This window comes from Mycobacterium aquaticum, assembly GCF_002086485.1.
Lineage (GTDB): Bacteria > Actinomycetota > Actinomycetes > Mycobacteriales > Mycobacteriaceae > Mycobacterium > Mycobacterium aquaticum.
On sequence record NZ_MVHF01000026.1, the window covers coordinates 1 to 54,949 of the forward strand.

Annotated in this window: 60 protein-coding genes and 1 tRNA gene (1 of these 61 cut by a window edge); 28 read left to right on the plus strand and 33 right to left on the minus strand. The window is 66.0% G+C overall.

Annotated features, from left to right (window positions below; genetic code table 11):
* Nucleotides 1–124: 124 nt before the first annotated feature.
* Nucleotides 125–1,012: an NAD(P)-dependent oxidoreductase gene (locus BST13_RS22590; RefSeq protein ID WP_083166258.1), complete on the minus strand. Its 888-nt coding sequence runs from the start codon at nucleotides 1,010–1,012 to the stop codon at nucleotides 125–127.
* Between the two features lie 41 nt (nucleotides 1,013–1,053).
* Between BST13_RS22590 and BST13_RS22595 the strand changes: the two genes are divergently transcribed.
* Nucleotides 1,054–1,488 carry a YdeI/OmpD-associated family protein gene (locus tag BST13_RS22595; RefSeq protein ID WP_083166259.1) on the plus strand — a complete coding sequence of 145 codons (435 nt, stop codon included), beginning with the start codon at nucleotides 1,054–1,056 and terminating at the stop codon, nucleotides 1,486–1,488.
* Here the strand turns inward: BST13_RS22595 and BST13_RS22600 are convergent.
* From BST13_RS22600 to BST13_RS22615, 4 genes are read right to left on the minus strand one after another with little or no spacing between them, the layout of a single operon-like run.
* The gene (locus BST13_RS22600) at nucleotides 1,466–1,960 is read right to left on the minus strand and encodes a (2Fe-2S)-binding protein (RefSeq protein ID WP_083166260.1); all 495 of its coding nucleotides are present in this window, start codon (nucleotides 1,958–1,960) and stop codon (nucleotides 1,466–1,468) included. The two genes, BST13_RS22595 and BST13_RS22600, sit on opposite strands and share 23 nt — an antisense overlap.
* The gene (locus BST13_RS22605; RefSeq protein WP_083166261.1) at nucleotides 1,953–2,828 is read right to left on the minus strand and encodes an FAD binding domain-containing protein; all 876 of its coding nucleotides are present in this window, start codon (nucleotides 2,826–2,828) and stop codon (nucleotides 1,953–1,955) included. The genes BST13_RS22600 and BST13_RS22605 overlap by 8 nt, the downstream gene beginning before the upstream one ends.
* Entirely contained in the window at nucleotides 2,825–3,463 is a 639-nt protein-coding gene (locus BST13_RS22610) for an SRPBCC family protein (protein WP_083166262.1), read from the minus strand. The genes BST13_RS22605 and BST13_RS22610 overlap by 4 nt, the downstream gene beginning before the upstream one ends.
* A 2-nt stretch (nucleotides 3,464–3,465) precedes the next feature.
* Entirely contained in the window at nucleotides 3,466–5,811 is a 2,346-nt protein-coding gene (locus BST13_RS22615) for a xanthine dehydrogenase family protein molybdopterin-binding subunit (RefSeq protein WP_083166263.1), read from the minus strand.
* Nucleotides 5,812–5,943: 132 nt separating this feature from the next.
* On the opposite strand from BST13_RS22615, the gene BST13_RS22620 reads away from it, so the two are divergent.
* Nucleotides 5,944–6,558, plus strand: a complete 615-nt coding sequence (locus BST13_RS22620; RefSeq protein WP_083166264.1) for a M15 family metallopeptidase — start codon at nucleotides 5,944–5,946, stop codon at nucleotides 6,556–6,558.
* Between the two features lie 216 nt (nucleotides 6,559–6,774).
* A complete protein-coding gene (locus BST13_RS22625) occupies nucleotides 6,775–7,917 on the plus strand; it encodes a glycoside hydrolase 5 family protein (RefSeq protein WP_211296159.1) in 1,143 nt (380 codons plus the stop codon).
* Here the strand turns inward: BST13_RS22625 and BST13_RS22630 are convergent.
* From BST13_RS22630 to BST13_RS22640, 3 genes are read right to left on the minus strand one after another with little or no spacing between them, the layout of a single operon-like run.
* Nucleotides 7,914–9,653: a DUF885 domain-containing protein gene (locus tag BST13_RS22630; protein ID WP_083166265.1), complete on the minus strand. Its 1,740-nt coding sequence runs from the start codon at nucleotides 9,651–9,653 to the stop codon at nucleotides 7,914–7,916. The two genes, BST13_RS22625 and BST13_RS22630, sit on opposite strands and share 4 nt — an antisense overlap.
* Nucleotides 9,654–9,662: 9 nt before the next feature.
* Entirely contained in the window at nucleotides 9,663–10,427 is a 765-nt protein-coding gene (locus tag BST13_RS22635) for an enoyl-CoA hydratase/isomerase family protein (RefSeq protein ID WP_083166266.1), read from the minus strand.
* The gene (locus BST13_RS22640; RefSeq protein WP_083166267.1) at nucleotides 10,424–11,332 is read right to left on the minus strand and encodes an RNA polymerase sigma-70 factor; all 909 of its coding nucleotides are present in this window, start codon (nucleotides 11,330–11,332) and stop codon (nucleotides 10,424–10,426) included. Before BST13_RS22640 ends, BST13_RS22635 begins: the two co-directional genes overlap by 4 nt.
* Before the next feature lie 121 nt (nucleotides 11,333–11,453).
* Between BST13_RS22640 and BST13_RS22645 the strand changes: the two genes are divergently transcribed.
* Entirely contained in the window at nucleotides 11,454–11,816 is a 363-nt protein-coding gene (locus BST13_RS22645) for a DoxX family protein (protein ID WP_083166268.1), read from the plus strand.
* Here the strand turns inward: BST13_RS22645 and BST13_RS22650 are convergent.
* From BST13_RS22650 to BST13_RS22665, 4 genes are all read right to left on the minus strand, one after another.
* Nucleotides 11,813–12,421, minus strand: a complete 609-nt coding sequence (locus BST13_RS22650; protein ID WP_083166269.1) for a dihydrofolate reductase family protein — start codon at nucleotides 12,419–12,421, stop codon at nucleotides 11,813–11,815. The two genes, BST13_RS22645 and BST13_RS22650, sit on opposite strands and share 4 nt — an antisense overlap.
* A 34-nt stretch (nucleotides 12,422–12,455) precedes the next feature.
* On the minus strand, nucleotides 12,456–12,860 hold the full coding sequence (locus BST13_RS22655; protein ID WP_083166270.1) for an HNH endonuclease family protein: 405 nt from the start codon (nucleotides 12,858–12,860) through the stop codon (nucleotides 12,456–12,458).
* A 48-nt stretch (nucleotides 12,861–12,908) separates the two neighbouring features.
* Nucleotides 12,909–12,980, minus strand: a tRNA-Thr gene (locus BST13_RS22660).
* 27 nt (nucleotides 12,981–13,007) lie between these two features.
* Nucleotides 13,008–14,030, minus strand: a complete 1,023-nt coding sequence (locus BST13_RS22665; protein ID WP_083166271.1) for a hypothetical protein — start codon at nucleotides 14,028–14,030, stop codon at nucleotides 13,008–13,010.
* Between the two features lie 103 nt (nucleotides 14,031–14,133).
* Between BST13_RS22665 and BST13_RS22670 the strand changes: the two genes are divergently transcribed.
* Nucleotides 14,134–14,877, plus strand: coding sequence for a response regulator transcription factor (locus tag BST13_RS22670; RefSeq protein WP_425437036.1), 744 nt, complete (start codon nucleotides 14,134–14,136; stop codon nucleotides 14,875–14,877).
* A 33-nt stretch (nucleotides 14,878–14,910) separates the two neighbouring features.
* On the plus strand, nucleotides 14,911–16,353 hold the full coding sequence (locus BST13_RS22675; RefSeq protein WP_083166353.1) for a sensor histidine kinase: 1,443 nt from the start codon (nucleotides 14,911–14,913) through the stop codon (nucleotides 16,351–16,353).
* On the opposite strand, the gene BST13_RS22680 is transcribed toward BST13_RS22675, so the two are convergent.
* The 10 genes from BST13_RS22680 to BST13_RS22725 all read right to left on the minus strand — a co-directional run bounded on the left by BST13_RS22680 (nucleotide 16,313) and on the right by BST13_RS22725 (nucleotide 24,090).
* Entirely contained in the window at nucleotides 16,313–16,729 is a 417-nt protein-coding gene (locus tag BST13_RS22680) for an HIT family protein (protein WP_029374158.1), read from the minus strand. The two genes, BST13_RS22675 and BST13_RS22680, sit on opposite strands and share 41 nt — an antisense overlap.
* Before the next feature lie 33 nt (nucleotides 16,730–16,762).
* The gene (locus BST13_RS22685; RefSeq protein WP_083166273.1) at nucleotides 16,763–17,602 is read right to left on the minus strand and encodes an SDR family NAD(P)-dependent oxidoreductase; all 840 of its coding nucleotides are present in this window, start codon (nucleotides 17,600–17,602) and stop codon (nucleotides 16,763–16,765) included.
* Between the two features lie 11 nt (nucleotides 17,603–17,613).
* Nucleotides 17,614–18,042 (minus strand): nuclear transport factor 2 family protein, encoded by a 429-nt coding sequence (locus BST13_RS22690; RefSeq protein WP_083166274.1) that lies wholly within the window; start codon nucleotides 18,040–18,042, stop codon nucleotides 17,614–17,616.
* A gap of 68 nt (nucleotides 18,043–18,110) precedes the next feature.
* Entirely contained in the window at nucleotides 18,111–19,238 is a 1,128-nt protein-coding gene (locus BST13_RS22695; protein WP_083166275.1) for an NDMA-dependent alcohol dehydrogenase, read from the minus strand.
* Between the two features lie 83 nt (nucleotides 19,239–19,321).
* Nucleotides 19,322–19,870, minus strand: a complete 549-nt coding sequence (locus BST13_RS22700; protein ID WP_083166276.1) for a nuclear transport factor 2-like protein — start codon at nucleotides 19,868–19,870, stop codon at nucleotides 19,322–19,324.
* Between the two features lie 2 nt (nucleotides 19,871–19,872).
* On the minus strand, nucleotides 19,873–20,079 hold the full coding sequence (locus tag BST13_RS22705) for a ferredoxin (RefSeq protein WP_083166277.1): 207 nt from the start codon (nucleotides 20,077–20,079) through the stop codon (nucleotides 19,873–19,875).
* 6 nt (nucleotides 20,080–20,085) lie between these two features.
* Nucleotides 20,086–21,447, minus strand: a complete 1,362-nt coding sequence (locus BST13_RS22710) for a cytochrome P450 (protein ID WP_083166278.1) — start codon at nucleotides 21,445–21,447, stop codon at nucleotides 20,086–20,088.
* On the minus strand, nucleotides 21,444–22,271 hold the full coding sequence (locus BST13_RS22715) for an SDR family oxidoreductase (protein ID WP_083166279.1): 828 nt from the start codon (nucleotides 22,269–22,271) through the stop codon (nucleotides 21,444–21,446). Before BST13_RS22715 ends, BST13_RS22710 begins: the two co-directional genes overlap by 4 nt.
* A complete protein-coding gene (locus tag BST13_RS22720; protein ID WP_083166280.1) occupies nucleotides 22,272–23,474 on the minus strand; it encodes a cytochrome P450 in 1,203 nt (400 codons plus the stop codon).
* 28 nt (nucleotides 23,475–23,502) lie between these two features.
* Complete coding sequence (locus BST13_RS22725) at nucleotides 23,503–24,090, minus strand: TetR family transcriptional regulator (RefSeq protein WP_083166281.1); 588 nt, start codon at nucleotides 24,088–24,090, stop codon at nucleotides 23,503–23,505.
* A 189-nt stretch (nucleotides 24,091–24,279) separates the two neighbouring features.
* Between BST13_RS22725 and BST13_RS22730 the strand changes: the two genes are divergently transcribed.
* The 5 genes from BST13_RS22730 (at nucleotide 24,280) to BST13_RS22750 (ending at nucleotide 29,122) form a co-directional block, all read left to right on the plus strand.
* On the plus strand, nucleotides 24,280–25,749 hold the full coding sequence (locus tag BST13_RS22730; protein ID WP_083166282.1) for an aldehyde dehydrogenase: 1,470 nt from the start codon (nucleotides 24,280–24,282) through the stop codon (nucleotides 25,747–25,749).
* Nucleotides 25,750–25,832: 83 nt separating this feature from the next.
* Entirely contained in the window at nucleotides 25,833–26,585 is a 753-nt protein-coding gene (locus BST13_RS22735) for an SDR family oxidoreductase (RefSeq protein ID WP_083166283.1), read from the plus strand.
* On the plus strand, nucleotides 26,582–27,463 hold the full coding sequence (locus tag BST13_RS22740) for an NAD(P)-dependent oxidoreductase (RefSeq protein ID WP_083166284.1): 882 nt from the start codon (nucleotides 26,582–26,584) through the stop codon (nucleotides 27,461–27,463). The genes BST13_RS22735 and BST13_RS22740 overlap by 4 nt, the downstream gene beginning before the upstream one ends.
* Nucleotides 27,463–27,906, plus strand: a complete 444-nt coding sequence (locus BST13_RS22745) for a carboxymuconolactone decarboxylase family protein (RefSeq protein ID WP_083166285.1) — start codon at nucleotides 27,463–27,465, stop codon at nucleotides 27,904–27,906. The genes BST13_RS22740 and BST13_RS22745 overlap by 1 nt, the downstream gene beginning before the upstream one ends.
* A complete protein-coding gene (locus BST13_RS22750) occupies nucleotides 27,896–29,122 on the plus strand; it encodes a hypothetical protein (protein WP_083166286.1) in 1,227 nt (408 codons plus the stop codon). The genes BST13_RS22745 and BST13_RS22750 overlap by 11 nt, the downstream gene beginning before the upstream one ends.
* 15 nt (nucleotides 29,123–29,137) lie before the next feature.
* Here the strand turns inward: BST13_RS22750 and BST13_RS22755 are convergent, their stop codons facing one another.
* Nucleotides 29,138–29,776, minus strand: coding sequence for a sensor domain-containing protein (locus BST13_RS22755; RefSeq protein ID WP_083166287.1), 639 nt, complete (start codon nucleotides 29,774–29,776; stop codon nucleotides 29,138–29,140).
* Nucleotides 29,777–29,988: 212 nt separating this feature from the next.
* Between BST13_RS22755 and BST13_RS22760 the strand changes: the two genes are divergently transcribed.
* Together BST13_RS22760 and BST13_RS22765 are read left to right on the plus strand one after the other, a co-directional pair.
* Nucleotides 29,989–30,567, plus strand: coding sequence for a DUF5642 family protein (locus BST13_RS22760; RefSeq protein ID WP_083166288.1), 579 nt, complete (start codon nucleotides 29,989–29,991; stop codon nucleotides 30,565–30,567).
* Nucleotides 30,568–30,790: 223 nt separating this feature from the next.
* Nucleotides 30,791–31,924 carry a DUF5642 family protein gene (locus BST13_RS22765; RefSeq protein WP_158087181.1) on the plus strand — a complete coding sequence of 378 codons (1,134 nt, stop codon included), beginning with the start codon at nucleotides 30,791–30,793 and terminating at the stop codon, nucleotides 31,922–31,924.
* Between the two features lie 49 nt (nucleotides 31,925–31,973).
* Here the strand turns inward: BST13_RS22765 and BST13_RS39805 are convergent, their stop codons facing one another.
* From BST13_RS39805 to BST13_RS22780, 3 genes are read right to left on the minus strand one after another with little or no spacing between them, the layout of a single operon-like run.
* Nucleotides 31,974–32,981 (minus strand): EspA/EspE family type VII secretion system effector, encoded by a 1,008-nt coding sequence (locus BST13_RS39805; RefSeq protein ID WP_245839772.1) that lies wholly within the window; start codon nucleotides 32,979–32,981, stop codon nucleotides 31,974–31,976.
* Nucleotides 32,982–32,985: 4 nt separating this feature from the next.
* Nucleotides 32,986–33,600: a TetR/AcrR family transcriptional regulator gene (locus BST13_RS22775; protein WP_083166290.1), complete on the minus strand. Its 615-nt coding sequence runs from the start codon at nucleotides 33,598–33,600 to the stop codon at nucleotides 32,986–32,988.
* Nucleotides 33,601–33,617: 17 nt separating this feature from the next.
* Nucleotides 33,618–34,859: a cytochrome P450 gene (locus BST13_RS22780; protein ID WP_211296160.1), complete on the minus strand. Its 1,242-nt coding sequence runs from the start codon at nucleotides 34,857–34,859 to the stop codon at nucleotides 33,618–33,620.
* A 92-nt stretch (nucleotides 34,860–34,951) separates the two neighbouring features.
* On the opposite strand from BST13_RS22780, the gene purD reads away from it, so the two are divergent.
* Nucleotides 34,952–36,220: a phosphoribosylamine--glycine ligase gene (purD, locus tag BST13_RS22785; protein WP_083166291.1), complete on the plus strand. Its 1,269-nt coding sequence runs from the start codon at nucleotides 34,952–34,954 to the stop codon at nucleotides 36,218–36,220.
* A gap of 113 nt (nucleotides 36,221–36,333) precedes the next feature.
* Here the strand turns inward: purD and BST13_RS22790 are convergent, their stop codons facing one another.
* Nucleotides 36,334–37,167, minus strand: a complete 834-nt coding sequence (locus BST13_RS22790; RefSeq protein ID WP_083166292.1) for an alpha/beta hydrolase — start codon at nucleotides 37,165–37,167, stop codon at nucleotides 36,334–36,336.
* A gap of 109 nt (nucleotides 37,168–37,276) precedes the next feature.
* Between BST13_RS22790 and BST13_RS22795 the strand changes: the two genes are divergently transcribed.
* Complete coding sequence (locus BST13_RS22795) at nucleotides 37,277–37,906, plus strand: TetR/AcrR family transcriptional regulator (protein ID WP_083166355.1); 630 nt, start codon at nucleotides 37,277–37,279, stop codon at nucleotides 37,904–37,906.
* Here the strand turns inward: BST13_RS22795 and relZ are convergent.
* The gene (gene relZ, locus BST13_RS22800) at nucleotides 37,903–39,630 is read right to left on the minus strand and encodes a bifunctional ribonuclease/(p)ppGpp synthase (protein ID WP_083166293.1); all 1,728 of its coding nucleotides are present in this window, start codon (nucleotides 39,628–39,630) and stop codon (nucleotides 37,903–37,905) included. The genes BST13_RS22795 and relZ overlap by 4 nt on opposite strands.
* Before the next feature lie 50 nt (nucleotides 39,631–39,680).
* Between relZ and purB the strand changes: the two genes are divergently transcribed.
* From purB to BST13_RS22820, 4 genes are read left to right on the plus strand one after another with little or no spacing between them, the layout of a single operon-like run.
* Nucleotides 39,681–41,099 (plus strand): adenylosuccinate lyase, encoded by a 1,419-nt coding sequence (gene purB / locus BST13_RS22805; protein ID WP_083166356.1) that lies wholly within the window; start codon nucleotides 39,681–39,683, stop codon nucleotides 41,097–41,099.
* The gene (locus BST13_RS22810) at nucleotides 41,096–42,316 is read left to right on the plus strand and encodes a cytochrome P450 (RefSeq protein WP_083166294.1); all 1,221 of its coding nucleotides are present in this window, start codon (nucleotides 41,096–41,098) and stop codon (nucleotides 42,314–42,316) included. Before purB ends, BST13_RS22810 begins: the two co-directional genes overlap by 4 nt.
* Nucleotides 42,313–43,227 (plus strand): tellurite resistance/C4-dicarboxylate transporter family protein, encoded by a 915-nt coding sequence (locus BST13_RS22815; protein ID WP_095533670.1) that lies wholly within the window; start codon nucleotides 42,313–42,315, stop codon nucleotides 43,225–43,227. Before BST13_RS22810 ends, BST13_RS22815 begins: the two co-directional genes overlap by 4 nt.
* Nucleotides 43,208–43,789, plus strand: coding sequence for a DUF1707 SHOCT-like domain-containing protein (locus BST13_RS22820; RefSeq protein WP_083166296.1), 582 nt, complete (start codon nucleotides 43,208–43,210; stop codon nucleotides 43,787–43,789). Before BST13_RS22815 ends, BST13_RS22820 begins: the two co-directional genes overlap by 20 nt.
* A 41-nt stretch (nucleotides 43,790–43,830) precedes the next feature.
* On the opposite strand, the gene BST13_RS22825 is transcribed toward BST13_RS22820, so the two are convergent.
* Nucleotides 43,831–44,454: a hypothetical protein gene (locus BST13_RS22825; RefSeq protein ID WP_083166297.1), complete on the minus strand. Its 624-nt coding sequence runs from the start codon at nucleotides 44,452–44,454 to the stop codon at nucleotides 43,831–43,833.
* Between the two features lie 30 nt (nucleotides 44,455–44,484).
* Between BST13_RS22825 and BST13_RS22830 the strand changes: the two genes are divergently transcribed.
* Nucleotides 44,485–45,372 (plus strand): phosphoribosylaminoimidazolesuccinocarboxamide synthase, encoded by an 888-nt coding sequence (locus BST13_RS22830; RefSeq protein WP_083166298.1) that lies wholly within the window; start codon nucleotides 44,485–44,487, stop codon nucleotides 45,370–45,372.
* The gene (locus tag BST13_RS22835) at nucleotides 45,369–47,531 is read left to right on the plus strand and encodes a S9 family peptidase (RefSeq protein ID WP_083166299.1); all 2,163 of its coding nucleotides are present in this window, start codon (nucleotides 45,369–45,371) and stop codon (nucleotides 47,529–47,531) included. The genes BST13_RS22830 and BST13_RS22835 overlap by 4 nt, the downstream gene beginning before the upstream one ends.
* Here BST13_RS22835 and BST13_RS22840 read toward each other — a convergent pair.
* Nucleotides 47,457–47,906: a DoxX family protein gene (locus BST13_RS22840; RefSeq protein WP_083166300.1), complete on the minus strand. Its 450-nt coding sequence runs from the start codon at nucleotides 47,904–47,906 to the stop codon at nucleotides 47,457–47,459. The two genes, BST13_RS22835 and BST13_RS22840, sit on opposite strands and share 75 nt — an antisense overlap.
* Nucleotides 47,907–47,990: 84 nt before the next feature.
* Here BST13_RS22840 and BST13_RS22845 point away from each other — a divergent pair, with 84 nt between their 5' ends.
* From BST13_RS22845 to BST13_RS22860, 4 genes are all read left to right on the plus strand, one after another.
* Nucleotides 47,991–48,536: a TetR/AcrR family transcriptional regulator gene (locus tag BST13_RS22845; RefSeq protein ID WP_083166301.1), complete on the plus strand. Its 546-nt coding sequence runs from the start codon at nucleotides 47,991–47,993 to the stop codon at nucleotides 48,534–48,536.
* A 24-nt stretch (nucleotides 48,537–48,560) separates the two neighbouring features.
* Nucleotides 48,561–49,043: a glutathione peroxidase gene (locus BST13_RS22850; protein ID WP_425437040.1), complete on the plus strand. Its 483-nt coding sequence runs from the start codon at nucleotides 48,561–48,563 to the stop codon at nucleotides 49,041–49,043.
* A gap of 67 nt (nucleotides 49,044–49,110) precedes the next feature.
* On the plus strand, nucleotides 49,111–49,815 hold the full coding sequence (locus BST13_RS22855; protein ID WP_083166303.1) for a DUF2334 domain-containing protein: 705 nt from the start codon (nucleotides 49,111–49,113) through the stop codon (nucleotides 49,813–49,815).
* Nucleotides 49,816–49,836: 21 nt separating this feature from the next.
* Nucleotides 49,837–51,480 carry an FAD-binding dehydrogenase gene (locus BST13_RS22860; protein ID WP_083166304.1) on the plus strand — a complete coding sequence of 548 codons (1,644 nt, stop codon included), beginning with the start codon at nucleotides 49,837–49,839 and terminating at the stop codon, nucleotides 51,478–51,480.
* On the opposite strand, the gene BST13_RS22865 is transcribed toward BST13_RS22860, so the two are convergent.
* Complete coding sequence (locus BST13_RS22865; RefSeq protein WP_083166305.1) at nucleotides 51,477–52,115, minus strand: MBL fold metallo-hydrolase; 639 nt, start codon at nucleotides 52,113–52,115, stop codon at nucleotides 51,477–51,479. The genes BST13_RS22860 and BST13_RS22865 overlap by 4 nt on opposite strands.
* 19 nt (nucleotides 52,116–52,134) lie before the next feature.
* On the opposite strand from BST13_RS22865, the gene BST13_RS22870 reads away from it, so the two are divergent.
* The 3 genes from BST13_RS22870 to purQ are packed head-to-tail and all read left to right on the plus strand — an operon-like array spanning nucleotide 52,135 to nucleotide 53,730.
* On the plus strand, nucleotides 52,135–52,809 hold the full coding sequence (locus BST13_RS22870; RefSeq protein ID WP_342744312.1) for an ATPase: 675 nt from the start codon (nucleotides 52,135–52,137) through the stop codon (nucleotides 52,807–52,809).
* 10 nt (nucleotides 52,810–52,819) lie between these two features.
* Nucleotides 52,820–53,059, plus strand: coding sequence for a phosphoribosylformylglycinamidine synthase subunit PurS (purS, locus tag BST13_RS22875; protein WP_029369872.1), 240 nt, complete (start codon nucleotides 52,820–52,822; stop codon nucleotides 53,057–53,059).
* Nucleotides 53,056–53,730 (plus strand): phosphoribosylformylglycinamidine synthase subunit PurQ, encoded by a 675-nt coding sequence (purQ, locus tag BST13_RS22880; protein ID WP_083166307.1) that lies wholly within the window; start codon nucleotides 53,056–53,058, stop codon nucleotides 53,728–53,730. Before purS ends, purQ begins: the two co-directional genes overlap by 4 nt.
* A 239-nt stretch (nucleotides 53,731–53,969) precedes the next feature.
* On the opposite strand, the gene BST13_RS22885 is transcribed toward purQ, so the two are convergent.
* Nucleotides 53,970–54,767, minus strand: coding sequence for a family 1 encapsulin nanocompartment shell protein (locus tag BST13_RS22885; protein WP_083166308.1), 798 nt, complete (start codon nucleotides 54,765–54,767; stop codon nucleotides 53,970–53,972).
* Nucleotides 54,764–54,949, minus strand: partial view of a Dyp-type peroxidase gene (locus BST13_RS22890; protein ID WP_083166309.1) — the 3' portion only. Its footprint extends 852 nt past the window's final position; 186 of the gene's 1,038 nt are visible here — the last part of the coding sequence; the start codon falls outside the window, past its right edge; its stop codon occupies nucleotides 54,764–54,766. Before BST13_RS22890 ends, BST13_RS22885 begins: the two co-directional genes overlap by 4 nt.

A 54,949-nucleotide genomic window follows, 5' to 3' on the forward strand; every position in this document is an offset into this window, starting at 1 on the left:
CCGACCTCGGGCCCGGCCACCCGCCACCACTGACGAGATCCGTTGCACTGACCCCCACACGATTCCGCAACAGCCCGCAACATCGGGATTTCCGTGCATAACTGGCCACTGGCCGCCATGTTGCCTAGGCCGGGTGGTCCGCGCCGGACTCCCAGGCGCTGAGCGCACCCACCGCCGCCCAGTCCAGCTCGCCACCGCCCGTGGCCAGCAGGGTCAGGAAGCGGTCGCGCAACAGGCTGGCCACCGGCAGCGGCACCTGCAACGCCTCGCCCGCGCTAAGCGCCAGTTTGACGTCCTTGAGTCCCAGGCTCGCCGCGAAACCGGCCGGGGTGAATTCGCCGCGGGCCAGCAGCCCGCCGTAGGTTCGGTACACCGGGGCGTCGAACAGCGTGGAGGTCAAGAGCTCCAGGTATTGCTGCTTGTCTACGCCGGCCTTGCCGACGAGCGCCATGGCCTCGCCGACCGATTCGATCACCGAGGCGATCAGGAAGTTTCCGCTGATCTTCACCAGGTTGGCGGCCCGTGGTTCCTCACCGAGCACGAAGGTGCGCTGCCCGACCGCGTCGAAAATCGGGGTCATCGCCTCGACGGCCGCCGGCGCGCCGGCTGCGACCACGAACAGCTTGGCGGCGGCAGCGGCCTCGGGCCTGCCGAACACCGGGGCGCTGACGAACTGCTGACCTGCCTCGGCATGGCGGTCGGCCAGCCGGTCGGCCAGCTCCACGCTGATGGTCGAGCACGAGATGTGGGTGGCGCCGGCCGGTAGCTCGGCCAGGATGCCGTTGGCCCCGAACGTGATTGCTTCCACAGCGGCGTCGTTGGCCAGCATGGTGACCACTGCGTCGCCGCGGCAGGCTTCGGCAACCGTCGCCGCGGGGTGCGCGCCCTGACCGGCCAGCGCGGCCACCTTGTCCGGCGATCTGTTGTACGCCGTGACGTCGTGACCTGCCGCGAGCAGATTGGCGGCCATCGCCGCGCCCATGTTGCCCAGTCCGATGAATCCGATCCTCATGGCTCCACTCTTACCGGGTTAGTTTGGAGTCGGGAGGGCTCATGAAATTCTCGACGGAAATGTTCCAGATGGGCAACAACACCGGCATCGAGGTTCCTGCCGAGGTGGTGGAGGCGCTCGGTGCCGGCAAGCGTCCGGCCGTGGTTGTCGACGTCAACGGTTATCGATATCGCTCGACCGTTGCCCCGATGGGCGGCAAGTACCTCATCCCGTTCAGTGCCGAACGGCGCAGCGAATCCGGCATCCGCGGAGGCGACGCGATAGACGTCGAGTTGACCGTCGACACCGAGCCACGCCTGGTCGAGGCGCCCGAGGATCTCCGCGCGGCGCTCGACGCGTCGCCCACGGCGGCCAAGCGCTGGGAGGCGCTGTCCTACAGCAAGCAGAAGGGCCACGTCACCGCGGTGGAAGGGGCCAAGGCGGCCGACACTCGGGCCCGTCGCATCGCGAAAGTCATTGCTGAGCTGGAGAGTTGAGCTCTGCGGTTTCGCTCGCCCGGCGTACTGCCGCGATGATGCCCTGATAACCGGTGCACCGGCAGAAGTTGCCGGAGAGCCCCTCGCGGATCTCGGAGTCGGTCGGTGCGGGATTGTCCCGCAGCAGCGCGGTGATCGAGGTGACGAAACCCGGTGTGCAGAAGCCGCATTGCAGTCCGTGGCACTCCTTGAGCGCGGCCTGTACGGGCGAGAGTTCGCCGCCGGGACCCTCGATACCCTCGACGGTCGTCACCTCCTGGCCGTCCACCTGCACCGCGAAGACCAGACAGGACCGCACGGCCTGACCGTCGAGCAGCACGGTGCAGGCACCGCACGCCCCGTGCTCACAGCCGAGGTGCGTGCCCGTCAGCCCGCAGTTCTCCCTCAGGAAATCCGCGAGGGTGACGCGCGGCTCGACCACGCTGCGGTAATCGCGGCCGTTGACCGAAACTGCAACTGGCAGTTCATGCATTGCGCGCCTCCACGCTTGCGTGTTCCCAGGCTCGGGCCACCATGGTGGCGCCGACGCGCGCCCGATAGGACGCCGAGCCCTGAAGGTCCGAGGGAATGTCGGTCAGTGTGGACATCGCGAGTTCGCCGATATGCTCGGCGGTCACGTCGCCGATCGGTGTGCCGGTCGTGGCGGCCTCGGCCGCGGTGGCCCGCTTCGGTGTCGAACCCAGACCGAGCAGGCCGATGCCGCACCTGCTCACCCGGTTGTCGTCGTCGAGCTCGATCCCGACCACGGCGCCTGCGATGGCGAAGTCACCGTGGCGGCGGGCGAACTCTTCGACCGCGAAGCCACTGCGGCCAGACCACACCGGAAACCGTACGGCGGTGAGGATCTCGTCGGCGGCCAGTGTGGTCTCCCACAACCCGGTGAAGAACTCTCTCGCCGGGATCGCGCGCGTGCCGCGCGGTGAGGTGGCCTCGATCGTGGCGTCGAGCGCCAGTGCCACAGCTGCGTATTCGGCGGCCGGGTCGGCGTGGGCGATCGCACCGCCGAGCGTGCCGCGCGTCCGGATCTGAAAGTGCCCGATGTGCGGGGTGGCCAGGGTGAGCAGTGGAACCGATTCGGCCACTTCGTCGTCGAGGCCGACGAGCGCGTGCGGTGTGGCGGCACCGATCACCACCTCGTCGCCGTGCCGGTCGATGTCGCTGAGCCCGGTAATGCGCGATATGTCGATGAGGTTGTCGAAATGCGTCAGCCGCATGGCCAGCATCGGCACCAGACTCTGCCCGCCTGCCAGGATTTTCGCGGTGTCGCCATACTCACCGAGCAGCGCTACCGCCTCGTCGACGCCGGTCGGTCGGTGATAGGCGAACGGAGCGGCTTTCATGACACCGACCGGAGCCGGCCCAGCAGGTAGCCGAGCACACCCGCGACGGCCACGGCGCCGACGGTGGGGGCGAACCGCTTGGCCATAGGCACCGCCATCACCTTGGCCAGCGCGATCGCGTTGATCGGGACAGCCGATTGATCCTCGGCTGTGGTTGGGGCCGCGGCGTTTTCGCCTGCGGGTGCGGCACCGGCGAGCAGCTCGGCTTCGAGGCTGCCGGCGAACTGGTCGATCAGGGCTCCGGCGACATCGCTGAGCACACCGCGGCCGAACTGCGCGGCCTTGCCCGAGATGGTCAGATCGGTGGTGACCGAGACGAGGGTGCCTGCGGTGCCGTCGTCTTTCAGTTGGGCGGTGACGACGGCGGCGGCACTGCCGTTGCCGCGGGTCTCCTTGCCGTTGGCCTTGAGCACCACGCGCTGGGCTTGCGCATCTTTCTCCTGAAAAGTCGCATTGCCTTGATAGGACACGGTGATCGGACCCACCTTGACCTTGACTGCGCCGGTGAAGTCGTCACCGTGGACGCTCAGCAGGGTTGCGCCGGGCAGACAGGGAGCCACGCGTTCGACGTCGGTGATTACCTCCCACGTCTTCGACGCAGGCACCGCGACCCGGAATTCGTTGTTGAGCTCCACCGCTAAAGGTCCTTCCCTTCGGATCGTTCGAGTGCCGCGACGATGGCGGCGGGGCTTGCGGGCAGGGTCGTCACCGAGACTCCGAGCGGGGCCAGGGCGTCGTTGATCGCGTTGATCACGGCGGGCGTCGACCCGATGGCACCGCCCTCGCCGGCTCCCTTGTAGCCACCCACACCGGGCCCGGGGATCTCGACGTGGCCGTACTCGATGAGCGGCACGTCGGTGGCGGTGGGCAGCAGATAGTCGACAAAGGTTGAGGAGAGCGGATTTCCGGCGTCGTCGTAGGAGAGCTGTTCCAGCAGGGCGCCGCCGATGCCCTGCACGGTGCCACCGGCGATCTGCCCCTCGACGACGTTCGGGTTGATCATCGGACCGACGTCCTCGCTGACGATGTAGCGGGTGATGTGGACCCGGCCGGTGTCCAGATCCACCTCGCATGTGCAGGCGTGGGTCGCGTTGGCCCAGTGGATCGGAGCCGTCGGTGGCGCGGTGAAGCGGGCGGTGGCCTCCAGGGTCGCCGACATGCCCGGCGGCAGCTGCTGCGGCTCGTAGTACGCGCGGTACGCGAGATCGGCAAAGGTGACGGCCTTTTCGGCGTTCTCGCGAACGGTCGCGCGTGACCCGGCGAGTTCGATCTCGGATTCTTCGACACCGAGCCGGGCGGCGGCCATCGCGACGAGTTGCTTGCGCAGGATGGTGCCGGCCTCGTTGACCGCTCCGGCGGTCATCGGCGCACTGCGGCTGCCCTGCGTTCCCGCGCCGTACGGCGTCACCGCCGTGTCGCCCTGGATCGTGGCGACGTCGGCGATGTCAGCACCCAGTGCATCTGCCGTGAGCTGAATGACGGTGGTTTCCAGGCTGTTTCCGGTCGATCCGCCGTTGACGTAGACGTTGATCTTCCCGGTCGGCTCCATGCGCATTGTGCAGCCCTCGGTGGCCAGGTGGCCGGTGGCCGCACCCGTCGGCTCGATGTAGGCGGAGAAACCCAGGCCGAGGTAGCGGCCCTGCCTGAGCGCCTCGGCCTGTTCCCTGCGGAAGCCCTCGTGGTCGAGGATTTTCACCGCCTGTTCGAACGTTTCGATGGGGGCGACGTGGTCGTAGGGCATGCCGTTGGGGTTGAAGTACGGCATCTCGTCTCGGCGCAACAGGTTGCGACGGCGCAGCTCCACCGGGTCGAGGCCCATCTTTCGGGCGGCGATGTCGAGAAGGATTTCTCGCGTGAGGGTTTCGTACTGCCACGGTCCGCGGTAGGCGTGCAGGCCCGCAGTGTTCGAGAACACCGTCTTGTAGTTGAAGCTGGCCTTGGGTACGCGGTACGGGCCGGGGAAGAACATGCCGATGGCCGCGGTGGTGAGCACCGGATAGGGAGTGGGATAGGAGCCGACGTCCTGGATGAAGTCGATGTCGGCGGCCAGGATGTTGCCGTCCTCGTCGAACGCCATCCGCACATCGCCGTCGACATGGCGGGATTGCCCGGCAGACATCAGGTTCTCGCGGCGGTCCTCGATCCACTTCAGTGCGCTCGGAACCTTGCGCGCGGCCAGCATGATGCACATGTCTTCGCGCATCGGCACCACCTTCTGCCCGAAACCGCCGCCGGTATCGCGCATGATGACGCGTACGTGCTGGGCCGGGATGGCCAGCAGTCGCGCGCCGAAGGCCCGCAGCTCGTGCGGAGTCTGGGTGGACGCCCAGATGGTCAGTTCGCCGGTCGACGCCGCCCATTCGACGACCATGCCGCGGGTCTCGATCGGCACCGGAACGTACATCTGTTGGTAGATATGCTCTTTGACCACGTGGGCGGCCGAGGCAAAGGTCTCTTCGTCGGGCGGGGCGCCGGCCAGGCCGCCCGCGTTGTTGTCCGGGTAGGCGGCGTGCACCGCGATGTCGGAGGTCAGCGCGTCACGGAAATCCGGGATGGCGGGTAGTGGTTCGTAGCCGACGTCGACCAGGTCGGCGGCATCCTCGGCGACGTACCGGCTCTCGGCGATCACGAGTGCGACGGGGTCGCCGACGAATTTGACCTCGCCCTCGGCCAGTGGCGGCCGTGGCGTGTCCGGCATGTCCTTGCCTGCCACGGCGTGCCAGGCCTCCCTGACGTCGGGGTTCAGGTCGGCCGCGGTGAACACCGCATGGACGCCGGGCAGGGCGAGTGCCGCAGCGGTGTCGACGCCTGTGATGGTGGCCCGCGCGAAGGGACTGCGGACGAAGCAGGCGTGCAGCATGCCCGGCCGCGTGATGTCGTCGACGAAGGTGCCGCGACCGGTGAGCAACCGGGTGTCCTCGACGCGTTCGATCCGTCGGCCCGCGTAGCGAGTGCTGACGGTCCCGGATGTGGCTGACGCCATGTATCGCTCCGATTCGTGGGCTACTTCTGCGCGTAAGTAGAGTGCGGTTATCCTATACCGGAAGGAAATATACCTCTAGAAGAGAGTGGCATTTTCATTCGTGCTGACGATCGGCGTTTAGGCTTGCCGACTATGCGTCCCATCGCGTTCGGGCTGCTGGTGGCCGCGGCTACCGTGCTGGCTCCGACACCCGCCGCGTCGGCGGTGCCCGCGGCCGCCGCCGGTCTCGTCGACATCCGCACCGTGGTGCCCGACGCGATCGTCGACCTTCGATACGCCACCACGGACAACTTCGTCGGCCAGCAGCTCTACCCGGCCGACGCTCACTGCCTCGTGCACGAGTCCATGGCCGCCGGGCTAGCCGCGGCCGCCGCGGCACTGCGCCCCGACCGGCTGGTGTTCTGGGACTGCTACCGCCCGCACGAAGTGCAGGTCCGGATGTTCCAGGCGGTGCCTGATCCGAACTGGGTGGCACGACCGGGCAGCTCGGCGCGCAGTCATGAGGCCGGCCGGTCGGTGGACGTCACCATCGCCGGCGTCGACATGGGCACCGGGTTCGATGACTTCACCCCGCGAGCCAAGGCATATGCGACCGACGGTGTCAGTCCCGCCGAACAGGCCAACCGGGCCAGGCTGCGGCAGGCCATGCAGGCCGGAGGGCTCTCGGTGTACTCGGGGGAGTGGTGGCACTTCGACGGGCCGGGCGCCGCCGATCCGCGACCGTTCCTCGACGTCCCCCTCGACTGATCCGCGGGATCACCCGCCGCGCCCCACCTTTCGCGCGAGTGAGCTCTGACGTAGGCGGTAATTTCACTTGACACATCACGACGTTTCGCGTCGAGGGCGTCCCGGGTATGCGTTTGTGTGTGCACACGACCCTGATGGATAACGATTTGAAACCTCAACGATTTCAAAGTGATACGAGAGACGAAGCGCATCCTCCGCACACACTACGGTCACTTGGTGCACCGTCGAACGGCCCTCAAACTGCCGCTGGCACTAGCAGTCGCCACGGCACTACCCGCCATGTCCGCGATGCCTAGCGCCGCCGCCGACACTGGCCGGTGGCCCGCAGACCGTGCCAACGCGTGGTACCAGGCGCAGGGCTGGTTGGTAGGTGCCAACTACATCACGTCGACCGCGATCAACCAGATCGAGATGTTTCAGGCAGGCACGTACGACCCGCGGCGGATCGACGCCGAACTCGGCGCGGCCCGGCTGCTCGGGTTCAACACTGTACGGGTCTTTCTGCATGATCTGCTGTGGGCCCAGGACCGCGGTGGATTCCAAAGCAGACTGGCGCAATTCGTCAATATCTCGGCGAACCACGGCATCAAACCGCTATTCGTGTTCTTCGACTCGTGCTGGGATCCGTATCCGCGGCTCGGCGCGCAGCGGGCGCCGCGACCCGGCGTGCACAACTCGGGCTGGGTGCAGAGTCCCGGCGCCGAACGCATCGCCGACCCGCGGTATCGGCAGGTCCTCTACGACTATGTGACCGGGGTGATCGGCCAGTTCCGCAACGACCCAAGGGTGCTCGGCTGGGACCTGTGGAACGAGCCCGACAACCCATCCGGCCAGTACCGCTCTGTCGAACGCAAGGACAAGCAGCAGCAGGTCGGGGCGCTGCTCCCACTGGTCTTCCAGTGGGCGCGATCTGTCAACCCGGCCCAGCCGCTGACCAGTGGTGTCTGGCAAGGCAGTTGGGGATCCGGTGACCGCAGTGCGATGAGCGGTTTTCAGCTCGACAACTCCGACATCATCACGTTCCACTCCTATGGCACGCCTGATCAGTTCGAGGCGCGGATCGAGGAACTGGCGCCGCTGGGCCGACCGATCCTGTGCACGGAGTATCTGGCCCGCACGCTCGGCAGCACCATCGAAGGAGTGCTGCCGGTCGCCAAGCGGCACAACGTCGGCGCCTACACGTGGGGACTGGTCGCCGGGAAGTCCCAGACGTACTTCCCGTGGGATTCCTGGAGCCATCCCTACAAGACGCTGCCGAAGGTGTGGTTCAGCGATCTGCTGCAGCCCGACGGGCGACCCTATCGCGACATCGAATACCAGACGCTGCGCAAGCTCACGAGCACGCCGGGTGCGACTTAGAACAGGTCGCCGGTCTCGCCGAGCATCGCCTTGCGGATGAGTGGCAAAGGCAGCGGCCCGATCTTCACGAAGGCGTCGTGGAAGCCCTTGAGTGAGTAGGCGTCGCCCATCTTCGCCTTGTAGTCGTCGCGCAGTTTCAGGATCGCCAGCTTGCCCATGGTGTAGTAGCCGTACGTCGCATCTGAGGTGCCGCGCTTGGCTTCCGACTCCGCCACCGGCGCCGGCTCGTGGGCCTGCTCGACGAACATCTGCTGAGCCTGCTCGACCGTCATCCCTTCGGTGTGCATCTTGATGCCGACGATGAACCGGACATCGCGCAGCAGCGCATCCTGCAGCTGCGCCAGCCGATTCCGCGGATCGCCACCGTGCAAGCCCTCGTCGAGCATCATCTGCTCGCAGTAGTGTGCCCAGCCCTCGAAATTGCTGGCCGCGCTGAACACCTTGCGGACGTCAGAGGGATAGTCCTTGGCGTAGAGGAACTGTAGGTAGTGCCCGGGCCACACCTCGTGCACCGACACATTGCTGATCGCCGGGCGGTACCACTGGGCCATGAACTCGTCCTGCTCGGGCTTGGGCCAGGCCGGGTCCGGCAGCGTCATGTTGAAATACGCTTCGGTGGCGACTTTTTCGAACGGACCCGGGATGTCCATCGACGCCGACGTGGTGGCCCGCAGGAAGGGCGGGGTCTGCACCACCCGTGCCGCAGGCGCCTGCGGGATGTCGGCGATCTGCTTGTCCCGGACGAACTGCTCGATGCTGTCGAGGTTGCTTTGCGTCACAGCGAGCAGTTGGGCCGGTGGCGGGTAGTCCTTCTGCACGTCGGCCAGCACATCCAACGGCGCCTTGCCGGGGTCGATCGCGTGGGCCGCGTCGGTGAATGCCTGCTGGTTGCGCTTGAGATCGGACTCCGCGATGGCCAACAGATCTGATAGCGGCGTGGTGATCATCTCATCGGCAGCCAGCACCTTGCGGTAGGTGTCCGCGCCGTAGGCGAACGATCCGGCGGAGCGGGGCAGTAGATCGTTCTGCAGCCAGGACTTGTAGTCGTCGAGCGCGGCGATCACCGCAGCGTTTGCCTTCGCGAAATCGGCCAGCAGTGCCTGGTCTTTCACCCCGGCGAAGGCCGCAGGCACATCGTGGGCGAAGAAGTCCCGATTGCCGTCGAGTTGGTCGATGGCGATCTGGGTGTAGATCCGCGGCGGATCATCGAGGTTGTCACGCGCCTCGGACAAGGCGTTCGGCATCAGCCTCAGCCGGTTGGTCAGCGACCGCAGGCGCTGCTCCGGCGGCGCGAAATTGCGCGAGATCATGACGAAGGCGTCGTTGGTGATGCCGCTGCTGTAGGTGTCCGGGTCCTTCGCCCAGCGGCGAATGACCTGGTCCTGCAGCAGGATTCCATCCAGCGCGTGCTTGGTCTGCTCCAGATCGAGCTGATCGTCGAAGGTCAGCGCGTCGGCATCGATTCCGTCGAGGCGCGACCGGAAGGACTTCACGGCCTCGGCCTCGGCGGTCACCGCCGCAGCCGAGTAGTCGGGAATCACATCGTCGTACTTGTGGATGCCCAGGGCTGTGGCGTGGGAAGGATTCTGCCGATAGGTGTATTCGAGAATCTCGGCGGTGAGCTGCTGGAAACCGGCGTCACCGGAACCGGCTGCAGGCTCGGTGCGGTTGTCGCATGCCGGTAGAAAACCGATGGCGAGGACGAGAACCGTGAGCGTTGACCCCAGACGCCGCATACCAGAAGGCTAGAGCGTGAAATCGGCTGAGGCCAGGCAGTGGGCTTGGGCTTCGACGGCGACCCGCAAGGCGGCCGCCGCTCCGAGGTGCCGGCCTGCCTCGATCGCGGCCCGCGCACCCCGCACGGCGAGCGGCGGCTGGGCGGCCAGCCGGTCAGCGAATTTGTCGGCAGCAGAATCGAGTTCGTCGCCAGGCACGACACGGTTGGCCAACCCGATGCGCAACGACTCTGCCGCGTCGATGATTTCACCGAGCAGAATCATCTCGCGGGCGCGACTCTCACCGACGATGCGCGGAAGTCTGAAGGTGGCACCCATATCCGGAAGCAGGCCGAACCGCGATTCGGTGAGACCGACGCGCGCATCAGCGGCGAAGATCCGGAAGTCGCAGGCCAGCGCCAGTTGTAGACCGGCACCGTAGGCATGGCCCCGCACGGCCGCGACGCTGGGACACAGCAGGTTCGGGATGAACTCGAACACCCCGGCCACAGCCAGCCCGAGTTCGACCGTTTCGTCGTCGGGTGTGCGGTCGACGAACTGCGCCAACGTGCCCGTCATCGCCTCCGCCAGGTCGAGACCCGCCGAAAACGACGGACCCGCGCCCGTCACGATCAGGCACCGCAGCGTGTCGTCATCGGTCAACAGCGCGCCGAGACGCCCGAGATCGTCGCGCATCTGCGGGTTCAGCGCGTTGAGTTTGGCCGGACGGTTCAATGTCAGCGTGCCGATGTCGGCGCGTCGCGAATAGCGGATGGTCGGGTAGTCCGGGGTCATCGAGACGCCCGCCGGGCCAACGGCGACAGCGGGAAGCCGAGATGGTCCAGCTTGTCCGGATTGATCACCGAGCGGACGGTGCAGACGCTGTCGCCTTCGACGTCAATGGTCAGCACGTTGATCAAACCGCCGTCGGGGTCGAAGGCCAGCAGCCCGGCCTGCCCGTTGACCAGGGAACGCTGGAACCGGGCGCCGACGCCGCGGTACGCCCGCACGATCCCCGCCAGCACCCGCTGAACCCGGTCGCGTCCGAACACCGGCCGCGGCAGCCCCCGGCCCGTTCCGCCGCCATCGCCGTAGAACGCGACGTCGGCAGCCAACAGCTGCACGAGATTCTCGAGGTCCCCGTCTTCGGCGGCGCGGAAGAACCGGTCGGCCAACTCGGTGCGGTGGGCGGTGTCGACGTCGAACCGGTGTCGCCCGGCCTCGATGTGCCGACGGGCCCGGTTGAGCAGCTGCCGGCAATTCGCGGGTTCCTTGCCGACGATGCGGGCGATGTCGTCGTAGTCGTAGGCGAACACCTCACGCAGCAGGAACACCGCGCGTTCGACCGGCGAGAGCGTTTCCAGCAGCACCAGGAATGCCATGGACAGCGAATCGGATGTGGCTGCCAGATCTGCGACGTCGGGATCGGCCGACGTCAGCAGCGGCTCCGGAAGCCAAGGGCCGATATAGGTTTCGCGCTGCACCCGGGCAGAACGCAGATGGTCGATGGCCAGCCGCGTCGTGATCGTCGTCAGCAGTGAGCGTGGCGAATCCGCCTCGCCGCCACGGTCCAGATAGTCGAAGTAGCGCAGGTACGTGGCCTGCACGATGTCCTCGGCGTCGGTGACGCTGCCCAGCATCCGGTAGGCGATCGAGAACAGCAGCGGCCGCAGCTCGGCGGGTTCTTCCCGGTCGGTCATGGCACCTCCCTGTCTTCCCCATAGACGATCCGGAGGGGGCATCTGTGACACCGCATGTCACAGCCGAGGGCAGTCGTCCGTCATCAGGTCTGCATACACCTCGAACAGAAGGGATACGGCCATGAACATCGCACTGTGGACCGCGCAACTCGTCCTGGCCGCGATATTCGCGTTGTCCGGCACGGTCAAACTCACCATGAGCCGCGAGCGGCTGCTGGACACCGGCCAGACCGGGATAGCCATGTTCCCCATGCCGGTGGTCCGGTTCACCGCGGCCATGGAGCTGCTCGCGGTGATCGGGCTGGTGGTGCCGGGGCTCACGCGGATCGGCTTGGTGCTCACGCCGCTTGCGGCCGCTGGGCTGTGCGCGGTGATGATAGGCGCCGCGTGGGCTCACAGCCGATTACACGAGCCACGCAGTGTCCTGGCCAACGCCGTGCTCTTCGGCCTGGCCGCCTTCGTCTTTGTCGGGCGGTTGCTCTAGCGAGTGATTCGGTAGCGCACATGCGTCGCCAATGGCGAATGCTCGGTCTCGACGAGCTCCAGCTCATTGACCGTGGTGTCGTCGAAGATGCGTTCCCCGCGTCCCAGCAGCACCGGGATGATGTCGAGGCTCAGCTCGTCGAGTTCGCCGGCGGCGAGGGCCTGGCGCACCGCGGAGGCGCCCCCGGCAATGTCGACATCACCATCGCCTGCAGCGCGGGCTTGCGCCAATGCGTCCGCGATGCCGCCGGTGACGAAATGGAATGTGGTGCCGCCGTCCATCTCGATGGGCTCGTGCTCGTAATGCGTCAGCACGAAAACCGGTGCGTGGTAAGGGGGTTCGTCACCCCACCAGCCACGCCACTGCTCACCGTCGGTGGCCCAGTCGCCACGGATCGGTCCGAACATGTTGCGTCCCATCACATATGCCCCGCGAGGACGCAACAGGTTCGCGGTCCAGCGAGCATCGACGTCGTGCTGGGGTTGATCGAGGTGCCATCGATGCAGCCGCATGCCGCCCCGGCCGATCGGGTCGTCACGCGACTGGTCAGGGCCTGCGACGAAGCCGTCCAGTGAGATCGACATGTGTGCGGTGGTGAAGGTCATGTACGAGTAGACCGCAGGCGGGGCGGAAAATCATCTAGTACGACTGCCCGTTTGCATACCGCTCGCGGCGGTAGTGGCGCCCGTTGCCGCGGTTGCGGCTCTTGTACGTCGGCAGCTGCGAGTCGCAGTTGGGGCAGATCAAGCGCAGGTTCTCCCGACGGTTGTTGGTCGCATTGCCATCGACGTGGTCCAGCACCAACACCAGAGGCAGGCCCTGCCATGTCGTGGCTCCACCGCAGATCGCGCAGCAGCCTTCCTGAGCCTCGGCGAGATACTGCCTGATGTAGTGATCTGGGTACGTGCCGACAAACGCTTCGCCGGTCTCGAGCCATCGTTTCTTACGGGCGTCGCTGCGGGCCGAAGCCTGACATACATTGCTGCAATAGATCTTCTGGCTGCGCTTCGTTAGCGGAGTACCGCAAGCGAGACATGACCTCATGAGCGGACATTACGACGGGCTACCGACAAGCGGCGCCTGCCGGAACAGAGCCTCCTATCGGGATTGAACCGATGACATTCCGCTTACAAGGCGAACGCTCTACCACTGAGCTAAGGAGGCGGGTGGAACGCGCTACATCCTAACGGGTCACATGTCTTGGTCGATGACCCGCTGCGACGCGACCACGCGGGCCGCGGTGCGGCGGCGTTGCCGGGAGAGTGGGATCCGGTCGGCGATGTTGCTGAGCGGGTTGACCACAGCGGTCAGGGACAGGACCGCGTCGTGCAGTGTGTCGACCATCGGGGCCAGCGCCTCCAGGCCGGGCACCAGGCGGTTGAGGGTGTCGGAGAGGTCGACCAGCTTGGCCAGCGGACCGTCCGGATCGGCCAGGGTCTCGAGCAAGCCGTCGTCGGCGAGCAGTTTGTCGACCACGCCATCCTCGCGCAACAGCCGCTCGATCAGGCCCTCGTCGGCGAGCAGTTGATCGGCCAGCCCGCCGGGGGAGACGACCCGGGACAGTGCGCCGTTCTCGGTGGTCAGCCGGTCCATCAGGCCGCCCTCGGAGGTGACTTGATCGACCAGGCCACCTTCTTGCAGGGCGCGGTTGACGGGCCCGGTCTCTGCCAGCAGTTTGTCGGCGACACCGTCCTCGCGCAGGATCCGTTCGATGATCCCGTCCTTGGCGAGCAGTCGGTCGGCCAGACCGCCGGGGGCCAGCACGCGTGACACGATGCCGTCTTCAGCGGTGAGCCGGTCGGCGAGCCCGCCCTCGGCGGTGATCTGATCGACGAGGCCCCCCTCGGCGAGCGCGCGTGACACCGGGCCCGTGTCGGAGTTGAGGCGATCCAACAGGCCGCCGGGTTTGGTCAGCTGATCGACCAGGCCGCCCGGTTGCAGTAACTGGTTGAGCGGGCCCTCCGGAGCGAGCGCCCGACCGATCGGGGCGTCGTCATCCATGAGATGGGCCAGCCGGTTCGCTCGATCCACCGCGTCATCGAGTCCGAGCAACCCGGCCACCGAGGGCTTGCCCTGGATGGGGTTGGCGTCGTTGAGCGAGCGTTGTACGACGTTGAGGGTGCCCCCGGCGATACCGAGGCCGAGGTCAGCGACGGCCAGACCGACCTTGACCGGGGCGGTGGCAACCTGGACCAGGGTTTTGCCGAGGTTCATGAGGTCAGTCTAGGTGCGTGTGGCAGGCGTCACCCCAGGGGTTCTCTCGGCTCCTTGGAGCAAAACTTTCAGGAAGCTCACAGCGAGCGCGCAGGATTACGTCATGCGACAGCGGCAACATGGCAGGATGGCCATGCCAGCAGTGCCCGAGAGCGTCCCTGAAGCACGGATCCTCGTCGTCGACGACGAGGCCAATATCGTGGAGTTGCTGTCCGTCAGCCTCAAGTTCCAGGGCTTCGAGGTACATACCGCGTCCAACGGAGCGGCTGCCCTCGACAAGGCCAGGGAAGTTCGTCCGGACGCGGTCATCCTGGACGTGATGATGCCCGGCATGGACGGCTTCGGTCTGTTGCGCCGCCTGCGCGCCGACGGCATCGACGCCCCGGCGCTGTTCTTGACCGCGCGCGACAGCCTGCAGGACAAGATCGCCGGCCTCACCCTCGGTGGCGACGACTACGTCACCAAGCCGTTCAGTCTGGAAGAGGTGGTTGCCCGCCTGCGGGTGATCCTGCGTCGGTCCGGCCGCGGCGTCGAAGAACCCCGCAATGCCCGGCTCTCGTTCGCCGACATCGAACTCGACGAGGACACCCACGAGGTGTGGAAGGCCGGCGAGCCTGTCTCGCTGTCGCCGACCGAGTTCACCCTGCTGCGTTACTTCATCATCAACGCCGGCACGGTGCTGTCGAAGCCGAAGATTCTCGACCACGTGTGGCGCTACGACTTCGGTGGCGACGTCAATGTCGTCGAGTCCTACGTCTCTTACCTGCGCCGCAAGATCGACACCGGCGACAAGCGCCTGCTGCACACGCTGCGCGGCGTCGGCTATGTGCTGCGCGAGCCGCGCTGAGAGATTTCGTCCCGGCGGCATACTTCTTGAGTGGTGTTAGACCGGGTTAACCGCGCGCGCGGACAGGGCGTGCCGCTGCGGGTCGGGTTGGTTGCCGCGGCTCTGGTGTTGGTGGCGTGCGGCCTGCTCGCGTCGGGCATTGCCGTCACCTCGATCATGCGGCACACCGAGGTCGACCGGATCGACCAGACGTTGCTCGACGCGTCGCGCAGCTGGGCGCTGGAACCGCGCCGCATGCCGTCCACGCCGATGGAAGGCCCGAATCCGGCCCGGCCGCCGTCGAACTTCTACGTGCGCGGCGTCGACGAAGACGGACGTACCTGGATCGCGATCAACGACCGGGAAGCCGAACCCGAACTGCCCGACAACAACGATGTCGGACCCATCCCGGTGACCGTCGGGTCGATCGGAGACTCCAACATCCAGTGGCGGGCGATGACGGTGCGGTCCTCGGATGGCTCGCTGACCACGGTCGCGATCGATCTTTCCGACGTGCAGTCGTCGGTGCGGGCGCTGATCTGGTCGCAGATCGGAATCGGTGCGGCCGTGCTGCTGGTACTCGGCATCGCGGGCTACGCGGTGGTCCACCGCAGCCTGCGTCCCCTCGTCGAGGTCGAACAGACAGCTGCTGCGATCGCCGCCGGGCAGCTCGATCGTCGTGTCCCCGAACGGGATCCGCGCACCGAAGTCGGCCGGCTGTCGTTGGCGCTGAACGGCATGCTCGCCCAGATCCAACGTGCGGTGGCGTCTTCGGAGGCCTCGGCCGAGCAGGCACGCAGCTCTGAGGAACGCATGCGGCGGTTCATCACCGACGCCAGCCATGAACTGCGCACCCCGCTGACCACCATCCGCGGTTTCGCCGAGCTGTACCGGCAAGGCGCGGCCCGTGACACCGAGATGCTGATGGGGCGCATCGAGAGTGAGTCGCGGCGCATGGGCCTGCTCGTCGAGGACCTGTTGCTGCTGGCGCGCCTCGACGCGCAACGCCCGCTGGAGCGCCGCCGGGTAGACCTGCTGACCCTGGCCACCGACGCCGTGCACGACGCGCAGTCCATCGCGCCCGAGCGCAAGGTGTCCATGGAGGTGTTCGACGGACCGGGAACACCGGAAGTGCTCGGTGACGACGCCCGCTTGCGGCAGGTGCTGGGGAACCTGGTGGCGAACGCGCTGCAGCACACGCCGGAAACCGCAGGCATCACAGTGCGGGTGGGTACCGACGGGGACAACGCGGTGCTCGAGGTGTGCGACGAAGGCCCCGGCATGAGCCAGGAAGATGCGCGACGGGTCTTCGAGCGGTTCTACCGGGCCGACACGTCACGCACCCGGGCCAGCGGCGGTACCGGGCTTGGTCTGTCGATCGTCGATTCGTTGGTGTACGCCCACGGCGGGACGGTGCGCGTCGTCACCGCCCCGGGCCAGGGCTGCCGGTTTACCGTCAGCCTGCCGCGGATTGCAGATCTGCCAGCGCGGCTGTGATCTTCGCCTGCGCCTCGTCGAGGGATTCCGGCGACGGATTGTTGTCGACGTGGGCGAACCCGAAGTCGGACAGGTTGTAGGCGGGGAAGACGTGCACGTGCAGGTGCGGGACCTCAAGTCCGGCGATGATCACGCCGGCGCGCTCGGCGCCGAAGGCCTTGCACACGGCCTTGCCGATCAGCTGGGACACCTCCATCACGCGCGCGAAAACGGCGGGCTCGACATCCTGCCAGTTGTCGATCTCGGCGCGGGGCACCACGAGCGTGTGGCCCTGGGTCATCGGAGCGATGGTCAGGAACGCGACGATCTCGTCGTCCTGATAGACGAATCGGCCCGGTAGTTCGCCGTTGATGATCTTGGTGAAGACGGTCGCCATGCCCCGAGCATAGTGAGCGGCCCACTGACGGTCTCAGCCGATCAGCTCGGCCAATTCGTCGACGGTCCACGGCGGTGACGCGTGGTGGTCCCGGTAGACGATGAATCCGGGTGTGGGGCGGGTGAATTCACCGACGAATCCGCCCGCGGCGATGAAGATCCGGCCGGTCACTTCCCGTGCGGCATCGCTGACCAGATAGCCGTAGGTGGGCGCCACGTAGTCCGGCGAAGCCGCGTCGAGGGCACCCTGCATGCTCACGTCGTCGAGCAGGCCGCGGCGGTTCAGCTCGGCGATGTGTTGCTCGTAGTCGGGCCCGGTGGACAGCCGCGTGCGCGCCCCGGGACACACGACGTTGGCGCGCACCCTGTGCTCCTTGAGTTCGGCCGCGATCGCCAGCGTGAGCCCGTTGACCGCTCCCTTGCCCGCCGGGTAGCCCGAGCCGCCGTAGTCACCGAGGAATGCGAACGAACTGGTGTTGACGATGGCTCCGCCGCCCTGGGCGACCATTCGGGGTGCGGCGGCCCGGCAGGTCTCGAACACCGTGCCCAGATGAGCGTCGAGCAGGTCCCGGAATTGGGCACTCGTGACGTTCAGGATGGACGAGCCGACTGGTTCGGCCGTCCCTGCGCAGTTCACCAGGATGTCGATGCTGCCGAACTCGGTCACGCACCGATCGATGAGGGCGTCCGCGACAGCCGGATCGGACGGTGAACCGGCATGTGCCACACCGGAAACCCGCTGCGCCGCGGCTTCAGTGGTGGCGGCGTTGCGACCGCTGACCACGACGCCCGCGCCCAGCGACGCGAGCAGCTCCGCCACGGCGAGGCCGATGCCGCGGGTGCCGCCCACCACGACGGCACCGCGCCCCGTCAATGCCCCGGTGGTCAGCTCTGGCCTTCCTGGGCGAACGTCATCGCGTCCAGGTTCCAGTAGCCCCGCAGATTCGTGATCAGGCCGGCGTCGTCGACCTTGTAGGTGAACACCCCGCGCACGGTCGCGGTGAAGCCGTTGGGAAACCTGGTGTGCAACACCAGGATGTAGGCGATCTCCGTCGGTGAGCTCGACGGGAAGGTCTCCTCACACGTGACGGTCAGAGTGTTCGGGGCGATGTTGGTGTCGTAGAAGACCGCGACGGCGTCCTTGCCGCGCACCCCGCAGCCGTCGGGGTTGGTGACGGCTTCGCCGATCGGATCTTCGACCACGACGTCGTCGGCCATCAAGGCCAGCCAACCCTCCCGGTCGCCGGACTGCACGCATCGCCAGGATGCCTGAGACGCGATCTGGACGGGCGAAAGTTCTTGGGTCTGGGTCATATTCATCTCCTCATCCGCCAAAACCGCATTCCAGCAGGCCGCTGGAATGCGGTTTCGGTGGGAAATGGTCAGCGGTCGGCGTCGGTGTAGCGGATGATGCCGCGGATGTTTCGGCCCTCCAGCATGTCCTTGTAGCCGTCGTTGATCTGTTCCAGCTTGTACTGGCGGGTCACCATGTCGTCGAGGTTGAGCTTGCCTGCCTTGTACATCGACAGCAATTGTGGGATGTCGTAGTGCGGGTTACCGCCGCCAAAGATGGTGCCCTGCAGGTTCTTTTGCATGAGCGTCAGCATGGCCAGGTTCAGCGTGACGTTGGTGTCGAGCAGGCTGCCGATCGCCGTCACCACACAGGTGCCGCCCTTGCTGGTGAGGTTGAGGTAGTTGTCGACGTCCTCACCCTTGAGTTCGCCCACGGTGACGATCGTCTTCTTCGCCATCAGGCCCCACGTCACCTCGGCGACCCCCGCCATGGCGGCGAAGATGTCCGGATAGACATGGGTGGCACCGAACTTGAGCGCCTGATCACGCTTCCACTCGACCGGGTCGACCACGAAGATGTGCCGAGCGCCGGCGTTGACCGCGCCTTGCAGGGCAGCCATCCCGACGCCGCCGACGCCGATGATGGCCACGTCCTCACCGGGGCGGATGTCGCCGGCGCGGACCGCCGAACCGTAGCCGGTGGTGACGCCGCAGCCGACCAGGCACGCCACCTCGAACGGGATGGACTTGTCGATCTTCACCACCGAACTCTTGTGCACCACCATGTACGGGCTGAACGTGCCGAGCAGGGTCATCGGAAAAACGTTCTGGCCCTTGGCGTGAATGCGGAAGGTGCCGTCGGACACCGCTTGACCGCCGAGCAGTCCGGCGCCCAGATCGCACAGGTTGCGCAGCCCGGCCTGACAAGACGGGCACTGGCCACAGGACGGGATGAACGACAACACCACGTGGTCGCCGGGTTCGATGCCTTCGACGCCGGGCCCGACCTCCGTGACGATGCCCGCGCCTTCGTGGCCGCCGAGCACGGGGAAGCCGCCCATCGGAATGCCGCCGGTCACCAGGTGGTGGTCGGAGTGGCACATGCCCGACGCTTCCATCTGGATCTTGACCTCATCCTTGACGGGATCACCGATCTCGATCTCCTCGATCGACCACGGCTGGTTGAACTCCCAGATGAGAGCGCCCTTTGTCTTCATCACGTCCTACTTTCGTTGGAGGCTTCCCGCGCCAGACTAAGTTATCTAGGTCACATAAGGAAGGTCGCATTTGACCTTCCGGCTCACCAGATCGGAACCGGCGCTTCTCCCAGGGGGTAGTAGCCGGGCAGCTTCTCCCCGGCGAGGCTCCGTTCGATGCGCTTCTGCATGCCCGCGCTGAGGTCGCCGGAGGAGATGAGCTTCATGAACATCGACGAGACATGGCCGAAATCGAAGAAATCGCGTTGCCATTCGATCAGCAGTTCGCCGTCTTCTTCGGTGAGCCGGAACCAGCTCCCGCCGATGCCGTAGATCTCGTCGGTCGTGCCGTCGGACTTGTTGACGATCTGTTTCCAGAAGCCGACGATCTCGCTCTGCTTGTCGTCGACCAGAACTTTCTGATATTCGTAGACCCAGTTCTCCAGGCCCTCCATCTCCAGACCCAGGGCGACATCGCGGATTTCGTCGCGGCCGACGCACATCACGTCTTCTTTGGGGCCGATGTTCCAGCCGTAGGTGGCGTCGGCGGTGTAGAAGTCGGCCAGCGGCTTCCAATCGCCGGCTTTCTCGGCGTCCTTGTTGGCTTGTAGCCAACGTTCGACCCAGTGATCGAGTGCTTCGCGTGACGGCATCGCTATTCCTTATCGGTGATGGACAGTGCTCGGGTAGGACACATATCGACGGCTCTCTCGACGTCCTCGCGGAGTTCGTCGGGTGGTTCGGGGTCGGTGATCTCCACGGTGCCGCGTTTGGGCACGGTGAAGACGTCCGGGGCCTCCATTTCGCACATCGCGTGGCCCTGGCACAGGTCGGTGTCGACCTCAACGCGGTAGCAACCCATGGGTGCTCACCCCTTCGTGCGTCTGCGGTACCGAACTTTGGCGGGGCGTTCCAGCTGGACGACCATCTTCGAGTGGTCGTTGCGGTACGAGTCCGCGGGTTGAGCCATCTCGAACTCGTACTCCCGCAACAACACCGAGAAGATCGCTTTGATCTGCATCTGGGCGAACGCCGCCCCGACGCAGCGATGCCGACCGGCTCCGAACGGGATCCAGGTCCACCGGTTCACGACGTCGGCCTGTTCGGGCTTGTTGTAGCGATCGGGGTTGAACGCGTCGGGGTCGGGGAAGTCCTCCGGGATGCGGTTGGAGATCGCCGGGGACGCCGCGACGAAGTCGCCCTTGTGGATCGGGAATCCCTCGACCTCGAATTCGCCCTGCGCCACCCGCATCAGGATGATCAGCGGCGGATGCAGCCGCAGGGTCTCCTTGACCACGTTGTCGAGTTTCGGGATCTGGCGCAGCGCGTGGAAACTCACCTCTTGGCCGTCGGCGTAGAGCTCGTCGAGTTCATTCTGGACCTCGGCGTAGACGTCGGCGTGACGGATCAGCTCGATGAGGGTCCACGACGAGGTGCCGGAGCTGGTGTGGTGGCCGGCGAACATCAGCGAGATGAACATGCCGGTGATCTCGTCGGCCGAGAACCGGAGGCCGCCCTCCTCGTCCTTGATCGACACCAGCACGTCGAGCATGTCGCGATCGGACTTGTCCTTCGGCGGGTTGGCCAGCCGCTGATCGATGATCTCCTGCACCAGCGCAACGAGTTTCACGCGCGCTTCATCACGCCGCTGGAAACTCTCGATCGGCAGGTACGGGTCGACGTAGCAGAACGGATCGGTGCCACGTTCCAGTTCGTGGTAGTACCGAGCGAACCGGGAGTCCAGTTGCTCGCGGAATTTCAGGCCGATCAGGCATGCCGTCGAGGTGTAGATCGTCAGCTCGGCGAAGAAGTCCAGCAGCTCGATCTCGCCCTCGTCGCCCCAGTCGGCGATGATCTTCTTCACCTCGCCCTCGATGGTCGCGGCGTGCGCTTTCATATGGTCACCGCGCAACGCCGAGTTGTGCAGCATCTCCTTGCGGCGCTCGGGGCTGGCGTCGAACACCACACCCTTGCCGAAGATCGGCGTCATGAACGGATACGCCTCGGCCTGATCGAGATCCTCGTCGGCAGAACGGAAGAAGAACTCGTTGGCCTGTGCGCCCGAGAGCAGGATGACGTGCTTGTCGACCAGCTGGAACCAGCCGACATCGCCGCACTCGTCACGGACCCGCTGCATCAGGCCGATGGGGTCGGTGCGGAATTCCTCCAGGTGACCGTGTTCTTCTTCGCCACCCGAGACCCGCTGTACTTCCTTGAGGGCGTTGCTCATTGGTTCGGCATCCCTTCTTCCCCCAAAGCCAGCTTCTGGCGGTCTTTGACGTCCGCGAGCGGAGCTTCGGGCTGAATCTCCAGATTCGCGATGAACCCACCCCGTGGCGTCTCGGCGACGAACGTGATGGCGCGCGCCAGATCAGCGGCACGCAGGAAGTAGTCGTGGCGGGCCTGCCCCCACTTGGCCCAATCTTCCAGCGCCGGACCGATTTTCTCGGCGGGCAGCGTCCAGCCCATCGCTGTCCGGGTCGGCCCCGGATGCACGATCGAGGCCCGCACCCCGGTCCCTTCCAGCTCCATTTGCAGGTTGGTCACCATCGCGACCAGACCGGCCTTGGCGGCGCCGTAGGCGCCCATGTGGGGCCGCTGCCGCAGGGCGACGTCCGAGCCCACGAAGATGACGTCGCCGCGCCGGCGTTCCACCATGGCGGGCAGCACCGCCGTTGCCATCCGGTTCGCCCCGATGAGGTGAATCTGCACCTGGGCCTCGAACTCGTCGGTGCTCATCTCGTGGAGCCGCCCGAAGTTGGTGTCGCCCGCGCCGGCCACCAGCACCTCGATCTCGCCCAATGCCTCGGTGGCACCGTGAACGAACGACTTCACCGAATCGGCGTCGGTGACGTCGAGCGGCAGCGCAATCGCCTCCCCGCCACCGGCTTTGATCTCCTCGACGAGTTCCTGACACTTCTCGACCCTGCGGGCGCCGAGTGCGACCGGGAAGCCGTGAGCGGCCAGCTGCTTCGCGGTCGCGGCACCGATGCCCGAGGAGGCGCCGGCGACGATCGCGGGCCTACGGTCAGGGTGCGGTTCAAAACGGGCCATTTAGCGTTTCTCCACTGTGATCGGAAGGTGGGCGAATCCACGGACATTGCTGGAATGCACCCGCACGGCCGCAGATTCATCCAGTTCGTATCCACGGATTCGTTTGAGCAGCTCGGTCAGTGCGACCCGGGCCTCCATGCGGGCCAGGTGCGCGCCGAGGCAGAAGTGGGCACCACTGCCGAAACTCACCAGCTTCGAGCCGATGTCGCGGCCGATGCGGTATTCGTCGGCATCTTCGAAGACGCGTTCGTCGCGGTTGGCAGACCCCGCCAACAACAGCAGCACATCGCCTGCGGGGATGGTGGTGTCGTAGAGGGTGAGGTCTTCGACCACCGCGCGGGCCAGAATCTGGCTGGACGTGTCGTACCGCAGGGTTTCCTCCACCCACGGGGTGATGAGGTCGTGATCGTCGAACACCGGCGCCAGCTGGTCCGCGTTCTTGAAGCCCCAATATGCAGCATTGGCAAGCAGTTTCGTGGTCGTTTCATTTCCCGCGACCACCATCAGGAACAAGAACGCCATGATCTCGTCGTCGGTGAGCTTGTCGCCGTCGATCTCCGCTTCGACCAGCGCCGAAGTGAGGTCATCGGTGAGCTGCCTGCGACGTTGCTTGACCATGTCGGCGTAGTACACCAACAGTTCGGCCGATGCCTGCATGGCCGACGCGGGGATGTCGGCCACCCCGTCTTCGCGGTGCATGACACCGTCGGCCAGGGCGCGGATCCGGACCCGGTCCTCCTGCGGAACCCCCATCAATTCGGAGATGACATCCATGGGCAGCTTGCCGGCGAATTCGTCGACGTAGTCGAAGCTCTCGTGTTCCAGTGCGGCCTCGAGGTGCTGAACCGCGATCTCGGTGACCCGGCCCTCCAGCTCGCGGATGCGGCGCGGCGTGAACCCCTTCGACACGAGGGTGCGCAGCCGCAGGTGGGCCGGATCATCCAGCGCCAGAAAGGACATCACCCGGTGGGCCTCGTCGTTGCGGGAGATCGGATCCAGCGACACCCCATGCTTGTTGGACAATGCGGTGCTGTTCCGGAAACCCCGCAGCACGTCGCTGTGCCGCGACAGCGCCCAGAAGTTGAGCTTGTCGTTGTGGTACAGCGGAGCTTCGTCGCGCAGCCGCCGATAGTACGGGTACGGATCCTCGTGCAGATCGTAGTCGTACGGATCGAAAACCAGTTCTGCAGTTTTCGCGCTCATCGGTGCTGTCTCCTCTTCGCGCAAGCGCTCATCGGTCTTCTCCCAGGATGAGGCCCACCACATACGTCAGCCGGTCAGCGATCTGGTGGTAGGTGAAGGCGCCACTGCCGGCATTGACCAGTGCGCCGAAGAACGTCATCTCCAAGGCCGAGACGATGCGCGGATCGGCGTTCGGGCCCACCGCGGAGCGGATGCGTTTGTGGATCTCCCCGCCGATGCGGTCGCGGACCGTACGTACCGCCGGATCGCTGCCGCCACCGAGCAGGGCGGTGGTGCATGCCGCGGCGACTTCCGGCTCATCGGCGACGACGAGCGTCAGCGCGCGCAGCACCTTGTCGACCCGCGTCTGCATCGCGTCGTTGACGTCGGTGAAGTAGGGAACCTGGTTGACGAGGTCGAGATAGACCTCGGCGATCAGGTGGTTCTTCGAGGAGAAGTAGGTATAGGCAGTCGCGGGCGCCACCTTCGCGCGGGCTGCGACGGCACGCACCGTGAGATCGGCATACGAGGACTCGCGCAGCATCTCGATCCCGGCGCTGAGGACCTTGCGGAAGGTCTCTTCCTGCCGACGGTTGCGCGGTGTTTCTGTGACTGCTGCCACGGCATCGCTGGACACATGTCCAATTTATCCGACGACGCGGACGTTGGGCAAGTGCCGGTCATATAGTCCCAGCTCAACCGGGTAGCCATCGGCAGAGTGGACGCGGTGTGCCGGTGCGCTCTTGCGGGTCCGCGGGCTCTGAGGCTATGGTTCGAAATGAGACAGCCGGACAGTTGTCCAGAATTCGCGAAGTGGAGTTCACCGATGCCGGTACTGGCCGATCGCCAGAGTCAACTGCTCATCGACGGCAAGCTCGTCGCCGGTCGCGGCGGGGTGTTCGACACCGTCAACCCCGCCACCGAAGAGGTGCTCGGTGTCGCGGCCGACGCTGATGCCGAGGACATGAGCAGTGCCATCGAGGCGGCGCGCCGGGCGTTCGACGACACAGACTGGTCGACCAACACCGCGCTGCGGGTGCGTTGCTTGCGTCAGTTGCGGGATGCCTTGCAGGAGAACGTGGAAGAGCTGCGTGAGCTGACCATCGCGGAGGTAGGCGCACCGCGCATGCTCACGGCGGGTGCTCAGTTGGAAGGCCCCATCGATGATTTGGCGTTCTCGGCCGACACGGCTGAGAACTATCAGTGGCGTACCGATCTGGGACATGCCACCCCACAAGGGATTCCGACCAACCGCGTGGTGTCCCGCGAAGCGGTCGGCGTGGTCGGCGCCATCACGCCGTGGAACTTCCCGCATCAGATCAACCTGGCCAAGGTCGGTCCCGCGTTGGCGGCGGGCAACACCCTGATCCTCAAGCCTGCCCCTGACACTCCCTGGGCCGCCGCGGCGGTCGGCCAGATCATCGCCGAGCAGACGGATTTTCCGCCCGGTGTGATCAACATCGTCACCTCCAGCGATCACTCTGTCGGCGCGTTGCTGTCGAAAGACCCGCGGGTGGACATGGTTTCGTTCACGGGGTCGACCGCGACGGGCCGTGCGGTGATGACCGATGCCGCGTTGACCATCAAGAAGGTGTTCCTCGAGCTCGGCGGCAAGTCGGCGTTCCTGGTGCTCGATGACGCCGACCTGGGCGGTGCGTGCGCGATGGCGGCGTTCACCGTCGCCATGCACGCCGGTCAAGGTTGCGCCATCACCACGCGCTTGGTGGTGCCGCGATCACGCTACGACGAGGCCGTCGAGGCCGCTGCCGCAACTCTCGGGTCCATCAAGCCCGGCGATCCCAACAGCAAGCGCACGGTGTGCGGGCCGCTGATCTCAGCGCGGCAGCGGGACCGGGTGCAGTCCTACCTGGACCTGGCCCTGCAGGAGGGCGGCCGGTTCGCCTGCGGCGGTGGGCGGCCCGCAGATTTGGATATCGGGTACTACATCGAGCCGACGGTGATCGCCGGGCTCGACAACTCGGCGCGGGTAGCGCGTGAGGAGATCTTCGGGCCGGTGCTGACCGTGATCGCCCACGACGGTGACGACGACGCCGTGCGCATCGCCAACGACTCGCCGTATGGTCTGTCCGGCACGGTGTTCTCCGGCGACGACGCTCGGGCCCAGGCCGTGGCCGCGCGGATGCGCGTCGGCACCGTCAACGTCAATGGCGGTATCTGGTACTCCGCAGATGCGCCGTTCGGCGGCTACAAACAGTCCGGCAACGGCCGGGAGATGGGGCTGGCGGGCTTCGAGGAGTACACCGAGATCAAATGCATTGCCACTCTGGCTGGTTGAGACGGTATCGAACGGCCAGTTGTGACACGCGATCTCACGAGAATCGTTCAGCAACTGGCCATTCGGCGGGAAAGGATTGAGACATGGGACAGTTCGACGACAAGGTGGCCATTGTCACCGGGGCCGGTGGCGGCATCGGGCAGGCTTACGCCGAAGCGCTGGCGCGTAAGGGGGCGGCAGTCGTGGTGGCCGACATCAACGTCGAAGGCGCTCAGAAGGTCGCTGACGGCATCAAGGGAGAGGGCGGATCGGCGCTCGCGGTACGAGTCGACGTCTCTGACATCGACTCGGCCAAAGAGATGGCTGCGCAGACACTTTCGGAGTTCGGCGGTATCGACTACCTGGTCAACAACGCCGCGATATTTGGTGGCATGAAGCTCGATTTCCTGCTCACGGTCGACTGGGACTACTACAAGAAGTTCATGAGCGTGAACCTCGACGGTGCGCTGGTGTGCACCCGGGCGGTGTACCGCAAGATGGCCAAGCGCGGCGGCGGTGCGATCGTGAACCAATCCTCGACCGCAGCGTGGATGTACGCGAACTACTACGGCCTGGCCAAGGTCGGTATCAACGGCCTCACCCAGCAGCTGTCCCGGGAACTCGGCGGCCAGAACATCCGCATCAATGCCATCGCCCCCGGCCCAATCGACACCGAGGCCAACCGCAGCACCACGCCCCAGGAGATGGTGGCCGACATCGTCAAGGGCATTCCGTTGTCCCGCATGGGCCAGCCGGAGGATCTGGTCGGTATGTGCTTGTTCCTGCTGAGCGATCAGGCCAAGTGGATCACCGGGCAGATCTTCAATGTCGACGGCGGACAGATCATCCGGTCATGAGTGCCGACGAGCGCTTGCGCGAGGAGCCGACCAGCACTGTGTACGGATACATCGGCCTGGGCAACATGGGTGCTCCGATGGCCAAGCGGTTGGCCCAATGGCCGGGCGGCTTCATCGTGTACGACGTGCGAGCCGAAGCTCTCGCGCCCTTCGTCGAACTCGGCGCCACGTTGGCCGATGACGTCGCCACTGTCGCCGACGCTGACATCATCAGCATCACGGTGCTCAACGACCAGCAGGTGCGGTCCGTCATCGCCGAACTGGCGGCAAAGGCCAAGCCGGACACCGTGATCGTGATCCACTCGACCATCAGCGACACCACCGCCGTCGAGCTCGCCGAGCAGTACAAGCCGCAGGGCATCCACATCGTCGACGCCCCGGTCAGCGGTGGTGGGGACGCCGCCGAAAAGGGCGAGCTGGCCATCATGGTCGGCGCCGAGCGTCCCGTCTACGAGCGGATCAAGCCCGCGCTCAAGCAGTTCGGCTCGATGGTGATCCACGCCGGCGCGCCCGGCGCCGGTACCCGAATGAAGTTGGCCCGCAACATGCTGACCTTCACCTCGTACGCCGCGGCGTGCGAAGCGATGAAGCTCGCCGAGGCGGCCGGGCTGGACCTGCAGGCGCTCGGCCGGGTGGTGCGCCACACCGATGCGCTGACCAGCGGGCCGGGTGCCATCATGGTGCGCGACAACATGTCCGAGCTGACGCCGGATCACTGGCTTTACGACGCCTTCACCCACACCCGCGGACTCGGCGAGAAAGATTTGAGCCTGGCACTCGGGTTGGGCGAGGTTGTGGGGGTTGATCTTCCGTTGGCCCAGGTGGCCCTGCAGAGGCTCGCCGGCGGTCTCGGTGTGCCGCATACGAAGGAGTCGTGATGGATGAGTTGCGCGCCAAGGGCCTGGCCAAGATGAACGAGGTCTACGGCTGGGAGATGCCGAACATCGAGGGCGACCCGTACTTTGATCTGACGGTGGATCACCTGTTCGGCACCATCTGGACCAAGCCCGGCCTCACGATGCGCGAGAAACGGTTGATGACGTTGTCGGCCGTGACGGCGCTGGGGTTGCAGGACCTCGCTGAGGTTCAGGTCAATGCCGCGATGCTCAATGGTGAGTTCACCGAGGAAGAACTCAAGGACATCGCCATTTTCCTCACCCACTATGTCGGTTTCCCGCTGGGGTCCCGTCTCAACGGAACCGTGTCGAAAGTTGCGGCCAAGCGGCGCAAGGCTGCTGAGCAAGGGCTTGACGAGGACAGGCGGGCAAATGTGAACGCCGCCGTCAAGATGAACACCGGGAACGAGCTCGATGACAAGTAGGTATGCGTCGCTCTCGCACGCTGAGCTGGTCAAACTGGTTCCCGAGCTGCTGCTCATGGGACAGCTGATCGACCGGTCCGGAATGGCTTGGTGTATATCGTCTTTCGGCCGTGAAGAGATGCTGCAGATCGCCATCGAGGAGTGGATGGCGTCCAGCCCGATCTATACCAAGCGGATGCAGCAGGCGCTGAACTACGAGGGCGTCGACGTCATCACCATCTTCAAGGGGCTGCAACTCGACATCGGTGCGCCGCCGCAGTTCATGGACTTCCGCTACACCGTGCACGACCGCTGGCACGGTGAGTTCCAGCTCGATCACTGTGGGGCGCTGCTCGACGTCGAGCCGATGGGCGACGACTACGTCCGCGGCATGTGCCACGACATCGAGGACCCGACATTCGACGCGACCGCACTCGCCACCAACCGACGCGCGCAGGTCCGGCCCATCCACCGCCCGCCGCGGACCCCGGCCGATCGAAAGCCACATTGCGCGTGGACCGTCATCATCGACGAGTCCTATCCGGAGGTCCCCGACATTCCGGTATTGGACGTGATTCGCCGAACCCACGCCGCCCAAACGGTTCTCGATGACATCGACCCTGCCGATGAAGGACAGTCCGACTATTCCGGCCCGCTGGTGTCCGACTTCGACTTCGCGGCCTTCTCGCATTCCGCGCTGGTACGGATAGCCGACGAGGTGTGTCTGCAGATGCACCTGCTGAACCTGGCGTTCGTGCTTGCGGTCGGCAAGCGTGCCGGAACCGACACGGCGCTGGCCGCCGATATCTGCGTCAAGCAGCTGATCGGCGTGGCGGGCGTTGGCGCCGAACGCATTCACCGTGCGCTCGAGTTGCCCGGCGGCATCGAAGGCGCCGTGCGTGTGCTCGAACTGCATCCTCTGCTGAACCCGGCCGCCTACGTCAGCGCGGAGTTCGGGCCGGATGTTGTGTCAGTGCGGCGCTCGCCGGCACACGAGGACGGGGCCTGGGTTTCGTTGACCGGGCCTGCCGAGACCCGGCCGCTGCAGGCCATCGTCGCTGCCGTCGACCCGCATCTTTCTGTCGAGGTGGCCGGGTCGGACACTGAATGGACGGCTCACGTTGTCGAAACCGACACGCCAGCCAAGGAATTCGGTGAGGTTGCAGTGGTCAAGTTCAGTGGCGGGGCGTCGTTCGTCTTCGAGCCACGGAAGTCACTGCCGTTGACGGTGAAGTGAGGGGCGCACGCGGTACTACGGCTGCGCATCCTGGAGCCGATCGACAAGATTCAGTGCGTCGATCGGAGCAAGTTCGCTTGGCACCAGCGTCGACACTCCGATGAGAGCGGTGTCCGCCACTCGGTACCCGTCAGTCACCATGTCGCCGTTGAGGATCAAAGTGTTCGGGTCAGGATGCTGCGGCGTGCGGTGGTAGTAGTCGGCATTCATATCTGAGCATGCCGGCGCCGCCGCGACGATCCGCTCGAATGCGCCACGGGCGGCGCCTGCATCGGGATATATGGCAATGCTCTGAACAAGGGAAGCGATGCCGGGGAGCAACGGGTGCGGGATGTCCGCGCTGTACGTGACTGAGCGGAACTGTGACCAGTCCGTGCCGAACACGACCGGTTGGTCGTAGACGGCCCGGCACAGTGCCGGCGTATCGGGAATCGGTACCGGGGCGACAAGATCGCCGTGGCCAGGTACGTCGGGCACGTGGAATTCATGAATTCCAGTGATAGCGCGTATGTCGTCGACGGAGAGCACCGTTGGGCGCGTCGGTGTTGCAGTAGCTCTCGGTGCGCCGACTGTCGCCGTCGCGAGTGCGAGACAGCAGAACGCGGCCACCATAGGCAATGACCGGCGTGCGTGCCCAGCAAGTATCTCAGTCATTTCGCCCCTCGTACTTCAGGTTTGACTCAGTCTAGGGGCGGGCCGACGGGTGCCCGGTCGCCTATTTCTTTGGTGCTCAGCCGGGTGGATATGTTGCTTAGGCTTGAGCAATGGGGTCACGGATAGCCGCGTTCGTTGTCGCGGGCAGTACAGCTGTTTTCGCTGTTGTTGGTTGCTCGCAGAGTCCTCAGAGCGCGGCTCCGACCACCACGGTGAAGACCGCGGACTATGACATCTCGCGGCTGGAGACCTTGAAAGACAAGTTTCCTCAGGGGTACACAACTCAGTGGTTTCCGGTACGTCGACTGGACACACGTCAGGCCGAGGGTGTCGGTGACGTTGTCGGTTACGGCGATCCCGTTACCGTGGATCCCCAAGCGTGCGCGGTGTTGCTCAAGCCGATACGCGCCGGAGCGGGAACTGAGTCGGTAGCATTCCGCGCCGACGGACCTAGCGGGCAGCAACTATCTGTTGCTGCACAACAAACCACTGAACCATTCAGTGTCGATGTTCCGTCGGCGGGCTGCGATCGAGTCTCATTTGCGGCAGAAGACCCGCGCGGAAGCGGCACGGCGGAGCGACTGATTGCTCCGGCTATTGCCGGCGCAGCTTCAGCGGCTGTTAAGAGTCGCGTCGACGGCGGTCCCGGTGTTGTCGACTACACCTATTACGCCCTTGTCGGTAACCGGATCATTGTCAGCGTCCACGAGCGGACGGACGAAAACTCTCGACCGCAGCAGGATCTATCCGACCTTCTCACCCACGCCGTGGCGGCCGTCACCGGCAAGTGATTTCCCGGTTAAGAGTGCGCTCGACATTGAACATACCGTCGCCAGTTTCTTTGGTGCTCGGCTGGGCGAAATCGTCGCTTAGGCTTGGGCAATGGGGTCACGGATAGCCGCGTTCGTTGTCGCGAGCTGCACGGCAGTCGTCGTTGTTGTTGGTTGCTCGCCGAGTCCCCGGAACGCGGCTCCGACCACCACGCCGAAGATCGCGGACTATGACATCTCGCGGGTGAGTGAGATAGCGTCGGCGTTCCCGCCGGGGCACGTACCGCAGATGACTCCCAAGCAACGAGTGGATTCCATCCTGCCCAGTGAGGTCGATCGTTTCGCAGATGGCAAGTTGTCCAGTGTTGACCCGCCGCAATGCCGTTCGCTGCTGAGGCCAGTGGACGTATCAGTGGGTAGCGACGTTGCGAGGATCTACGCCCCAGGGCCCACCAGCGACATCTCGATGATGGCTGTGAAACTGGCCGCTCCACTGAATGCAGATATACCCGTGCAAGGCTGCGATCACGTCGGCTATACCCTTGATCAAGGTCAGCCCGGCGGTACCGTCGAAAGGATCGAGGCTCCGCACATCGAGGGAGCCAAGACGCAGGCGATTACCTATCAGGCGTCAGCTGATCCGGTGGCGATCGCTGTTGAGTACACAGCGTTTCTTAGCGACCGTGTGGTGATCACACTGCGTACGACGCGAAAGCAAGACACACCAGAACCACCGGGACTTTCGGAGTTGCTTGGCGCAGCCGTTGCTGCGGTACGGGGCACGTATACGCCCTCCCAATCGAAGGCCCCCCTGGTGAAGTACGACATCAACCGCTTGGCTGATGTGAAAGACGCTTTTCCTCAAGGGATTACACCGAACGTAATACCAGCGCGGACCTCCGGCGACATCGACACTGTGAAGATCGGTCTCGTCGTAGGACCTACGCTGATCAGTGTCGATCCGCCACAGTGCGAGCCGGTGCTGCAACCGGTCCGGCAATCGGGCGGTGCAATCATGACTGCACTGGATACACCGGGGCGTGACGGTCCGCACGTCGTCGTGGGCGCGTCACAATCGGACCACTTATCGCCGGTCGAGCTTCCGCAAACAGGATGCGAGCACATTTCATACTCGGTCGAAGGTGAGCACGGAACGGTCGACCGCTTGGTACCGCCGACGATCGACCATGCCAAAACCTTTGCGTTCAGGACCCAATACACGTATGACTACGGCACGTCCGGAACCAGGCACTTCTACTCGGCGCTTATTGACGACAACATCTACATCACGGTCCGCGGCCAGCTTGACTCGGACGTGGAGTCTGAACAAGCCCTTCCGGAGCTATTAGTCAAAGCAGTGGCCGCGGTGCGTGGGTAGTGGTGCGTGCCCGAGGTCAGCAGATGCGTACTACGACATGGCATGACTGTCAGGGCGTGGCGGGTCGTGTCTGCATAGGCGCCGGTGCTGTCGATGGACCTGGAGCCCAGACGTCTGGTGCGATCTCCACGTAGCCGGATGGAGCGAACACCTGGTTGCTGGGGTCGACGTGCACGTTCACAATCTTGTTGAGATCGAGGGGAACGGGCGGCTGTGTCGGCTTGTATTGGGGATTGCGGGGATCGGGGACCCACGCATTCGGACCTAGCTGAATGTCGGGCCACTGCGATGTGTACTTGGTCCTGACTGGACTTGGCTGGATGTCAGCCATGTTGATCGGATGCTTCGGAGGATGCGGGACATAAAGTGGATTTGTCTGGTCAGGCACTAAAATTTCGGAGCCTGGCGCCAATGGCTTGTAGTACTTCTCCTCGCCGGGATTGAGAGTCAGCGCGGTTCTGATGTCGTCCGCGTCCAGGATCATCGGTCCCTTCGGAAGCTGCGGCGTCAACTTCGGCCCCATGAAGTTCGACATCTCTTTGGCGTCGGGCGCCTTCTTTTTGTCGTCCCCGCCGATTTCGTCGTATTCCTTGCCGATGCCGCGGACGCGTTCACCGATGGCGGACATCTGGCTGTTGGACTGTTGGATGATGTCGCTGATCTGGCTCAGGCCCTTGCTGGCGATGGCGAGTTTGACGTATTCGCCGGACTTGTCGTTGGGGGCTGAGGCGGCGGCGCTGGTGACCCAGTCGCGGACTTGGTCGAGGTTTTGTCGGCCGGCGGTGACGACTGCTGCGGAGCGGTCGACTTCAGCTGCCATGCGTTGGTCGAGGTCGGCGAGTTTGCCGTAGACGGCGGCGTGCTTCTGGTTCTTGGCGGTGTAGGCGTCGGCGGCTGAACCTTGCCAGCGTGAATCTGGGGTCGCTGCTTGGACGGCCGACTGCATGTCGCGCAACTGTGAGCTGCGGTCGAACTCCGCGCCGGTTTGTGGCGCGCCGGAGCCGAAGGTGTTGCGGGCCTGGTCCCAGGTTGAGTAGAAGGCGTCGAGCGCGCTCATCTCATCAGTCTAAGGGCGACGCGGCGGCCGTAATGACAGCAGATCCGACCCATCGCCGCAGGTAGGCGCGTAGCGCCTCACCGGTGCGTGGCGGCCGGCCGGGGTCGATGACGAACGACTGGATGATCCGCAGCAGATGCTCGGCGAGCTCGTCGAGGTCGTCGTCGGTGAACCCGAGGCTGGCCCAGTCGACGTCGAACCGGCGCAGCACGGCCCGGGCGAAATCGACCGCCACATCCGAGGTCACCTGCTCGGTGTGGGCGTCGGCGCGCCCCGGAGCGATCAGCAGCCCGATGTGCTTGTCCTTCGGCAGCCACTCAAGTGCGGTGGCGATCGCTTCGGTGACCGCCTCCACCGGATCGGTGATGCCCTGCAGGTGTGCGGCCAGCCGATCGAGGAAGTCGCTGGCCGCATGCACCGCGGCGGCCACCAGCAGGGCATCGGTGCTGGGGAAGTACCGGTACACGGTCTGCCGGGTGACACCGAGGGTGCGGGCGACGTCGGCAATCGAGAAGTCGGCGCCGCGCTCGTCGATCGCCTTGCTCGCGGCGGTCAGAATGCGCGCGACGGCCTCATCATCGGTGGCGGGCGCTGAGCCGGCCCAGCCGTGGGTACGCACCCCGGAATTGTAGCCAGCTACCGGTAGGCGACCTGAAGATCCTTGACGCCGTTGATCCACCCCGACCGAAGCCGTTGCGGTTCACCGAGTTTGGAGATGTCAGGAATCTGGTTGGCGATCTCGTTGAAGATCAGCTTGATCTCCATGCGGGCCAGGTTGGCACCGATGCAGTAGTGCGCACCGTTGCCGCCGAACCCGAGGTGCGGGTTGGGATCGCGCAGGATGTCGAAGGTGAAGGGGTTCTCGAAGACGTCTTCGTCGTAGTTGGCCGAGCTGTAGAAGAGGCCGACGCGTTGTCCGGTACGCACTGTGACACCGCCGATTTCGGTGTCGACCAGGGCGGTGCGCTGGAAGCAGTGCACCGGGGTGGCCCACCGGACGATTTCGTCGACGGCGGTCGCGGGCCGATCACGCTTGAAAAGCTCCCACTGGTCGGGGTTTTCGAAGAAAGCGTTCATGCCGTGTGTCATGGCGTTGCGGGTGGTCTCGTTGCCGGCCACTGCGAGCAGGATGACGAAAAACGCGAACTCGACCTCACCGAGCGATTCGCCGTCGACGTCGGCCTGCACGAGCTTGGTGACGATGTCATCGGCCGGGCACTGCCGACGCTGCTCGGCCATGTTGTACGCGTAGCCCATCAGCTCGGCGTTGGCCATCGTCGGATCGCTGTCGAAGTCGGGGTCGTCGGTGTTCATGATCGCGTTGGTCCAGTGGAACAACTTCTCCCGGTCGGCCTCCGGCACGCCGATCAGGTCGGCGATGGCCTGCAGCGGAAGGCTCATCGCGATGTCGTCGACAAAATTGCCGCTGTCCTTCTCGGCGGCCGCGGCCACGATCTCGCGCGCGGCGACGGCGAGCTTCTCCTCCAGCGTGGCCACCGCCCGCGGCGTGAACAACCGGGAGACGATCTTGCGCAGCCGGGTGTGCTCGGGAGCGTCGTGATTGATCAGCAGCGCCTTGGTCAGGTCCAGCTGCTCACTGGTGACGCCCTCGGGCAGCCGCATCACGGCGCCCTTGGCGTTGGTGGACCACACGTCGCCGCCGTTGCGGGAGATGGTCTTGATGTCCTCGTGCCGGCTGACCACCCAGTAGCCGCCATCGTTGAAGATCGATTCGCCCTGCTCGTTCCACCACACGGGGGCGGTCTTGCGCAGCTGGGCGAACTCGGCGACCGGGATGCCGTGCAGTAGCACCTCGGGGTCGGTGAAGTCGTATCCCTGCCCGAACGGACAGGCGCTCAGTGTCGTCAAACCGACCATCTCCTCGTGTGACGTCGAACACTTTCTTGAGTTTGACCATACACCTCGGTGTCAACTGTATGCCCTAAGGCGTGCCGCTACGCTTTACCTCCGTGCGCGTCCTCGTGATCGGATCCGGTGCCCGTGAACACGCTCTGCTCCTGGCACTGCGCCGGGACCCAGAGGTCGAAGAGCTGGCAATCGCCCCCGGCAATGCGGGGACGGCGATCATCGCCGACCAGTACGACGTCGACGTCACCTCCGGCGAAGCGGTCGTCAAACTCGCCCGGCGGCTGGGATCGGATCTGGTGGTGATCGGTCCGGAGGTTCCGCTGGTGCTCGGTGTCGGGGACGCCGTGCGGGCGGCGGGCATCGCCTGCTTCGGCCCGACGAAGGACGCCGCCCGCATCGAGGGCTCCAAGGCCTTCGCCAAGGACGTCATGACCAAGGCCGGCGTTCGCACCGCGAGCAGCGAGATCGTCGACAACCCCGGCCACCTTGATGCGGCGCTGGACAGGTTCGGGCCGCCGGCCGGGCAGGCCGCCTGGGTGGTCAAAGATGACGGTCTGGCCGCGGGCAAGGGTGTTGTGGTAACCACGGACCGCGACACCGCGCGGGCACACGCAGCCAGCCTGCTCGACTCCGGCCACCCGGTACTGCTCGAGTCGTTCCTCGACGGCCCCGAGGTGTCGCTGTTCTGTGTGGTCGACGGCAAGACCGTGGTCCCGCTGCTGCCCGCCCAGGATTTCAAGCGCGTCGGCGACGGCGACTCCGGGCCCAACACGGGCGGCATGGGCGCCTATTCGCCGTTGCCATGGCTGCCCGATGCGGTGACCACGCAGATCGTCGACGATATCGTCAAACCCGTTGCCGCCGAATTGGTTGCGCGCGGCAGCTCGTTCTCGGGACTGCTGTATGCGGGCCTGGCCATCACGTCGAACGGGCCCGCAGTGGTCGAATTCAACTGCCGCTTCGGCGATCCCGAGACACAGGCGGTGCTGGCGTTGCTGGAGTCACCGCTGGGGCAGCTGTTGCGTGCGGCTGCGACAGGCGAACTGGCGTCGTTCGGTGAGTTGCAATGGCAGGACGGCTACGCCGTGACCGTTGTGGTCGCCGCCGAGAACTACCCCGGCCGCCCGCGGGTGGGCGACGTGATCACCGGATCGGAAGCCGACGGCGTGCTGCACGCCGGTACTGCGCGCCGCGACGACGGCGCCATCGTGTCCTCCGGCGGCCGGGTGCTCTCGGTGGTGGGCACTGGTCCGGACCTGTCGGCCGCCCGCGATGCCGCGTACTCGTTGGTCAAGTCAATCAAGTTGCCGGGCAGCCACTTCCGCACCGACATCGCCCTGGCCGCGGCCGAGGGACGCATCAGCCTCTAGGGCTCACCTTCCTGGGGCGAGCAGACAGTGCGGTACGCGAAACGCGGCGTGTCGCGGACCCGAGCGTCTGCTCGCCGGAGAAGGTGACTCGCGGGAGAAGGTAACGCCCCGGATCAGGCGACCAGCAGCGGAGCCATCCAGGAGATCTCGGCGGGCAGCTGCTGGCTCCAGAACCCTGAGTCGTGACCGCCGGGGGAGAAGCCGCCGGCCGGATGGTTGGGCAGCTGGGCGATGAACTGCTGAGTGGCCGAGTAGAACGGATCGCTGTTGCCACAATCGATCCGGATGGGGATCGATCCCAGCGCGGGCAATCCCCACACCGTGTTGGCGGCGTAGTCGTCGGCGCCGTCGAAGGCTCCCGGCGCCGTCGCGCCGGACGACGTCCACAGGGCCGGGCTCACCGCACAGATGGCCGCGGTGCGGGCAGGGCCCAAGCGGGCACCGAGCAGCAGCGCGCCGTATCCGCCCATCGACCAGCCAAGGAAGCCCACTCGCGAGGTGTCCAGACCCTGGTCGCCGAGCATCGGGATCAGCTCATTCAGCACCATCGCGCCGGAATCCTCGCCTGATGCGCGCTTGTGCCAGTAGCCGCCCCCGCCATCGACGGCGACCACCGCAAACGGCGGCAGGCCGGCCGCAACCGCTTGTGCCAGACCGTTTTCCACACCGCCGGCCATCACCTCGGCCGCGTCGGAACCCTTACCGTGCAGGGCGATCACGGGGCGCAGCTTGCCGGTCTGTCCGGGTGGGCGGGCGATGGCCCAATTGGTGTCGACGCCGCCGCGGGCTGCGGACGTGAACGATCCGCTGACGTAGGTCGGCGCGGCTGCGGGCGGATTGGCCAGCGCCGGAGCGGCGCCCAGGGCTGTCCCCAGTGTGTAGGCACCGGCCGCACCGGCACCGAGGCGCAGCAGGGCGCGACGGTTCAAGTCAGGCATGGCGGCCATCTTGCCATCGTGTCCTCGCCACCGACCAATGGCTCCGGCGTCCCAATAAACCTGAGTAAAAACTGATGATTGGCCGAAAGCCCTATGGCGGGTGGGCTCGACTGGCAGCATGCTAATGGTGACAGCAGCAGTCACTCCGAAGGGGGAGCGTCGGCGGTACGCCCTCGTAAGGGCGGCCGCGGACCTGTTGTGTGAGGGCGGATTCGACGCTGTCCGGCACCGTGCCGTGGCCCGCCGCGCGGGCTTGCCACTGGCGTCTACCACCTACTACTTCTCCTCCCTCGACGACCTGATCGCCAAGGCCGTCGAGGACATCGGAATCCGGGAAGCCGAGCAACTGAAGGCCGGAGTGGCCGCGTTGAGCCGTCGCCGCCGCGGCGCCGAATCGACCGCCGACGTGCTGGTGGACCTCCTCGTCGGGGACTCTCCCGAAACGCGGGTCACCGAGCAGTTGATCTCGCGCTACGAGCGCTACATCGCATGTGCACGCCAGCCCGGGCTGCGCGACATCCAGCGCCGAATCCGCCAGCAGCGCACCGACGCGGTGGTGGAAGTGGTCGAGCGCTCCGGCCGCGCGGTGCGTTCGGAATTGCTCACCGCACTGGTGTGCGCGGTGGACGGCGCGGTGGTCGCGTCACTCATGGACGACGGCGACGGTCCCCGCGCCAGCGCCCGCGCGACACTCATCGATGTGATCGACGTGCTCGCCCCGGTCGACGAGCGGCCCGTGCACATCTAAGAATTGTCGCGCAGCTTCTCAATCCTGTTCTGCAACAACTCAGTTCGGTGTGCATTGCCCTCCAGGCTGATGTACCGCTCGCCGTAGAGCGCCAGCAGGACGTCGTCCAGGCGGCGCACCGCACCCGGCGGGAACCGGTATCCCATGGCGTCGTTGACCTTGTCGGCGTCCACCGAGTCGAGCAACCCGCTCAGCGCGTCCAATGACGTGATGCCGAGTTCCAGCAACAGTCCGGAGATCCAGCCGTAGTGGTCGGTGCGCGACCATCCCGCGTCGGCGTAGCGATTACCCAGATACGTCGCCAGCACGGGCGTGGCGATGCGCGAATCCGTCGACCAATCGGATTCCTCGTCGGTGATCGTCGTGCGCAGCCGCTGGCGGATCGCGGTGAACTCCCGATCGGCCAGCTCGAGCAGGCCCGCCGCGAGCGTGAAGCGGCGGTCGAGATCGGCGCCGTGTTCGGCGGGAATGGAACCCTTGTAGCGGACGTCGTGCTCGAACTCGGCCCATGCGTGCTGCAGCACCGTGCGCACCTGGATGGAGGCCGGCTGCTTCTCGCCCTCGACGCCGACCAGCAGGTGTCGGCTGGCATAGCCCCAGCGACCTTTGCGCGCGGTCTGCAGGCCGATGTCCTGGTCGTCGAGGAGCCGCATCTCCGTGGCCAGCAGATGGGCCACCGTGTCGACGTCCTCGCGCAGGTAGGTGATGACCCGCAACCCGACTTGATCGGTGATCTCCACCAGCGGGTCGGTGTAGAGCCGACGCCCCTCGACGGTCCGGTCGACCTTGGCGGCGAACGACTCGACGCTCTTGGTGCGTGCCGTGATGCTCAGGTAGTTGATGCCCGCGTCGTCGAGCAGCCCCTTCACCAGGGCGAAGTAGTGGTCGGTCGCGGCGACCAGGGCAGGCCGTCGTTCGCGGTACTCAGCGACTGCGTTCTGGGCGGTCAGCGCGGGTGGTGGCGCCGGTTGCTCGGCGGGCTGCTTGCGGGGGCGGGGCAGCCTGTCGGCGGGCAGTGACGGGGTGACGATGTAGCCGGAGGCGACGTCACCGTAGATCGTCACGTCCTCCGGCCGGTGGTACCAGTACAACCCGATGTAGGCGCAGATCAAGGCGTCGACGGGGTCTTCGTCGCGGTCCAGCTGACCGGGCCGCGTCGCCGCTTCGACCCGTTTGCGCAGCTCGACCCAGCTGACGCTGCGGTTTGCCCGCAGCCGCGGAGTCGCCTTGTCGAGCTCCTCGACGTGGGTCATCAGTTTGAGCAGCTCGCGTTGGCGATCCTCGAACGAGCCGCGCTTGTACTTCAGCGTCTTGTCGAGCCCGAACAGGACGACGGCCGCAGGGTGCGGGTACACCTCGATCGCGCGTCGGTGCGACGATGACGCGGGGTCTATGTTCAGGTCGAGCGCTGATGCGATCCGTGCCGCGCGCGGATGCTTGAACTCGGGCCGCTCGGTGAACGCAGGGCGCGCGCCGGCGTCGAACCGCTGGAAGTCCCGGTTGAGCTCCCGTTCGCACGGCCGGTAACCTTCGGCGTTCTTGACGATGAGCGGTGCGTCGATGGCCACCAGGCAGTCGTCCTTGACGTACGGCTTGATGGTTGCTGCGATGCTGTCGTCGTCCTGGGCCACGCCGACGTGGAGAACGCGCCCGTCGGCGTCGATCGCCGCGACACCGGTCTGATTCTTCTCGCCCCAGGCGAGGTCGAGCCCGACGAAGTGCATCCGTCCACTGTCTCATTGGTGTGCCCGGCTGGCCCGTAAGCTGTGTGTTCGTGACGATTCCGAATGTTCTGGCCAACCGCTACGCCAGCGAGGAGATGGTCGCGATCTGGTCGCCAGAGGCCAAGATCGTCGCGGAGCGCCGGCTGTGGGTGGCTGTGCTGCGCGCCCAGGCCGAGCTGGGCGTCGAAGTGCCCGAGGGCGTGATCGACGACTACGAACGCGTGCTGGACAACGTCGACCTGGCCTCCATCGCCGCCCGGGAACGGGTCACCCGTCACGATGTGAAGGCCCGCATCGAAGAGTTCAACGCGCTCGCCGGTCACGAGCACGTGCACAAGGGCATGACCAGCCGCGACCTCACCGAGAACGTCGAGCAGCTGCAGATCCGCAGCTCTTTGGAGCTGGTGTTCGCCCATGGTGTGGCGGTGGTGGCCCGGCTGGCCGAGCGTGCTGTGGTGTACCGCGACCTGGTGATGGCCGGGCGCAGCCACAACGTCGCCGCACAGGCCACGACGCTGGGCAAGCGGTTCGCATCGGCGGCCGAAGAGACCCTGCTCGCGTTGACCCGCGTCCGCGAGCTGATCGACCGGTACCCACTGCGGGGCATCAAGGGGCCGATGGGCACCGCGCAGGACATGCTCGACCTGTTCGACGGCGACACCGGCAAGCTGGCCGAGCTGGAACGCCGGGTTGCCGAATTCCTGGGATTCACCGACGTTTTCACCAGTGTCGGGCAGGTGTATCCGCGCTCGCTCGATCACGATGTGGTGTCCGCGCTGGTGCAGCTGGGCGCCGGTCCGTCGTCGATGGCGCACACCATCCGGCTGATGGCCGGGCATGAACTGGTGACCGAGGGCTTCGCGCCGGGCCAGGTCGGATCCTCGGCCATGCCGCACAAGATGAACACCCGCTCCTGCGAGCGGGTCAACGGCCTGCAGGTGGTGCTGCGGGGTTACGCCTCGATGGCTGCGGAACTGGCCGGGGCGCAATGGAACGAGGGCGACGTGTTCTGTTCGGTGGTGCGCCGCGTCGCGCTGCCCGACGCGTTCTTCGCCATCGACGGACAGACCGAGACCTTCCTGACGGTGCTCGACGAATTCGGCGCCTACCCGGCGGTGATCCAGCGGGAATTGGACCGCTACCTGCCGTTCCTGGCCACCACCCGCATCCTGATCGCCGCCGTCCGCGCAGGCGTCGGCCGCGAAGCCGCCCACGAGGTGATCAAGGAACACGCGGTCGCTGTGGCGCTCGCCATGCGCGAGCAGGGCAAGGAACCCGACCTGCTGGACAGGCTGGCCGCCGACCCGCGCCTGCCGCTGGACCGGGTCGCCCTGGAGACGGCCCTGGCCGACCGGCAGGCGTTCACGGGCGCCGCGGGCGCGCAGGTCGACGGAGTGGTCGCCGCCGTCGACGAACTGGTCAGCCGCTACCCCGAGGCAGCCAAGTACACCTCGGGTGCCATCTTGTGACATTGGCAGATCTGACCGATCTGGACAATTTCGCTCATGGGTTTCCCCATGAGTTGTTCGCCGAACACCGGCGGGTGGCGCCGGTGTACTGGCACCCGCCGACGGAACACACGCCCGACGGTGAGGGGTTCTGGTCGGTGGCTACCCACGCGGAAACCCTTGCGGTGCTGCGGGATCCGTCGACATTCTCATCGGTGACCGGGGGCTCGCGGCCGTTCGGCGGCACCCTGCTGCAGGATCTGTCCATTGCGGGCCAGGTGCTCAACATGATGGACGACCCGCGGCACGCGGAGATCCGCAGGCTGGTGAGCTCAGGGCTGACACCCCGGATGATCCGGCGCGTCGAGGATGATCTGCGGACGCGGGCGCGCGGGCTGCTGGATTCCGTCTCACCAGGCGAGCGGTTCGACTTCGTGGTCGACGTGGCAGCGGAACTGCCCATGCAGATGATCTGCATCCTGCTGGGAGTGCCTGATTCTGAACGGCATTGGCTCTTCGAGGCCATCGAGCCGCAGTTCGACTTCGGCTCGGCGCGGACGGCGTCGGTAGGGCAGTTGTCGGCCGAGGAGGCCGGCACCCGGATGTACACCTACGGGCAGGAACTCATCGCCGCCAAGCGGGCACATCCCACCGATGACATGTTGTCGGTAGTGGCCAACGCCTCACTGGCGGACGCGCTGACCCCGTTGTCCGACATGGAGCTGTATCTGTTCTTCAGCCTGCTGTTCAGCGCGGGCGCCGAGACCACGCGCAACGCGGTTGCGGGTGGTCTGTTGGCGTTGATCGAGCATCCGGATCAACTGCAGTTGTTGCGTTCAGATCCGGCGCTGCTGCCCACCGCGATCGAAGAGATGGTGCGTTGGACCTCGCCGTCACCCTCGAAGCGCCGCACCGCGACCCGTTCGGTGTCCCTCGGAGGCTGCGATATCGAGGCCGGGCAGAAGGTCCAGGTGTGGGAAGGCTCGGCCAACCGCGACCAATCGGTGTTCGCCGACGCGGACATCTTCGACATCACGCGTAAACCGAACCCACACTTGGGGTTCGGGTACGGCGTTCACTACTGCCTCGGCGCCAATCTGGCCCGGTTGGAGCTGCGCGTGCTGTTCGAAGAACTGCTTGAGCGGTTCTCGTCGGCCCGCCTGGTCCAGCCCGTCGAATGGACCCGCAGCAACCGGCACACCGGCATCCGGCACTTGGTGGTGGAGCTCGCGGCGTGAAACCCGAGATGTTCGCGGGGGTCATGGCGACCGGCATCGTGTCGATCTCCGCCGCGGACCACGGTTTCGGCATCATCAGTGTGCCGTTGGCGGCCCTGGCCACCGTCGGGCTTCCAGTGTTGATGTATCTGGCTGCCGCGCGATGGCGGACGTTCGATCTCCACGACATCGACACGGTGGTCGGCTTTTTCACGTATGTGGCGGCGTGTGGAGTGCTGGCCTCGCGGTTCGCCGACCACTCCGTGGTGCTGTGGGGACTCGGGGCGACGGGCCTTGCCGGCTGGTTGTCGCTCGTTCCGATGCTGCTGAAGCGGATGTGGCGGCTGGGCCCGATTGGGCTGCGGGACCGGGCGCGCGGCACCTGGGAACTCGCCAGCGTCGCGACGTCCGGACTGGCCATCATCTTTGTGGCCGAGGGAATCATGTTCTGGGCGCTCATATTCTGGGGCTGTGCGCTGGTCGCGTACTGCGTGATGACACTGCTCATCGCGTGGCGGGCGTTGGGGGAACCGACAGCTCGGCGCAACGTCCCACCCGATCACTGGATCCTGATGGGTGCCGTCGCCATCGCCACGTTGGCCGGCGTGCACATTCATGCCGCGCTGCATCCGGGCCCGCTCGCCGATGCCGTGCGGATTGTCACCGTCGTGACCCTCGCCGTCGCCACGGTGCAGATCGTGCCGCTGGCCATCACCAGCTGGCGTCAGATGCTCGACTGGCCCGCGGTGTTCCCACTCGGCATGTACTCGGCGGCCACCTTCGCGATGATGCTCGAAACCGGTTGGCAGCCACTGACCATCGTCTCGCTGGTGTTCTTCTGGATCGCCCTCGCGGCGTGGCTGGCGGTCGCGGTCATCGTGATTCGTCGGCTGATTCGCCTAACCTCGGAGCATGGACTCAGGCCAGAATGACCATCTCCGCGTCTCCGACGCCGAGCGGGCCAAGGTAGGCCAACTGCTGGAGCGCGCGGTCAGTGAAGGCATGCTCACGCTCGACGAATTCACCGAGCGCTACGACGCCGCGCTGGCCGCGCGCACTCGCGGCGAACTGCGGGTCGTGCTCGCCGACCTGCCGATGGCGGTGACCGCGGCACCGCGCCCGGCCCCGGAGGAGCTGCGGGGCCGCATGTCGTCGATCGTGCGGCGCGGGCAGTGGACTGTGGCCCCGGTGCTGCAACTCAACACTCGGATGTGTAGCACCACGCTCGACTTCACCTCGGCAGTGTTGCCCGGCTCGCTGGTGGAGATCGTCATCGACGATTACTGCAGTTCGACCGAACTGATCGTGCCTCCCAACGCGACAGCCGACCTCAACGGTGTCGACGCCGTCGCGGGCAGCGCGACGGTCAAGGTGCGCACCAGCCCGCCATCGCAGCAGCTGCATCTCATCGTGCGTGGCCGAGTCCGGATGGGGTCGGTCACCGTGCGCCATCCGTTCGGGAGCTGGCTGCGACGGCTGCACGGGTCTCGATAGCGAACCGGATCTCATCGAGCACCCGGTGCGGATACTCGAATTCACTCGAGGCGGCGCAGCCGCATGCCCGCCGAGCGCAGCTCGAGAGCGGCCAGGCCGCGAATAGCGCTTGGTTCTTCGCGACGCCAGGCACCCACGGGGTCGTCGGACACCGCGGTCAGCTTGGCCAGCGGCCGGTTGGCGAGGGCGCGCAGTGCCAGCAGTTGCTCGCCAGCGGCGGTCGAGGCCAACGTGATGGCCGTCCACTTGCGCCGGAAGAATCGCACGCGCAGATACAGCCACGGCATCGCGACGAACAGGATGGGCGCGGCGGCCACGGCCAGCGCCAACACCCAGGCCAGCCAACTGGCTGTGGAGTCGAGGCTGCTGCCTGCTCCGGCGATGTCCAGCGCCGCCTCGCTGGCTGCCCGCAGTGGCTTGCTGAGGGTGTCGCCGACCAGCGGTATGTGGTGGGCGCTGTCGCCGGCCGAGTCGAGATTGTCGGCCACGCCGTTGGCGCCGTCGTGCACTTGGCGGCCCACCGTCGCGATGGTTGCGATGGCCGAATGCACGGCGATACCGACCAGCACCCACACCGTTATCCACGCCAGCACCGCGACGTCGCTGAACAGCTGAGCCAGCAATCGGCCGGGTCTGTGGGCGTACGGCAGGTACCGCGATCTCATGGCTCCGATCCCAACACATAGGCTGACCGGATGCGTCCCGCTCTGTCCGAGTACCAGCACCTGGCCAGCGGCAAGGTCCGCGAGCTGTACCGCATCGACGAGAACCACCTGCTGTTCGTGGCGTCCGACCGGATCTCTGCCTACGACCACATCCTCGACTCGCAGATCCCCGACAAGGGGCGGATCCTCACGGCGATGAGCGTGTTCTTCTTCGACCACGTCGAGGCGCCCAACCACCTCGCGGGTCCGCCGGACGATCCCCGCATCCCCGAGGAGGTGCTGGGCCGTGCGCTGGTGGTGCGCCAGCTCAAGATGTTGCCGGTCGAGTGCGTAGCGCGGGGCTACCTGACCGGCTCAGGCCTGATCGACTATCAGAAGACCGGCGCGGTGTGCGGTATCCCGCTGCCGCCCGGGTTGGGGGAGGCCAGCAAGTTCGAAGAGCCGTTGTTCACCCCGGCCACCAAGGCCGAATTGGGCGAGCACGACGAGAACATCTCGTTCGCCAAGGTGATCGACGTGGTGGGCCCGGTGTTGGCCAACCAGCTGAAGGCGCGCACCCTGCAGACCTACCTGCAGGGGGCCGACCATGCGTTGACTAAGGGCATCATCATCGCCGACACCAAGTTCGAGTTCGGTGTGGACGAGAACGGCGATGTGGTGCTGGCCGACGAGGTCTTCACGCCGGATTCGTCGCGGTACTGGCGGGCGGATTCCTATCGGCAAGGCGTGGTGCAGGACAGCTTCGACAAGCAGTTCGTGCGTAACTGGCTGACCGGGCCGGAGTCGGGCTGGGACCGCCACGGCGAGGCCCCGCCACCGCCGCTGCCCGATGAGATCGTGGCGGCGACCAGGGACCGCTACATCGAGGCGTACGAACGTATTTCGGGGCTGCGCTTCGCAGATTGGATCGGCGCATGAGTGAGCCGGTGACCCCGCCGATCGCCAAGCGTGGCAACCATCGCCGCGAGCACCACGGTGATGTGTTCATCGACCCGTACGAGTGGCTGCGCGACAAGGACGATCCCGAGGTGATCGCCCATCTCGAAGCCGAGAACGCGTTCACCACGTGTGCGACGGAGTATCTGGAGCCGTTGCGGCAGAAGATCTTCGACGAGATCAAGGCCCGCACCAAGGAGACCGATCTTTCGGTCCCGACCCGTCGGGACGACTGGTGGTACTACGCCCGGTCCTTCGAGGGCAAGCAGTATGGCGTGCACTGCCGTTGCCCGGTCACCGATCCCGACGACTGGACGCCGCCGGAGTTCGACGAACACACCGACGTTCCGGGCGAGCAGGTGCTGCTCGACGAGAACATCGAAGCCGACGGCCACGACTACTTTGCGCTCGGAGCGGCCTCGGTCAGCCTGGACGGCAACGTGCTGGCATATTCGGTCGACGTCAAGGGCGACGAGCGGTACACCCTGCGATTCCGGGACCTTCGTACCGGGCAGGAGTATGACGACACGATCGTCGGCATCGGTTCCGGCGCGACCTGGGCAGCCGACAGCAGGACGATCTACTACACCACCGTCGACGACGCCTGGCGCCCGGACACGGTGTGGCGGCACCGCCTCGCAGCGGGCCTGCCGGCCGAGAAGGTGTATCACGAGCCCGACGAACGATTCTGGGTCGGCGTCGGACGCAGCCGCAGCAACAAATACCTGTTCATCGCGGCGGGCAGCGCGGTCACCACGGAGGTCCGTTACGCCGACGCCAACGATCCGCAGGCGCAGTTCGTCCCGGTGTGGGAGCGGCGGGATCTGGTCGAGTACTCCGTCGAGCATGCCGTCATCGGAGGTGAGGATCGCTTCCTCATCCTGCACAACGACGGCGCCGAGAACTTCACGCTCGTCGAGGCACCTGTCGACGACCCCAGTGCTTTTCATCCGCTGATCGCTCACCGCGCCGATGTGCGTCTCGATGCCGTCGACGCCTTCGACGGTTTCCTGGTGATCAGTTACCGCAGTGAGGCGCTGCCGAAGATTCAGCTGTGGCCCGTGAACGCCAACGGCGGGTATGGGACACCTGAGGAACTGACCTTCGACTCCGAGTTGACCGCTGCGGGCCTGGGCGGCAACCCCAACTGGTCGGCACCCAAACTGCGGATCGCCGCAACCTCGTTCGTCACCCCGGCCCGGGTCTACGACCTGGATCTTGCGACGGGCCAACGGACACTGCTGCGCGAGCAGCCGGTGCTGGGTGGCTACCGGCCGGAAGACTATGTGGAGCGCCGGGATTGGGCGACGGCACCCGACGGCGCGCGGGTGCCGATTTCGATCATCCATCGCGCGGGCCTGCAATTCCCCGCTCCCACACTGCTCTATGGCTACGGCGCCTACGAATCGTGTGAGGATCCGCGGTTTTCGATCGCCCGGCTGTCGCTGCTGGACCGCGGCATGGTGTTCGCGATCGCCCACGTGCGCGGCGGTGGTGAGCTCGGCAGGCCTTGGTACGAGCACGGCAAGCTGCTGGAGAAGATGAACACCTTCACCGACTTCATCGCGGTGGCAAGGCATCTCATCGACACCGACCTGACACGGCCGCAGAACCTGGTGGCCCTCGGGGGTAGCGCCGGTGGTCTGCTGATGGGTGCGATCGCCAACATGGCGCCGGAGCTGTTCGCCGGCATCCTGGCCCAGGTGCCGTTCGTCGACGCGCTCACGACCATTCTCGATCCGTCGCTGCCGTTGACCGTCACCGAGTGGGACGAGTGGGGAAATCCGTTGGAGGATCCCGAGGTTTACGCCTACATGAAGTCCTACACGCCGTACGAGAACGTCGCGGCCCGCGACTACCCGCCGATCCTGGCGATGACCTCACTCAACGACACCAGGGTGTATTACGTCGAACCGGCGAAATGGGTTGCAGCGCTGCGGCATGTCCAGTCCGATCCGGCGAACGACGCCAACAAGGTGCTGTTGAAGACCGAGATGGTGGCCGGTCACGGCGGTATCAGCGGACGCTACGAACGCTGGAAGGAGGCGGCCTTCCAGTACGCCTGGCTACTGGCCGCCGCCGATCCCGACAACTACGGCAGCGGCCAGGTAGACAGCCTCTTCAGCGGTCCGAAGACCTAACCCGGAGGTCATCGACTTCGGCGGGTTCGGCATCCGGGCGGCGTACACGTTGGCCGGGAACATGGCGAGCATCAGCAGGAAGAGGCCTACCGCCGCGGCCACCCGTGTCGGCGGGTAGAGCAGGCCCAGCGCGCCGGCCAGCTCGAGCACGCCCGTGACGGTCACCAGCAGTGCCGGGGCGGGGAGCCGCGGCGGCACGATCGCGATCATGTCTGCGCGCAGCGGATTGACGAAGTGGGCGACGCCCGTCATCACGAACATCGCCGCGAGACCGACGGCCACGGCGCGCGGCCAGCTGTCGACGTAGTCGATCCCGGCCCAGCCGATGACGCGGGCCACCACGCTGCCCAGGATCAACATCAGGAACACGGCCATTGCGCACCCCCATCTTGTCATTGTCTAGTTTGGCACGGTACCGCTAATCTAGGCGCTGTCAAGATTGGGGACTACGATGGGCGCATGAGCTACCACCACGGTGACCTGAAGGCCGTGATCCTGGCCCAGGCCGCCACCCTGGTGGCGCAGCGCGGGGCCGACGGAGTCTCGCTGCGCGAACTGGCACGCGCTGCCGGCGTTTCGCACGCCGCGCCGGCGCATCACTTCACCGACCGGCGTGGGCTGTTCACCGCGCTGGCCGCCGAGGGCTTCCAGTTGCTGGCCGCAGCGCTGACCGGCGCCCGCCCCCAGTTCATCGACGCTGCCAAGGCCTATGTCCGATTCGCGCTCGACCATCCCGGCCACTATGCGGTGATGTTCGACAAGTCGCTCTACGACGAGACCAACCCCGAACTCGTCGCGGCGGCCGCGGCGGCACGGGCCGAACTCGACAGCGGGGTGGGCACTCTCGTCGACCCCAAAGCCCACGCCGACCCCGAAGCGGCGGCGCTGGCAGCATGGTCGCTGGTGCACGGCTTCTCGTTGCTCTGGCTCAACGATGCGATCGACACGGGCGCCGACCCACTCGGTGTCGTCGAGCGATTGGGCCTGATCTTGTTCGACGCGTAGGTGCGGTAGCGTCGGGGTGTGAGCATCGACCAAATTCCGCTGACCACCCTCGACGGCACCCCGACCACGTTGGGCGCGTTGGCAACTGGCGCGGCACTGGTGGTCAACGTGGCATCGAAATGTGGCCTGACCCTGCAGTATGCGGCGCTCGAGAAGCTCGCGCAGGACTACGGCGACCGTGGGCTGACCGTCATCGGTGTGCCATGCAACCAGTTCATGGGGCAGGAACCCGGCACCGCCGAGGAGATCCGGACCTTCTGCTCGACGACCTACGGCGTCACGTTCCCGCTGCTCGCCAAGACCGACGTCAACGGGCCGGACCGGCACCCGCTCTACGCCGCCCTGACCACGGCCGCCGACGCCGACGGTGCGGCCGGTGACATCCAGTGGAATTTCGAGAAGTTCCTTCTCGCTCCCGGTGGAGCGGTGGTCAACCGGTTCCGACCGCGTACCGCGCCCGACGCACCCGAAGTGCTTGCGGCCATCGAAGCTGTCCTGCCGCGATAGCCGAATCGACATTCGGCGGCAGAGTGTTGGAAACCGTTGCGTCATGTCACGTTGTCACACTGGTGGAGTGACCGGACAACTCTTCGTCTCGATCTCACAGATCAGTGAGCGCACGCTGGCTGACGTCGAATCATTCTGCGCCGAACTCGACAGCCGCGGCGTGCCTGCCTCGCTGCTGGTCGCACCACGACTCAAGGGCGGATACCGCCTGGACCACGACGCCCCGACTGTGGAATGGCTGACGACCCGCCGCGCCGGCGGTGACGCAGTGGTGCTGCACGGGTACGACGAGGCCGCCACCAAGAAGCGTCGCGGTGAGTTCGCGAGCCTGCCCGCGCATGAGGCCAACCTGCGGATCATGGGCGCCGACCGGGTGCTCGAGCACCTCGGCCTGCGTACCAGGCTGTTCGCCGCCCCCGGCTGGACGGTGTCGCAAGGCACTGTGACTGCTTTACCGCGCAATGGCTTTCGGTTGCTGGCCGGCCTCAGCGGCGTTACCGACCTGGTCCGCCAGACCACCCTGCGGGCGCGCGTGCTCGGTATCGGCGAGGGCTTTCTCACCGAGCCGTGGTGGTGCCGGACACTCGTTCTGGCCGCTGAGCGCACTGCCCGGCGCGAGGGCGTGGTGCGCGTCGCGGTGGCCGCGCGTCACCTGCGCAGGCCGGGACCGCGTCAGGCCATGCTCGATGCCATCGATCTGGCTTTGCTGCATAACAGCGTGCCTGCCGTCTACCACTGGAACGCCGATCCGGTACTGACCGACGCCGCCTGACTCGCGCTAGTCTTGCGTCTCATGGCAGACGCCGACGTCATCGTCGTGGGAGCAGGTCTGGCTGGACTGGTGGCCGCCTGCGAACTCGTCGAGCGTGGACACCGCGTGCTCATCGTGGACCAGGAGAACGCGGCCAACGTCGGCGGTCAGGCGTTCTGGTCGTTCGGCGGACTGTTCTTCGTCGACAGCCCCGAACAACGCAGGCTCGGCATCCGTGACAGCGAAGCGCTCGCGCTGCAGGACTGGTTGGGCACGGCGGGATTCGATCGGCCCGAAGACCACTGGCCCCGCGAATGGGCGCATGCCTACGTGGATTTCGCGGCGGGGGAGAAGCGCAGCTGGCTGCGGGCCCGCGGGTTGCAGACCTTCCCCTTGGTCGGCTGGGCCGAGCGAGGTGGCTATGACGCGCTCGGACATGGCAATTCGGTACCGCGGTTCCACATCACGTGGGGGACCGGCCCCGCGCTCGTCGAGATTTTTGCGCGCCGCGTGCGCAACAACGCGCGCGTCCGATTCGCCCACCGGCACCGCGTCGACGAGCTGATCGTGTCCGACGGTCTGGTGACCGGCGTACGGGGCTCGGTGCTGGAGCCGTCGTCGGCCGCCCGTGGTGTGGCGTCATCGCGAAATGTAGTGGGGTACTTCGAGTTCCATGCGTCGGCCGTGATCGTGGCCAGCGGTGGTATCGGCGGTAACCACGAGCTGGTCCGCAAGAACTGGCCGGAGCGGATGGGCCGGGTGCCCGAACAACTGCTCAGCGGGGTGCCCGCCCACGTCGATGGACGCATGATCGGCATCTCCGAGGCTGCGGGTGGGCGCGTCATCAACAGTGACCGCATGTGGCACTACACCGAGGGAATCACCAACTACGATCCCGTCTGGCCCGCACACGGCATCCGCATCCTGCCCGGTCCTTCGTCACTGTGGTTGGACGCCAACGGAAGACGCCTACCGGTACCGCTTTACCCCGGCTTCGACACCCTCGGCACATTGGAGCACATCTGCCGAACCGGGCAGGACTACACGTGGTTCATCCTCAACGCCCGGATCATCGCCAAGGAGTTCGCGCTCTCGGGTCAGGAACAGAACCCCGATCTGACCGACCGCAGCGTGCGGGATGTGTTGGCGCGGGTCAGACGCGGCGCCCCCGCTCCGGTCCAGGCGTTCGTCGACCGCGGCATCGACTTCGTCAGCGCAGATACCTTGCGCGAGTTGGTATCCGCGATGAACACGGTCCCCGATGTCATCGAACTCGACTACGCAACGGTTGCCGCCGAGGTCACCGCCCGCGACCGGGAGGTGGCCAACCGCTACACCAAGGACGGACAGATCACCGCGATCCGCGCAGCGCGTGGCTACCTCGGTGACCGGCTGGGGCGCGTCGTCGCACCGCACCGGCTCACCGATCCGGAGGCCGGCCCCCTGATTGCCGTCAAGCTACACATCCTCACCCGAAAGTCCCTGGGCGGCTTGGAAACCGACTTGGACTCTCGGGTACTGCGCGAGGACGGCACGGCACTGCCGGGGCTCTATGCGGCCGGCGAGGCGGCCGGGTTCGGCGGCGGAGGCGTGCACGGCTACCGGTCGCTGGAGGGAACGTTCCTGGGCGGCTGCATCTTCTCCGGCCGCGCCGCAGGCCGGGGCGCGGCAGCCGACATCGCCTAGAACTCGGTGCCGTTCTCCTCGTCCAGCACCTGGAAATCCGTCGTGGTCATCTCGCTGAGCCGCCCGTAGTAGATGCCCCGCGCATTGCGTTCGATGATCCCCTGATGGATCGGCACCGCCCGGGCCGGCGCCACCGCGCGCAGGTACTCGACGGCCTCGGAGACCTTCATCCACGGCGCGGCTGCCGGGGTGGCCAGCACGTCGACCGGTTCGCCGGGCACGTACAGCGCGTCGCCCGGGTGCATCAGCCGCGCCGGGTGCTCGTCGTCGCCCAACAGATACGAAATGTTGTCGATCACCGGGATTTCCGGGTGGATCACCGCGTGCCTTCCGCCGACGCCGCGGACGGTGATATTGCCGACCTGGAACTGGTCACCCACCTGCACGGCCTGCCAAGCGCCGCCGAGCTGAGCAGCGGTCTGCGGATCGGCGTACAGCGCGGCCTGCGGGTTGGCGTCGACCAGCGCCGGCAGGCGGGCCGGGTCCGCGTGATCGGGGTGCTGATGGGTGATCAGGATCGCCGACAGGCCGGTGATGCCCTCGAATCCGTGCGAGAAATTGCCCGGATCGAACAACACCGTGGTGTCCGACATGCTGGCCAGAAGGCATGAATGTCCGAAATGCGTCAATTGCATGCCTATATTGTTGCCCTCAGTGGCTGCAATCATGCGGATGATGTGGGCGATGTTGCTCGCGGTCTTCGGGCTGGCGGCCGTGCCCGGGGCGGCCTCGGCGCAGCCCTCCAGCTGTCCGCCGATGTGCGACCAGATCCCCGCGTCCGCATGGATCGCCGCTGCGGACATACCCCTGGACCGCACCTACCACTGGCGCGAGCCGGCCGGGCTGGCCGTGGCGACAGTGGGCCCGCGGTTCCGCTTCGAGGACGACTGCGCGACGCCGCCGCTGCCGGGCGATGCGCGTGGCTACGCGGTGAGCGCGCGGGCTCTCATCCCCGAGCCGAGCGGCCAATGGCAGGTGCAGGCGCAGGTGGTGCACTGGCGGGGCGAGACCTGGCGCGGCGCCGACATCGCGCTCGGAGTGATCCGGGTGGCCGCCGGCGCGCTGCGGGCCTGTCAGCTGACCGCGCCGCAGACCTCTCCGTCGATCACCACCGATGTGCCCGGTCAGTTGGCGGCGGTGCTCAGCATCGACGGCAACCGGGTGCTGCATCAGTATTTGCTGGCCGACACCCGCAACAGCACCGTGGTGGAGCTCGCCATGTGGTCAACAACCCCGCCGCAGGTTCCGTGGCCGACGATTCCCGATAGCCAGGTCTTCGATGCGATGACCAGGCCACTGTGCGACGCCTACCTGGGATCGTGCCGGTAGAGTGTGCGCCGTGGCAAAGGTAGTTGTGCATGTGATGCCCAAGGCTGAGATCCTGGACCCCCAGGGGCAGGCCATTGTCGGGGCGCTCGGTCGCCTCGGGCATGCGGGTATCTCAGATGTTCGACAGGGCAAGCGTTTTGAGCTTGAGGTCGACGATTCCGTCTCCGACGAGGCGCTGGCCGAGATCGCCGAGTCCCTGTTGGCCAACACCGTGATCGAAGACTTCGCGGTGAGCCGGGAGGATTCGTGACCGCTCGCATTGGGGTCATAACCTTCCCCGGCACCCTCGACGACGTCGACGCCGCCCGAGCCGTGCGGCTGGCCGGGGCTGAAGCCGTCAACCTGTGGCACGCCGACGCGGACCTGCACGGCGTCGACGCCGTCGTGGTGCCCGGCGGCTTCTCCTACGGCGACTACCTGCGCTGCGGCGCGATCGCCAAGTTCGCCCCCGTGATGGGTTCGGTGATTTCCGCGGCCGAAAAGGGGATGCCAGTTCTGGGCATCTGCAACGGTTTTCAGGTGCTGTGCGAGGCAGGCCTGCTGCCAGGTGCCTTGACCCGCAACGCCGGACTGCACTTCATCTGCCGCGACGTGTGGCTCGAGGTGGCATCCGCCTCGACAGTGTGGACGACGCGCTACGAGCCGGGCGCCGATCTGCTGATCCCGTTGAAGTCAGGCGAAGGCCGCTACGTGGCCTCCGAAGCGGTGCTCGACGAACTCGAAGCCGAGGATCGCGTGGTCTTCCGCTACCGCGAGAACCTCAACGGCTCGATGCGCAACATCGCGGGTGTCTGCTCGGCCAACCGCCGCGTCGTCGGCCTCATGCCGCACCCCGAACACGCAACGGAGGCCCTGACCGGCCCCTCCGACGACGGCCTCGGCCTCTTCTACTCCGCGCTGGACGCGGTCCTCACGGCCTGACGGCTGAGCTGACGCGTTGGGTCTGCGTTGAGGGCGTTCGCTTCTCGATGTCTTGTGCCCTCACCGCAGACTCGATGCAGTGCTAGTCGACTGCTCAGCATCGCGATCAGGTGCTGCGTCGACTGCCTCTCGTTAACCGATCGACTATCCTCGCTCACCGCGAGCGTGCGCAAAATGCCGACCGCGAGCGGCGTGCCGAGGAACAGACACGCACGCTCGCGGTGCAAAGGGTGGGAGCGTCAGGCAGTAAGCGCCACCGATGCCTCTGCGGTGTAGCAGAGGAACGTCAGAGTCTCCTGCATGTACAGCCTGACGCTGTCGGCGTCGTGCGACAGGTAGCCGATGGACACGTCGGTGCCGAGGTGTAGATCGAAATCGCCGCCGCGGGTGGACAACACGAACGCGCCGTCGATGGCGGGCGCCCAGATGATGTCCCCGTCGACGAGTCGGCTCAGATGATCGCGGATCGGATAGCCGTGTGCGGTGGTCTCACTGACCTTGGTGTAGGTCGCCGCAGACAGCAGTACCGAGTACGGGCCGTCGACACCGGCGAGGCGCAGCTCTGAAAGTGCTTGCGCGATCACGTCGGGAATTTCGCGGGCGTCGTCCGGAAGGGCCAGTGCGGGATTGGAGCTGGCGCTGCGGATGCCCTGGATGGATGCAGCGCCGTAGCCCTCGAAGATGGCTCGGTCTTCCACGAATGCGAGTTTCTTGGCGGCGTCTTTGACCGGATCCCAGTCCGAATCCTGGGCGCCGCGCTCGACGTCGTCAATTGCGGTGCGCGACACCGTGAACGGCACACGCAACCGCACCAGCGGCTGGCTCGCTCGCAGATTGGCCTGCACGCCGTCGGCGGGCGCTTCCACGTCGAGCAGATGACCGGTGCTCACCGCGGCCTCCACCGGGCTGCCAGACCCCGTCACGTCGACGACTCGGCGCCCGGCGATGTGGCGCTTGAACGTGCGGGTCGCCTCGGTTTCGATCTCGGCCCAGGCAGACTCGGTGATCGGAGCTAGTTCGCGGTAGAGATTGTTCATTGCGGTGTTCCTTTCAGGCTGCCGATCGCCAGTGAGGTGTCATTGCTGCGCGCCGCCGGTTCCTCGACCGAAACCGGTTGCGGTTCTTCTGCCCGGTCCGCCGGGAGCGGCGGTGGATCGTCCAGGAAGTCGATGGTGGGACTGAAGAACAAGCCGCCCGTGACGGCCGTGGAGAAATCGAG

Coding starts and splice junctions, on each gene's coding strand:
- BST13_RS22630 (WP_083166265.1), bottom strand. CDS start 9,653: ATGCGGCGTCTGGGGTCAACGCTCACGGTTCTCGTCCTCGCCATCGGT.
- BST13_RS22830 (WP_083166298.1), top strand. CDS start 44,485: ATGCGTCCCGCTCTGTCCGAGTACCAGCACCTGGCCAGCGGCAAGGTC.
- BST13_RS22740 (WP_083166284.1), top strand. CDS start 26,582: ATGAGTGCCGACGAGCGCTTGCGCGAGGAGCCGACCAGCACTGTGTAC.
- BST13_RS22780 (WP_211296160.1), bottom strand. CDS start 34,859: ATGGTCGGTTTGACGACACTGAGCGCCTGTCCGTTCGGGCAGGGATAC.
- BST13_RS22825 (WP_083166297.1), bottom strand. CDS start 44,454: ATGAGATCGCGGTACCTGCCGTACGCCCACAGACCCGGCCGATTGCTG.
- BST13_RS22705 (WP_083166277.1), bottom strand. CDS start 20,079: ATGGGTTGCTACCGCGTTGAGGTCGACACCGACCTGTGCCAGGGCCAC.
- BST13_RS22635 (WP_083166266.1), bottom strand. CDS start 10,427: ATGACCCCGGACTACCCGACCATCCGCTATTCGCGACGCGCCGACATC.
- BST13_RS22710 (WP_083166278.1), bottom strand. CDS start 21,447: ATGAGCAACGCCCTCAAGGAAGTACAGCGGGTCTCGGGTGGCGAAGAA.
- BST13_RS22750 (WP_083166286.1), top strand. CDS start 27,896: ATGACAAGTAGGTATGCGTCGCTCTCGCACGCTGAGCTGGTCAAACTG.
- BST13_RS22820 (WP_083166296.1), top strand. CDS start 43,208: ATGGACTCAGGCCAGAATGACCATCTCCGCGTCTCCGACGCCGAGCGG.
- BST13_RS22835 (WP_083166299.1), top strand. CDS start 45,369: ATGAGTGAGCCGGTGACCCCGCCGATCGCCAAGCGTGGCAACCATCGC.
- BST13_RS22600 (WP_083166260.1), bottom strand. CDS start 1,960: ATGCATGAACTGCCAGTTGCAGTTTCGGTCAACGGCCGCGATTACCGC.
- BST13_RS22640 (WP_083166267.1), bottom strand. CDS start 11,332: ATGACCGACCGGGAAGAACCCGCCGAGCTGCGGCCGCTGCTGTTCTCG.
- BST13_RS22665 (WP_083166271.1), bottom strand. CDS start 14,030: ATGAACCTCGGCAAAACCCTGGTCCAGGTTGCCACCGCCCCGGTCAAG.
- BST13_RS22615 (WP_083166263.1), bottom strand. CDS start 5,811: ATGGCGTCAGCCACATCCGGGACCGTCAGCACTCGCTACGCGGGCCGA.
- BST13_RS22730 (WP_083166282.1), top strand. CDS start 24,280: ATGCCGGTACTGGCCGATCGCCAGAGTCAACTGCTCATCGACGGCAAG.
- BST13_RS22845 (WP_083166301.1), top strand. CDS start 47,991: ATGAGCTACCACCACGGTGACCTGAAGGCCGTGATCCTGGCCCAGGCC.
- BST13_RS22865 (WP_083166305.1), bottom strand. CDS start 52,115: ATGCAATTGACGCATTTCGGACATTCATGCCTTCTGGCCAGCATGTCG.
- BST13_RS22620 (WP_083166264.1), top strand. CDS start 5,944: ATGCGTCCCATCGCGTTCGGGCTGCTGGTGGCCGCGGCTACCGTGCTG.
- BST13_RS22735 (WP_083166283.1), top strand. CDS start 25,833: ATGGGACAGTTCGACGACAAGGTGGCCATTGTCACCGGGGCCGGTGGC.
- BST13_RS22840 (WP_083166300.1), bottom strand. CDS start 47,906: ATGGCCGTGTTCCTGATGTTGATCCTGGGCAGCGTGGTGGCCCGCGTC.
- BST13_RS22595 (WP_083166259.1), top strand. CDS start 1,054: ATGAAATTCTCGACGGAAATGTTCCAGATGGGCAACAACACCGGCATC.
- BST13_RS22790 (WP_083166292.1), bottom strand. CDS start 37,167: ATGGCCGCCATGCCTGACTTGAACCGTCGCGCCCTGCTGCGCCTCGGT.
- BST13_RS22680 (WP_029374158.1), bottom strand. CDS start 16,729: ATGGCGACCGTCTTCACCAAGATCATCAACGGCGAACTACCGGGCCGA.
- BST13_RS22885 (WP_083166308.1), bottom strand. CDS start 54,767: ATGAACAATCTCTACCGCGAACTAGCTCCGATCACCGAGTCTGCCTGG.
- BST13_RS22650 (WP_083166269.1), bottom strand. CDS start 12,421: ATGACCTTCACCACCGCACACATGTCGATCTCACTGGACGGCTTCGTC.
- BST13_RS22695 (WP_083166275.1), bottom strand. CDS start 19,238: ATGAAGACAAAGGGCGCTCTCATCTGGGAGTTCAACCAGCCGTGGTCG.
- BST13_RS22745 (WP_083166285.1), top strand. CDS start 27,463: ATGGATGAGTTGCGCGCCAAGGGCCTGGCCAAGATGAACGAGGTCTAC.
- BST13_RS22645 (WP_083166268.1), top strand. CDS start 11,454: ATGAACATCGCACTGTGGACCGCGCAACTCGTCCTGGCCGCGATATTC.
- BST13_RS22715 (WP_083166279.1), bottom strand. CDS start 22,271: ATGGCCCGTTTTGAACCGCACCCTGACCGTAGGCCCGCGATCGTCGCC.
- BST13_RS22590 (WP_083166258.1), bottom strand. CDS start 1,012: ATGAGGATCGGATTCATCGGACTGGGCAACATGGGCGCGGCGATGGCC.
- BST13_RS22795 (WP_083166355.1), top strand. CDS start 37,277: ATGCTAATGGTGACAGCAGCAGTCACTCCGAAGGGGGAGCGTCGGCGG.
- BST13_RS39805 (WP_245839772.1), bottom strand. CDS start 32,981: ATGAGCGCGCTCGACGCCTTCTACTCAACCTGGGACCAGGCCCGCAAC.
- BST13_RS22655 (WP_083166270.1), bottom strand. CDS start 12,860: ATGAGGTCATGTCTCGCTTGCGGTACTCCGCTAACGAAGCGCAGCCAG.
- relZ (WP_083166293.1), bottom strand. CDS start 39,630: ATGCACTTCGTCGGGCTCGACCTCGCCTGGGGCGAGAAGAATCAGACC.
- BST13_RS22720 (WP_083166280.1), bottom strand. CDS start 23,474: ATGAGCGCGAAAACTGCAGAACTGGTTTTCGATCCGTACGACTACGAT.
- BST13_RS22690 (WP_083166274.1), bottom strand. CDS start 18,042: ATGACCCAGACCCAAGAACTTTCGCCCGTCCAGATCGCGTCTCAGGCA.
- BST13_RS22700 (WP_083166276.1), bottom strand. CDS start 19,870: ATGCCGTCACGCGAAGCACTCGATCACTGGGTCGAACGTTGGCTACAA.
- BST13_RS22605 (WP_083166261.1), bottom strand. CDS start 2,828: ATGAAAGCCGCTCCGTTCGCCTATCACCGACCGACCGGCGTCGACGAG.
- BST13_RS22755 (WP_083166287.1), bottom strand. CDS start 29,776: ATGACTGAGATACTTGCTGGGCACGCACGCCGGTCATTGCCTATGGTG.
- BST13_RS22670 (WP_425437036.1), top strand. CDS start 14,134: ATGCGACAGCGGCAACATGGCAGGATGGCCATGCCAGCAGTGCCCGAG.
- BST13_RS22860 (WP_083166304.1), top strand. CDS start 49,837: ATGGCAGACGCCGACGTCATCGTCGTGGGAGCAGGTCTGGCTGGACTG.